This window comes from Nostoc parmelioides FACHB-3921 (assembly GCF_014696625.1).
Classification (GTDB): domain Bacteria; phylum Cyanobacteriota; class Cyanobacteriia; order Cyanobacteriales; family Nostocaceae; genus Trichormus; species Trichormus parmelioides.
The window spans coordinates 1-57671 of record NZ_JACJQL010000020.1; the positions used below are offsets into that span (position 1 = coordinate 1).

Sequence of the window (57671 nt, forward strand, 5' to 3'; positions counted from 1 at the left end):
GCCCCCTGCCTCCTACCCCCTGTCTCCAAACCCTATTTTTCGAGCAGGTAGTAAAACAACCCAACCAAACGGCAATCGTCACCACAGAACAAACTTTAACCTATCAACAGGTGAGCGATCGCGTCTCTCATCTTGCTGAACATTTACAACAATTAAGTGTAATTCCCAACCAATTAGTAGCAATTATCATGAATAAAGGTTGGGAACAAGTAGTAGCAGCCTTAGCAATTCTAACTGCTGGTGCTGCCTACGTTCCCATTGACCCACAATTACCAGCCCAGCGTCGTCTACATCTACTACAAGAAACCCAAGCACAAATTATACTTACCCAATCTTGGTTAGATAAAAATTTAGAATGGGCTGATGGTTTGACTCGGATATGTGTTGATACCCCACCCCAGCCCACCCCTTGCAAAGGAGAGGGAGTAAGACAGCAACCCACAGATTTAGCCTATGTAATTTACACATCCGGCTCAACGGGAACGCCCAAAGGTGTGATGATTGATCATCAGGGAGCAGTCAACACAATATTAGATATTAATCAACGCTTTGGTGTAACAGAGAATGACCGAGTTTTAGCGGTGTCATCCCTGAGCTTTGATTTATCCGTGTATGACATCTTTGGCATTTTAGCGGCTGGGGGAACAATTGTCATTCCTGATAGCGGTAACAATCCCACCCACTGGATGCAGTTAATTAACCAACATCAGGTGACAATATGGAACTCAGTTCCCGCCCTGATGCAGCTTTTACTTGACACATCCCCCACCCAAAACCAGACACTCCGGCTAATTTTACTCAGTGGTGACTGGATTCCTCTCACATTACCCCCACGCATCCGCAGCCAGTTTAATCATCCCCAAATTATTAGCTTAGGCGGTGCTACAGAAGCCTCCATCTGGTCAATTTTCTACCCCATAGACGAAATCGACCCCAATTGGAAAAGTATTCCCTACGGTTACTCCCTGAGTAATCAACAAGTTTACGTCCTCAACCACTCCCTAGAACCCTGTCCCACCTGGGCTATTGGCGAAATCTACATCGGTGGTTTAGGAGTCGCTAAAGCATATTGGCAAAATCCAGAACTGACAGCAGAGAGATTTATTAGGGACTGGGGACTAGGGACTGGGGACTGGGGACTGGGAGAGAATTTCCCCCCTACACCCCTACACCCCTACACCCCTGCACCCCTATATAAAACTGGCGACTTAGGACGCTACTTACCTGATGGGACAATAGAATTTTTAGGACGGGAAGATTTTCAAGTTAAAGTTAACGGCTATCGAATTGAGTTAGGGGAAATTGAAGCCGCTTTACAACAACATCCAGCCATAACTCAAGCTGTGGTGACAACTGCGGGAACTGCACCATCTCAACAGCAATTAGTTGCTTATCTGGTATTAAAACCAGAGGTAATTGCTAATCAAAACACTCTTAACTCTTCCTCACAACTAGATTTCAAACTGCAACAAAAGGGAGTGAGAAAGTTTGATGCTGGCGTGCGTACTGTAGCTTTGCCTGGGTTAGAATCTCCTCAAATTAACCTGAGACGACAAAGTTATCGTCAGTTTTTAGAGGAAACTGTAACATTAACCGCTTTCGGTGAGTTTTTCGAGTGTTTGCAAATGCAACATTTAGAAAATTCGCCATTACCAAAATATCGCTATGCTTCGGCTGGTAGTTTATATCCAGTCCAAACATATATCTATATAAAACCCCATCGAGTTGAAAATTTAGCGGCTGGTTTTTACTACTATCATCCCCAAAAACATCAACTTATCCACTTAAGCGATGAGGTGAACATTGATAGTAATATCTATGGCATCAACCAAGATATTTTTACACAAGCAGCATTTGCCATATTTTTAATTGGTGACTTACAAGCGATTTCACCAGTTTATGGTGATAAATCTAGGGATTTCTGTTTACTAGAAGCGGGTTATATGGGTCAATTATTAATGGAAACCGCACCCAATCAAAATTTAGGCTTGTGTCCCATTGGTGATTTAGAATTTGATGCCATCCGCGAACATTTCATTTTACATGAGCAGCAAATATTTTTACATGGGTTTGTAGGCGGTATTATAGACCCCCATTGGACAACCCGTTGGTTATCCCCAGAAAGTTCTCAAACCAAAGTAACAAAAGCCGAATTAATTACCCAAAAATTACGGCAATTCCTCCAACAAACATTGCCAGAATATATGATTCCCAGCCTCTATATTCCCCTAGAAACCCTACCATTAACGCCAAATGGCAAAATTGACCGTCGTGCGTTACCTCAGCCAGAATATCAATTTAGCCAATCTGAACTGCCTGTTATACCTCCCTCTACAGAATTAGAAATAGCACTAGCTCAACTATGGCAATCTATTTTAGATATAGAAGTTTCCAGCATTCACAATAACTTCTTTGAATTGGGAGGTAATTCATTATCAGCCACTCAGATAATTACTCAGATGCAGCAAAATCTCCAACTTGATTTACCCATCCGGGAATTTTTCCTCAATCCTACCTTAACTGCACAAGTTGAATTACTCAAACATCAGTGGGAAGCAAGACAAGAAATTTCAATTGAACCTATAGAACGTATTAATCCACAAGAACTACTTGCAAATTTAGATGAACTTTCCGATGAAGAAGTAGAGATTTTACTTCAAAAAATGCAGTTAGAAGAGGATGATTTATCTCACACAAAGACGCAAAGACGCGAAGAATAGGAGGAGAGGAGATAATTTTCTAATCAAACTATCTCTCTTTTCTCCTCTTTGCGCCTCTGCGCCTCTGCGTGAGGAAAAAATATTATTTTACTTGATTAAATTATGAATATTTCCACATCCCAAAAACGCGAACTATTAGCGAAACTACTACAACAAAAAGCCACCAAACAACATTTTCCGCTTTCTTTTGCTCAAAAAAGATTGTGGTTTCTAGATAAATTACAGCCAGGATTATCAGTTTATAACTTACCTGCGGCTTTGCGGTTGACGGGTAATCTCGATGTCACGCGCCTAGAGCAAAGTTTACAATCAATAGTGTTACGTCATGAGATTTTACGCACCAGTTTTACTGTAATTAATGATGAACCTGTGCAGAATATTGCTGCAAACGTCAAACTAAATCTACCTGTAATTAATTTGCGGGAATTATCACCAGAAAATCAAGCATCACAAGTCATACAGCAAGCTAAATTACTCACAGAACAACCGTTTCAACTTACAGAACCGCCTTTATTACGTGTTGCGTTACTACAACTGAGTGATACTGAATTTGTGTTGATTTTGGTCATGCACCACATCATTACAGATTACTGGTCATTTCGTGTTTTGGTGCGGGAATTAATCTCACTTTATCAAGGTCAAACCTTAGCAAAATTACCAATTCAATTTGCAGATTTTGCAACTTGGCAACAAAAATGGCTGCAAAGTGAAGCTAGGAACAATCAATTATTCTACTGGGAAGAACAACTAAAAAATTATCCTCGTGAATTATCTTTACCAACAGATTATCCGCGCAAGGCTATACAAACTTTTAAAGGTGCAAGGCTATTTTTTACTTTATCATCAGAATTATCTGAGCAATTGCGACAATTGAGCCAACAGCATAATGCTACGCTGTTCATGACTCTGTTGACAGCATTTAATATCTTATTATATCGCTACAGTGGACAGGATGATATATTAGTTGGTTCTACAGTTACTAGCCGCGATCGCCCAGAAATTGCTAACCTCATCGGGCTATTTGTTAATAATCTCATATTTCGCACCAATTTATCTAAAAAAACTAGTTTTATCGCACTCCTCAACCAAGTAAAAGAAACAGTTCTAGGCGCGTTATCTCATCAAGATTTACCATTTGAAGATTTGGTAGAACAACTGCAACCAGAACGAAATTTAAGTCAGAATCCTCTATTTCAGGTAATGTTTGTTCTCCATAATACGCCCAATCAAACTACAAATCTGCCTGGATTAAAAATTGAACCTCTAGAAACGGAACATTCTACATCTCGCTTTGATATCAGCTTGGATATGTACGAAACTCCAAGCAGTTTAAGGGGAACTTGGGAATACAGTACAGAATTATTTGAACAAGCTACTATTGAAAAGTTAAATGAACATTTTCAAACTTTATTATTTGGCATTATCGCTAATCCAGCGCAATCTATTAATGAATTGCGATTATTAACAGTTAAAGAACAAAATTTAATAACAGAATGGAACGATACATTTACAGAAATTCCTGAATTAACAGTTTATGAATTATTTAGTCAACAAGTAACAAAAACACCAGATAAAATTGCCGTTCTTTTTGGTAATAAATCCCTAACGTATCAGCAACTAGAACAAGAAGCTAATCACCTAGCTGCCTATTTAGAAAACATAGGAGTACAAGCAGAAACAAGAGTAGGAATTTGCTGCGATCGCTCTCTAGAAATGGTAATCTCCCTATTAGCAGTCCACAAAGCCGGCGGTGCTTACGTTCCCCTCGATCCCGGCTATCCCCAAGAGCGTTTACAGTTTATAATTAACGACTCACAAATATCAATCTTATTAACTCAAACTTCCTTATTAAACAACCTCCCAAAACTCTCAGCAGCAATTATCTGTTTAGACGCAATACGACAGTCAACAGTCAACAGTCAACAGTCAACTGTCAACTGTCAACAACTTCTTCCTTCCCCCCCCTACACCCCTCCTCACCCCAACCAACTCGCCTACCTAATTTACACCTCCGGTTCAACCGGAACACCCAAAGGCGTGCAAATTTTGCACAGAAGCTTAAGCAACTTCTTAACCGCAATGTCCAAAGCACCAGGACTAACAGCAGCAGATAACCTTTTAGCCGTCACCACCCTAGCCTTTGATATTGCAGCCTTAGAGATTTTCTTACCCTTAATTGTAGGTGCTTGTTTAGTCTTAGTAGAAAGGGACGTTACCCTGGATGGAGAGAGATTAGCACAAGCGATCGCACAACATCAAATCACCGTCATGCAAGCCACCCCAGCAACTTGGCGGTTACTTTTAGCCAGTGGTTGGCGGGGAAAGCCTGACTTAAAAATTCTCTGTGGCGGCGAAGCATTAGATAACACCCTAGCCCAACAATTATTATCCTGTACTCAAGAAGTCTGGAACTTATACGGCCCAACAGAAACAACCATTTGGTCAGCAGCCCAAAAACTCACTCCATATGAACCCGTAACCATCGGTCATCCCATCGCCAACACCCAATTTTACGTCCTCGACGAGCATTTACAACCAGTCCCCATCGGCGTACCAGGAGAATTATATATTGGTGGTGCAGGAGTCGCCAGAGGATATTGGCAACGCCCAGAATTAACAACAGAAAGATTTCTCAGTCAACAGTCAACAGTCAACAGTCAACAGTCAACGATCAACACCTTATATAAAACAGGCGATCGCGTCCGATATCTCCCAGATGGTAAACTAGAATACTTGGGTAGATTAGATTATCAAGTCAAAATTCGCGGATTTCGGATTGAATTGGGAGAAATTGAGGCAGTATTAGCACAACATCCCCAAATATCACAAGCTGTAGTCACCGTGCGAGAAGATGAACCAGGAGAACAGCGTTTAGTCGCTTACATCGTCCCCAACTCTCAGGATGTGGGAAGCAATGATTTACAGCAATTCCTCGCCAGCAAACTTCCAAAATATATGATTCCTGGGGTATTTGTCACATTAACAGCCTTACCCCTCACACCAAATGGTAAAGTTGACCGTAAAGCCTTACCTATTCCCAATACTCAACCACAGGTAAATGAAACCCGCCGCACACCAACAGAGGAAGTTTTGGCGAGTATTTGGGCGACGGTGTTGGGTGTCGAGTCGGTGGGTATAGAGGATAATTTCTTTGATTTGGGGGGACATTCGCTGTTAGCTACGCGGTTAATTTCTCAAGTACGGCAGGTATTTGGTGTAGAGTTACCTTTGCGTCATCTGTTTGAAAGTCCGATAATTGCGGATTTAGCCAGGACTATAACAGAAAGTCACCACGAAATTAACCCCATATTACCGATTCCTCGCACTGGTAATTTACCTCTATCTTTTGCCCAACAACGCTTTTGGATTTTGTCGCAGTTAGAACCGGATAGTCCTTTTTATAATATTCCTTTGGCGGTGCAAATTCGGGGCAATATCGACTTGGATAGTTTGCAGTGCAGTTTTGCGGAAGTGGTGCAGCGACAGGAAATTTTGCGATCGCATTTCTTGAATGTTGATGGACAGCCTGTTTTGAGGATAGCTGATGTTTGTGATGTCCAGATACCTGTGATTGATTTACAGGGATTACCGGAATTTGAGCAACAGCAGCAGGTGCAGGAGTTGGCGCGAACTCAGGCGCAGCAGCCTTTTGATTTGGCTGGTTTGTTGTGGCGGGTGCGGTTGGTACGGTTGGGGGAGGGGAATCAGGTTTTGTTGTTGACTTTGCATCATATTATTGCTGATGCTTGGTCTTTGGGGTTGTTGGTTCGGGAAATTTCTCACGCAGAGGCGCAGAGGCGCAGAGAGGAGGAAGAGAAGAGGATTCAGTATGTGGATTTTGCTTTTTGGCAGAGGGAGTGGTTGCAGGGTAGGGTTTTAGAGGAGCATTTGGAGTATTGGCGGGGACAGTTGGAGTCTGCGCCGGTGATGTTGGAATTACCAACTGATTACCCGCGTCCGGCTGTACAATCTTTTCGGGGGGCTGTATATGGGTTTGGTTTGTCGGCGGAATTGACTCAGGGTTTGCAAGGGTTGAGTCGGCGTTATCACAGCACTTTGTTTATGACTTTGTTGGCTGTTTGGAATGTGCTGTTATATCGTTACAGTGGTGATGATGATATTGTGGTTGGTAGTCCTGTAGCTAATCGCAATCGTGTAGAGACAGAAGGATTAATTGGTTGTTTCGCTAACACTCTGGCATTACGTACTGATTTGAGTGGTAATCCGAGTTTTGCTGGTTTATTAGAACGGGTTCGGGCAACTGCTTTGGGTGCTTATGCTCATCAGGATTTGCCTTTTGAACAATTGGTAGATGTGCTGCAACCAGTGCGATCGCTTAGTCATTCGCCTCTTTTCCAAGTTATGTTAGTGTTGCAAAATTTACCTCTGTCAGAATTGGATATGGGGGAAGTGCAATGGCAAGTAATTGAGGCGGATAGCGGTACAGCTAAGTTTGACTTGACTTGGTTCGTGAGCGAAACTGCTCAAGGCTTAAGCTGTAAGTTGGAATATAATACTGATTTATTTGCAGAAACAACAATTAAGCGTTTAGCTGGACATCTAGAAACGTTATTAGCAGCAGTAGTTCTCAATCCCGAACAGCATATTAACGAATTACCGTTATTGACTACTGTTGAACAGCAACAACTCGCACAATGGAACGCCACCCAACGCCAGTACCCCCAGCAGTGTTTACATGAATTATTTGAAGCACAGGTAACACACACCCCTGAAAAGATAGCAGTGATTTGGGGTGAAGAACAGCTAACATATCAAGAATTAAACACCAAAGCCAATCAATTAGCCAGTCATCTACAAAGTTTAGGTGTCCAGCCAGAAACGCCTGTGGGAATTTGTGTTGACCGTTCCCTAGATATGATTATCGGCTTATTGGCTATCCTCAAAGCCGGCGGTGCTTACGTTCCCCTAGACCCCACCTATCCCCAAGCCAGATTAGCATTTATTATTGAAGATGCCCAAATGCAGGTGTTACTCACCCAGCAAAAACAATTAACCAAACTCCCCCCATTAGAAATACCCATAGTTTCCCTAGATAGTCAACAGTCAACAGTCAACAGTCAACAGTCAACAGTCAACAGTCAACCATCCAACCTAGCCTACATCATCTACACCTCCGGCACTACAGGCATTCCCAAAGGAGTCGCCATCACTCATCAAAGTCCAGTTACACTCATGTATTGGGCGAGAGAAATTTACTCACCAGCAGAATTAACGGGTGTTTTAGCTTCCACTTCTATTTGTTTTGACCTTTCAGTCTTTGAAATCTTCGTTCCCCTAAGTTGGGGAGGTTGCGTCATCCTCGCTGATAATGCCTTACAACTACCGGAATTACCAGCCACCGTCCAAGTTACTTTAATCAATACAGTCCCCTCAGCCGCCAGAGAACTGCTACGTTTAAATGGCATTCCCGCAACAGTGCAGACAGTCAATTTAGCCGGCGAACCTTTACCGAAATCCCTTGTAGACGAACTCTATCAACAATCAACAATTGAGAAAGTATACAATCTTTACGGGCCTTCAGAAGATACTACCTACTCTACCTTTGCCCTGATTCCCCGCAATAGTCCACAAGCCCCAACAATTGGTAAACCCATCGCCAATACACAAGTTTATATCCTAGACCAAAACCTACAACCCGTTCCCATTGGTGTACCTGGTGAAATTTATCTCAGTGGTGCAGGGTTAGCACGGGGTTACTGGAAGCGTCCAGAATTGACAGCAGAGAAATTTATAAATCAACAGTCAACAGTCAACAGTCAACAGTCAACAGTCAACACTCTTTATAAAACAGGCGATCGCGCTCGTTATCTCCCAGATGGTAATATTGAATATCTGGGGCGTTTCGACCATCAAGTGAAATTGCGCGGTTTTCGCATTGAATTAGGGGAAATTGAGGCGGTATTAAACCAACATCCAGAGGTGACGCAGGCTATCGCCATTGTTCGCAACGATACGCCAGAACATAGCCGCTTAGTAGCTTATGTTGTTCCCAAATCTCACATCGAAGCAGCAGAATTAAGGCAATTTTTAGCGGCGAAACTTCCTGCTTATATGCTACCGACAGCATTTGTCATTCTGGAAACTTTACCTTTAACAGCTAATGGTAAAGTAGACCGTCGTGCTTTGCCTATACCTGATTTATCCCCAGTCACCACCACCACAACCGCACCCCGAACACCTATAGAACAACAATTAATTAATATTTGGACTCAGGTTTTAGGGGTAGAATCTATCGGCATTCACGATAACTTCTTTAGACTGGGTGGTGATTCAATTTTAGCCATTCAAGCAGTAGCCAAAGCGAATCAACAAGGCTTGGCTTTACGTCCCCGGCAGATGTTCCAATATCAAACAGTGGCAGAACTAGCAGCCATTGTGGACACTGATACCACATTATCTAGTGAGCAAACACCAGTCACAGGGGAAGTTCCTCTAACTCCTATTCAGCAATGGTTCTTTGAGCAAAATCTAGTAGATGCACATCATTGGAATCAAGCCATTCTTTTAGAAGTACACCAATCTCTCAACCCTGATTACTTACGGCAAGCATTAGATCAACTATTAGCACACCATGATGGATTGCGATCGTGCTTCCAAGAAACCCCCGACGGTTGGCGACAATTTGTAGCAGACATCAATCAATTACATAATACGCAGAAACCTAACCCCCAACTCCTTTCCTACAAGGGAAGGGGAGAAATCAAAGCCTCTCTCCCTGTGGGGGAGAGGTACTCTAGCGAGAAGCCGCTCCGCGTCTTTGGAGAGGGGTTTTATTATTTTGATATGTCAGAATTAGCAATTCTCACCCCAGAAAAAGTATCAGACACAATAGCTAATATTGCCAATAATTTACAAGCCAGTCTCAACCTAGAAACACCCCCATTGCTACGTGTCGCCTATTTTGACTGTGGTAAACAGCAAAATCATCGCTTACTCCTCATTTTCCACCACTTAATTATTGATGGCATTTCCTGGCGGGTATTTTTAGAAGATTTGCAACTAGCCTACCAACAACTTAGCCAAAGTCAGCAAATCCAACTCCCACCCAAAACCACATCCTATCAACAGTGGGCAAATAAACTACAAGAATATACCTGGAGTGCCGATTTACAAACAGCCTTCAATTATTGGACATCTCCCACTTGGCAACAAATCCCACCTCTCCCCGTAGATTATGCCCCAGGTTCTAACAAAATGGCAGATGTAGACACCTATTCTACATTTCTCAGCGTCACAGATACCCAAAACCTCCTGCAACAAGTTCCTCACGCCTACCGCACTCAAATTAATGATGTTTTATTAACAGCCTTAGCCTTAGCCTTCCAAACATGGACGGGTGAAAGTCGCTTATTAGTAGAACTAGAAGGACATGGTAGAGAAGATTTGTTTCCAAGTATTAATTTATCTAGAACAATGGGTTGGTTTACCAGCCTATTCCCGGTATTATTAGATATATATCCCTCTGCCGATCTAGGGATTTCCCTCAAAGCAGTCAAAGAGCAACTACGGCAAATTCCCAACCGAGGAATTAGCTACGGGTTGTTGCGTTATTTAGCATCCCCAACAATTCGAGACACTCTTAAAGCAATACCCTTACCACAAGTCAGATTTAACTATTTAGGACAATCTGACCAAATTTTCTCGGAAAATTCACTCTTTACCCCAGCCAGTGAATCTATCGGACATAGCCGTAGTTCTAGAGGGAAACGTAACACTCTGATTGAAATTAACAGTATCGTCACAGGAGGAAAACTGCGATGTGATTGGACGTACAGCAAACAACTGCATCATCACCAAACCATCGTCACCTTAGCAGACAACTATCAACAAATATTACATTCATTAATTCAGCATTGCCTCACCCCTGAAGTTAGCGGCTTTACTCCCTCCGACTTCCCGCAAATGGATTTCAGTCAAGATGAATTAGATAAGTTGTTGGGAGAGTTATAATACCAATTCAAAATTCAAAATTCAAAATTCAAAATTAAGAAAGTCAGATTTGCTTTGGATTTTAAGGTTTTGGATGTGTTACTTGGTTTTTGAGAATTGGTATAAGAGGAGTTTTTTTGAAACGCAAAGGTACGCAGAGTTCTCTTACTCTCTGTGTCTCTGCGCCTCTGCGTGAGCCTAATTAAATATTTGCATCACAACATCAAAACCAAAAATCATGCAACCTGTGGATAAACGCAAAAATATAGAAAATATCTATCCTTTATCTCCTATGCAGCAGGGAATGCTGTTTCATACCTTGCTAACCCCCCAAGCAGGGGTATATGTCCCACAGATTTGCTTGCATCTGGAAGGAACACTAGATATAAATGCCTTAAAAACTGCATGGAATCAAGTTGTAATTAACCATCCAGCTTTACGCACAGCCTTTTATTGGGAACAGAGAGATAAACCTTTTCAAGTTGTATTTAAACAAGTAGAAATTCCTTGGAAAGTTTTAGATTGGCAGACAATATCTGAGGCAGAACAGCAAGTAGAATTAGAGAAGTTTTTTGAGAGCGATCGCATTTCATCTTTCGACCTCAAAACCCCCCCATTAATACGTTTAACCCTAATTCAATTATCAGCAACTAAATATATTCTTATCTGGACACAACATCATTTAATTCTCGATGGTTGGTCATCAGCATTAGTAATTAAAGAAGTATTTCAAAATTATTATAATTCCCCTTCTTATTATCCTAATTCCCGCCCTTACGGTGACTACATCGCCTGGTTACAACAACAAGATAAAATCGCCGCCAAAACATTCTGGCAAAAACAACTTGCAGGATTTACTACACCCACTGTCATACAACGATTTCCCCACAGAGAAAACAAAAACCTCACACCCCAAGAACAAACCCGCAGCCTCACCCCCAATCAAACAACTGCTTTGCAAAAATGGGCAAAACAGCAACTATTAACCCTGAATACTCTCTTACAGGGTGCTTTTGTTTTATTATTAAGCCGCTATTGCAACACCACCGATGTAGTCTTTGGTGCAACCTCATCAGGACGACCCGCAACCCTAGCCGGTGTAGAGTCAATGGTGGGATTATTTATCAATACTTTGCCGGTGCGGGTGCAGGTATCACCCACAGATAATTTAATTGAGTGGTTGCAAAAATTACAAGCGCAACAAGCAGAAGCTCTAGAATATGAATATACATCACTCTTAGAAATTCAAGAATGGAGCGAACTTGCACCAGGAACTTCATTATTTGACAGTATTTTAGTATTTGAAAATTATCCCGTTGATACATCGGGAATTTCAGGAAACCAAGATTTACGTATTATTGATATTCAATCTTTAGAATGGACAAGTTTTCCTTTAACGATGTTGGTTTCTGTAGGAAATCAATTGTCATTAAAAGTAAAATATGACCGCAACAGATTTACAGATAATGTCATTACTCAATTATTAGAACATTTCTGTAATTTGTTATTAGGAATGAGTGAACCAGGGCAAACAATAGGAAACCTACCTTTATTAACTCAGCGAGAGTATGAAACTATCCACAAATGGAATCAAACAGAAGCATATTATCCCCTAGAATGTATTCATCACCAATTTGTAGCCCAGGTAGAAAGAACACCCGATGATGTTGCTGTGGTGTTTGAGGGAGAACAACTTACTTATAAAGAATTAAATCAACGTGCTAATCAATTAGCTCATTATTTGCAAACCTGGGGAGTACAACCAGAAACACCTGTTGGGATTTATATTGAACGTTCCTTAGAAATGGTCATTGGGATTTTAGGTATCCTCAAAGCTGGGGGTTGTTATGTTCCTCTTGACCCCGCTTACCCTGCATCTAGGTTGACATATATTATTAATGAAACTCAAGTACCTGTAGTATTAACTCAGGAGAGTTTATTAGAAAAATTGCTAGGGTTTACCTCTCCCCAAGCCTCCAGCAAAGTATTGAATAAAACCTTGTGCTTATGCTTAGATACAGATTGGCAGGAAATCACCCAGAAACCTGACAATAATCCCATCACAAATGTTAATCATGAAGATGCAATTTATATTATCTATACCTCTGGTTCTACAGGCACACCCAAGGGTGTAATTAACACCCATCACGGTGTGAGTAATAGATTGTATTGGATGCAGCAACAGTATGGTTTACAAATAGGAGAAGCTGTTTTACAAAAAACGCCTTTTAGTTTTGATGTCTCAGTGTGGGAATTTTTCTGGACATTACTAAATGGTGGTCGTTTAGTGATGGCTAAACCAGGAGGACATCAAGATCCAAATTATTTATTAGAAATTATTGCACAGCACAAAATTACGACATTACACTTTGTGCCGACGATGTTAGGAGTATTTTTAGAAACACCAAATTTAAATGAACGTTGTCGCAGTTTGAAGCGAGTAATTTGTAGCGGTGAAGCTTTATCAATAGAAATTAAAAATCGTTTCCTCCAGCATTTGGATGCAGAATTACATAATTTATATGGGCCGACAGAAGCCGCAATTGATGTCACCTACTGGCAATGTCAGCCTAATAATAATTTACATACAGTACCCATCGGTCGTCCAATTACTAATACCCAAATTTACCTTTTAAATGATTATTTACAACCAGTACCTTTAGGTATTCCAGGTGAAATTTACATCGGTGGCGTAGGAGTCGCCAGAGGTTATTGGCAGCGTCCAGATTTAACGGCGAAAAGATTTATTAATCAACAGTCAACAGTCAACATTCTCTACAAAACAGGCGACCTTGCCCGCTATTTGCCTGATGGTAATTTAGAATATTTGGGGCGATTAGATAATCAGGTGAAAATTCGGGGTTTAAGGATTGAATTAGGGGAGATTGAAGCGGTACTTCATCAACATTCTGATGTGCAGCAAGCGGTGGTGATTTTAGACTTGAAACAAGCTGATAATCAGCGTTTGGTGGCTTATATTGTTAGGAAAAGCAAGAGCGCAGAATCAGAAACTTTCACCAGCGAATTACAGAAACTTCTCACATCTCAATTACCAGAGTATATGCTACCGTCTGTATTTGTGGTGTTGTCAGAATTACCTCTGTTACCTAACGGTAAAATCAATCGTCAAGCTTTACCTGCACCGGAAACTGTACGTCATACAAATCAATCTTATGTTGCACCGCGTAATTCTACAGAAACAATTATCGCTAACATTTTGGCGGATGTGTTGCGGTTAGAACGTGTGGGAGTAGATGAAAACTTCTTTGAATTGGGGGGAAATTCCCTCTCAGCAATTCGGGTGACATCACGACTCAGAGAAGCTTTTCAATTGGATTTACCTTTACATAGTGTATTTGAAAAACCCACAATTGCCGGACTTGCAGAACGAATTATGATTCTGCAACAGAGTATTCAACAAATGCAAACTACCCCATCTGAACAATCAGGCCGTCAGGAGATTTCGCTATGAAAACTATTGAAAAATTTCTGGCACACCTTTACAGCCTCGATGTTAAATTGTGGGTAGAAGATGCTAATTTACGGTGTAGTATTCCTGAAGATGTGCTGACGGATGAACTGACTGGAGAATTGCGATCGCGCAAATCTGAAATCATCACTTTTTTACGTCAAGCTAAGTCATATACAAATTATACACAAGCAATTACCCCAGCACCACGTAACGGCAACCTACCTCTGTCTTTTGCTCAACAAAGGTTGTGGTTTTTAGAACAATTACAACCTGATAGTTATACTTATAATTTACCGACAGCAGTCAGATTGACGGGGATTTTGGATGTGGGATTGTTAGAGCGATCGCTCAATACTATTATCCAACGTCATGAGGTACTACGCACAAACTTCAAAACTGTAGATGGTAATCCTGTTTTAGATATTCAGCCGAGTGTTACCCTTCCCCTAAATGTTATTGATTTACAAAATTTTAACCCCATAGAACAAGATGAAAAAGTTAGCCACCTCGCCTTAAAAGAAGCACAAACACCCTTTGATTTAGCCACAGATGTATTATTACGGGTGAAAATTCTCCAACTAGCTAAAGATGAAAACGTAGTTTTATTTACCATGCACCACATCATATCTGATGGTTGGTCAATGGAGATTTTAGTTAAAGAGTTCGCAACCCTTTATACTGCTTTTAGTGCCAATCAACCATCACCCTTACCAAAGTTAGCAATTCAGTACGTTGATTTTGCAATTTGGCAAAGACAATGGTTACAAGGAGAAGTTTTAGAAACCCAACTAGACTACTGGCGACAACAGTTAGGCGGTATCCTCCCAGTATTACAATTACCCACCGACTACCCCCGTGGAAGAGTGCAAACATTTCGGGGTGCAATTGAGTCTTTTTCTCTTTCTCCTCAATTGAGTCAAGGTATTATCAACCTCGCAAAAAATGCAGGTGTCACCCCCTTTGTTACCCTCCTCACAGCTTATAAAATCCTCCTACACCGCTACACCGGACAAACAGATATACTTGTCGGGACTCCCGTAGCGAATCGCCATCGTCGGGAAATTGAAGGTTTAATTGGCTTTTTTGTCAACACATTGGTATTGCGGACAAATTTAGCAGGTAATCCCAGCTTTCAGGAATTATTACAGCAGCTAAGAACGACTACTTGGCAAGCTTATGATTATCAAGATATACCTTTTGAGAAATTAGTAGAAGTTCTACAACCAGAAAGAGATTTAAGTTTTAATCCACTATTTCAGGTAAAATTCCGGTTAGAAAATGCCCCTACAGAAAAATTAGAATTACCGGGATTAACTATCACACCTATAAATCGTACAGAAGCCAGTGCCAAACTAGATTTAAGTTTGGATATGTACGAAACATCAGAGGGTTTTGTCGGTGCATTTGAATATAACCGAGATTTGTTTGCACCAGAAACAATTAACCGCATGATAGGACATTTTCAGACTTTATTAACAGCGATTGTTGAAAAATCAGAAAAAAAGATTTCCGAATTACCATTACTGACAGAAAGTGAAAAGCAAACTATTCTTATTGATTGGAATCAAACCCAAGTAGAGTTTCCCAGTTATTTAAATTTTCAAGACTTATTTGCAACGCAGGTAGAAAAGACACCAGATGCGGTAGCGATTATCTTTGACAATCAGTCTCTTACTTACAAAGAACTGAATCAAAAAAGTAATCAACTTGCTCATTACCTCAAACAAAAAGGGGTGAAACCAGAAGTAATTGTGGGATTATGTGTAGAGCGTTCCCCATTAATGATCATCGCTTTACTTGGTATTCTCAAAGCTGGTGGCGCATATCTCCCCCTCGACCCCAATTATCCCCCAGAACGCCTAGCGTATATGCTGGGTGATTCCAAAGTACAGATTTTGTTAACAGAAACAAGTCTGAAAGTTACCACTTCTTCAAGCTACGAAATAATTTATCTAGACACCGACTGGGAAACAATTTCTCAATGCAGTATAGAAAACCCAAAAAGTGAAGTTACACCAGAAAATTTAGCTTATTTAATTTACACCTCCGGTTCTACTGGTACACCAAAAGGAGTTTTAATCCCCCACATCGGTTTAACGAACCTCACACAACATAAGATACAAGTTTGTGATGTTTATCCCGGTGATTGTGTACTGCAATTTTTCTCCCTCAGCTTTGATGCTTCCATCCCCGAAATCATCATGGCTTTGGGAAGCGGTGCAAAACTGTGTCTAGCCAAATTAGAATCTTTACTACCAGGCGAAACCTTATTACAACTGCTACGAGAGAACGCAGTTACTCACATAACTATCACCCCCTCAGCTTTATCCCTACTCCCCTCAGCAGATTTACCACATCTGCGAATGGTACTCGTAGGAGGTGAAGCACCATCCCCCGAATTAATCGCCAAATGGTCAACCGGAAGACGTTTTATCAACGCCTACGGCCCTACAGAAGTTACAGTTAACGCCAGCATGGTACTTTGTGGTAACGGTCATCCCCTATTACCTACCATTCGTCCCAGTGCCAACAAACAACTATATATATTAGATAATTATCTACAACCCGTCCCCATCGGCGTAATTGGCGAACTCTACATTGGTGGGATAGGTTTAGCGCGAGGCTATTTAAATCGCCCAGATTTAACAACCCAAAGATTTATTCCCAACCCATTTAATCAGTTAACAGTCAACAGTCAACAGTCAACAGTCAACAGTAATTCCAGACTCTATAAAACAGGTGACTTAGCTTGTTACTTACCTGATGGTCGAATCAAACTGTTAGGAAGGGTTGATAACCAAGTCAAAATTCGTGGTTTTCGCATTGAACCGCAAGAAGTGGAAACCGTATTATGTCAACATCCTGGGGTACGTGCGGGAGTAGTAATTGTCCGCGAAGACAAACCAGGAGAAAAGCGTTTAGTCGCCTACATCGTTCCCAATGAGGAAGCAGGGGAGCAGGGGAGTAAAAATTTACCAAATCCCCAATCTCTACGCGCTTTCATGCGAGAGAAGTTACCCGAATACCTTGTCCCGTCAGCGTTTGTGCTACTGACAGATTTACCGTTAACACCTAACGGTAAAGTGGACACCCATGCACTCCCCGCACCGAAACAAGTGTTATCAAAGGCTGAATTTATCGCCCCGCGTACAGATATCGAAGCACAATTAGCCGATATTTACGCCCAGGTACTCAAGTTAGAAAAGGTGAGTGTTGACGATGACTTTTTTGAATTGGGGGGACATTCTCTCATCGCTACTCAACTAATCTCCCAAGCTTTACAACTGTTTCAAGTTGAACTAACCGTCATCGATTTATTTGATGCACCAACAGTAGCAGGTTTAGCGGAACGAATTTTGCAACGACAACTCACCGCACAAATTCCAGCAATATCTGATACCACGGATGATGAACGGGAGGAGTTTGAAATTTAACTATGAACCAACCACTATATCTCAAACCCAATGTCATCATTGAACCATTATTTAATCAGTGGTATGCCTGGTCATACTTAATTTCTCCCGCCACGGCTGCAATGTATATTGCTAATTCTCATGTACCAATTATGCAATCATTCATTGCTGCGCCCCAGGTACATCGAGATACTTTGAAAAACCCCGCGATGATTGGCGGCCCTTTCATCAACTATGCTCCCAGTCGCGTTGAGGATATTCGGGTATTACTAGAGACAACCCAAAAGCAGCAAGCGCAAATGCTAGAACTGGCGCAAGCAATTCAAGATTTAGAAAAACTCTTAGCTGCACACCCCCAGGGTTATTCCTTAGAACCTTTGTATGACAAAATTCCCACACCCTTAAAAGGTTACGTAGAACTAGTACAGGATAGTAATAATCACCCCTCGATTCGCTTTATTGAAGGATTACTATATCGCAGTCCATATTACAATCCTGGCAATCAATCGGTGAATATGTACTTAGGGGATGGGGATAAACGCGCTTTTGTTTTGAGTACACCCCGTTTGCCAGATGAAGAGAGTATACATTTAAACATGGCATTTAGCGATCGCCGTCTTGACCAACTCTCACAAATGCGTCACACTCCCCACCCCTACAACGACATTCGGGACACCCTGCAAATTCAACCCCATCAAGAATCACTATTTGCCGAATTTTTCACCACCACACCCCCCAACCTAGAACCCGACTACACAGAGGAAGCTGTACGAGTTCGCTACTTTGGTCATGCTTGTGTTTTAATTCAAACCGAATCAGTCAGTATTCTCTGTGACCCCATCATTAGCTATCCCCATGCTTCGGGGATGAATCGCTACACCTACGAAAATCTACCCCCGGTGATTGACTACGTTATTCTTACGCACAATCACCAAGATCATGTAATGTTAGAAACACTGTTGCAGTTACGCCACAAAATTAAAACAGTGGTAGTTCCTAAAAGCAATAAGGGAATATTAATAGACCCTTCCCTAAAATTGATGCTGCAACAAATTGGTTTTGGAGATATCCGAGAAATTGACGAGTTAGAAGTAATTAATATAACAGATGGATATATTACCGCCTTGCCATTTTTAGGAGAACATGGAGATTTAAATATAGGTGCGAAAGCTGCGTACTTAGTAAATCTTAAAGGACGTTCAATCTTATGTGCAGCCGATTCTAATAATATTGATCCCCAATTGTACAACCACCTACAGCAAATTTTTGGGGATATAGATGTCTTATTTATTGGGATGGAATGCGAAGGTGCGCCTTATACATGGGCTTATCGAGCATTATTAACCAATCAAGTACCGCGAAAAATTGCCCAAACGCGACGGTTAGACGGTTCTGATAGTAGCAGAGCGATCGCACTTGTTCAACAACTCCATCCCCAGCAAGTTTACGTCTACGCAATGGGACAAGAACCGTGGCTGACCTTCATCACCTCAATTATATATACACCAGAATCCCTAGCCATAATTGAATCTAACAAACTCATTGAATATTGTCATAGCCAAGGAATTATCAGTAAACGCTTATTTGGTTGTGAAGAAATCTTCCTTACAACCAACACGAAAACCTCATCAACTGTAGGCAAAATTTCCCATCAATCTGAATCAGATTTACAACCGATAAATCAAACACCAGCAGAAAATACTATTCAATTATTACTCACAGAATTACAAAGTTTAGATATTCGCATCTGGCTAGAAGATACTGAGAGCATCCCCAAACTAAGATGTAATGCGCCCAAAGGAGTTTTAAACCCGCACTTAAAAGCACAATTACAAGAACGCAAAGCAGAAATCATCGAATTTTTACAGAATTGTCAACAACCAAAAGTAGAAATAGATTGGGAACAAGAAACAACCCTAGACCCCACAATTATTCCTCCTTCCCCAACTTCCTTACCTGTCTCATATTCTTCATTATTATTAACAGGTGCAACCGGATTTATCGGCGCATTTCTACTAAAAGAACTACTCAACAAAACCACAGCATCAATTTATTGTTTAATCAAAGCTGAAAATCTTGAAATAGCCACCCAAAGAATCATCAAAACCTTACAAGATTACCAAATTTGGGATAGCTCATATTTAGAAAGAATTATTCCCATAGTAGGCGACCTAGCCCAACCAAAACTAGGAATATCTGAACTAGAATTTGAAAACCTAGCCAACCAGATAGACGTAATTTATCATAACGGAGCGCGAGTAAATCATACAGAACCTTACAACCGCTTAAAACCTGCGAATGTTTTAGGGACTCAAGAAATTTTCCGCCTAGCCAGCCAGAGCAAACTAAAACCAGTACATTTAATTTCCTCTACCAGTATTTTTGCAGCTAATAAAAATAGTAATTCTCAAGTAACAGAAGATGCTAACTTAGAGGATTATGGCATACCTATTGGTGGCTATTCTCAGAGTAAATGGGCAGCAGAAAAACTAGCGATAACAGCAACAAAACGCGGAATAACCGTAAAAATTTATCGCTTAGGAGCAGTATCAGGAGACAGTAAAACAGGAGTATTTAACCAAAACGATTTCCTCTACAAACTGCTTTTAGGTTACATCCAATTAGGCAGTATACCAGATACACCAATGCCCTTAGAAATCTTACCAGTAGATTATGTTGCTCGCGCCATTGTTGAACTATCAAAAATCCCATCCAACCAGCAAATATTTCATATCATCCAACCAAAACCAACAACCTCAGACATAGTATTTGAACAACTAAAAAAAATCGGACTTCAAATTGAGAAAATTTCCTATCAACAATGGCGCAACCAAATCTTACAAATAGCCCAAAACTCCCCAGAACACATCTTATATCCCCTAATTCCCCTATTACCCAGACAAAGAACCACCAACCAAACACCAACCAACAACAAACTACAATTCGACAACAGTAAAACCCAAACCATACTAAACCAACTCATCCGCCCACCAACCATCAACGAAACCCTCATTCAAACCTACCTCTCCCACCTAATCCAACAAAACTGGATTAAAACAAAACTCCCCTCATAAACCCTCTCTGCGCCTCTGCGCCTCTGCGTGAATAAAAACATGATCTCCAACAACCCAAACCATACAGAATACGACACCTGGGCATGGCTATACAACCAAACGATGGGGCCAGAATATTGCCAAAACCAACTAAAACCCTTAGAAAAAATCCTCCTCCCCCAAATAAAACCAAACGCCAAAATCTTAGACTTATGCTGTGGAACAGGACAATTAGTCCAAACTTTAATCAATCGAGGATATCAAATAACAGGCGTAGATAACTCCTCAGAAATGTTAAATTACGCCCGTAAAAACGCCCCAAACGGAAAATTTCTCCTAGCAGATGCGCGTTATTTTGAACTTCCCCCATTCTTCGACGCAGCATTTTCTACAAGCGCAGCCCTCAACCACATCATGACAATTCCCGAACTCCAGCAAGTATTTCAAAAAGTATATTCAGCCCTCAAAGAAAACGGCTGGTTTCTCTTTGACATCAACCATCATCAACAAATGCAACGCTGGTGGAGAGGAAAAATTGCCGAAGGAAAAATAGAAAATAAATACGCTTGGATGGTGACACCAAATTACAACCCAGAAGAACGTCAAGGCTACTTTCAAGTCACCATGTTTCAGAAAAAAACCAAACCATCATCCGCCCGCATAATAAAAATAATTTGGCATTTATTATCCCCCATATTAAACCACAGACTTTTATATAAACTCCGTATGAAACTCCTATCCGCATTTCAAGCCAAAGAAAAAAACTGGCAAAGAATGGACGAAAAATACTTTGTCAGAGGACACATCCCCCAAGAAATCGAAATAGCCCTACAACAAACAGGCTTCACCGATATTCAAATCCTCACCCTAGAAGGAAACACCACAATAGACGATAGACACTCAGCCTACTTCCTCTGTCGTAAACCATTAACAATTCAAAATTCAAAATTCAAAATTCAAAATTGAAGAAACTCAAATTCCGAGATTTAAAGCACAATTTAAGGGTCTTAAAACCTTGAATTTACGATAAATATCTAAATTTTTTCCTTTGCGTCTTTGCGCCTTTGCGTGAGCTAAAAATGAGTTATGACAACAACACAAAAACCCCAAACAAACCCCCAACAAAACTACCTAAAAAACTTCATCCAGAACTACAACCAACGCACCCAAACCTCCAAAAACCTAGCCCAACAAAATCGCCAAATACTAGCCGATAAAACCTCAATAGGCTTCAACTTCACGCCAGAAACCAAAGAACTCTGCTACCCAATTGCTATAGAAAAATCCAACGGTTCTCGCCTATGGGATGTCGATGGAAACGAATACATAGACATCCTCATGGGACTAGGAATCAACCTATTTGGACATAACCCCCCATTCATCCAAACAGCCATCACCGAACAACTACAACAGGGAATGCACATCGGTGTCCAAAATACAATAGCTGGCGAAGTAGCCCAACTCATCAGCGAACTAACAGGTGCAGAAAGAGTCACCTTTAGCAACACAGGTACAGAAGCCGTCATGACAGCCGTGCGTATCGCCCGTACCGCCACAAAACGCCCAAAAATAGCGATTTTCACCAACTCCTACCACGGACACTTTGACTCTGTACTTGTCAGGGCAACAATGACAGAATATGCCAAAAAAGCCGCCCGTCGCATCATCGCCGCCAAATCTGGTAGTTTTATCGGTAGACTAGCCCAACCAATTCAAGCCCTTTTCACAGCCAACCTCAACCCCAAAGCCGTACCCGCAGCCCCAGGTATTCCCAACAGTGCAGCTGCTGACGTACTGATTTTAGAATACGGTAACGAACATTCTTTAAACCTAATTCGCAAACACCGCCGAGAACTCGCCGCCGTCTTAGTAGAACCAGTACAAAGCCGTTGTCCCGAACTCCAACCCCGCGAATTTCTGCAAAAACTACGACAAATCACCCAAGAACTAGGAATAGTCCTGATTTTTGATGAAATGGTGACAGGTTTTCGCATCCACCCAGGAGGAGCGCAAGCACACTTTGGTGTAAAAGCCGACATTGCAACCTATAGCAAAATTGTTGGTGGAGGCCTACCGCTTTCGGTAATTGCTGGGAAAGCTAGTTACATGAACTACATAGATGGTGGACAATGGCAATTTGGAGATGATTCCGCGCCTCAAGTTCCCACCACCTTCTTTGCAGGGACATTTTGTAAACATCCCCTCGCCCTCGCCGCCGCCCGCGCCACTTTACAACACCTCAAAAATTCAGGTATTGAATTACACAACGAATTAAATCAACGGACTACGCAACTCGTCAACGATTTAAATACTCACATGACACAGCAAGGTATAGCTATCAAGTTTACTAACTTTGGGTCATTTTTTGCTGTAGCAGCCTCCCAAAGCGCAGTTCCCCCAATGGCGATAAACTTACTCTCCTATCACCTCATCACAAAAGGAATACATCTGCGCCAAGGAGACAAAGGCGGATTTCTTTCCACAGCACACACCGACGAAGATATTAATCTCATCAAAAAAGCCTTTATCGAGAGTATTAACGAACTACGCAACGAAGGATTTATTAACAACTAATCTTCTCTCCGCGCCCCTTTGCGTTTCCCTTTGCGCCCCTTTGCGTTAAAAATATGCTCCTAGAACTCTTAAACCCCGCAGAACTCCCCATCCAACAACAGCTAACCCCACCCACCCAAATTAAACTCAAAAAAATCCTCACAGAACTATTAACAGCATTAAATGAACCCGATATTCAGCAAGCCATAAACAACATTGAAACCGCAATAGCTGAACTAGAAATATATGATGTATTCCCCCTAGAAACAATATCTACACAAACAATATTAAAATACTGGGAAATAGAAGACTTTGACACCTACTTTCATGTGCAACACGTCCAAAGCAACGAACCAGAACTTTGCTTAGTCAAAAGTTTATTATCAGCTTGTCAAACATTCTTGTATCTCCAACAAGACCATTTAAATCTAGATATTACTCAAATTGAATTACAAAGAGAAGGCTTTAAAAATTATGTCCATCTTTTAGACAGAGTATTTCAACTTAATTTAGAGTCATGTTAAAACTCACACCCCAGGAAATTTGGCAAGGTTTTCATTGGTCATTTTTTATCAATATTCAAGGATTAATTATTTGTTTGCGTCGCTTTGATTTAGAATTAATAAACGGAAATTTACAACAAGCGCAAACAGAGTTAAAAACTGCTACAAAATTAATGTTAGCTTCTGGTGCATCAATGGAATTAGCAGGTAGCTTAAGTCCCGAATTATATGAAGCAGAAATTCGTCCTTCGATGATGCCTCCTCATGTTAAATCACATGATTTTAGTGGGTTGATGTCTTGGGAACATTCAGTATTGATTAAAGTTTGGAAACAATTACGACCTCATTTTGCTAATTTACCAGTAGAGTTAAAGGCTGATCATCAAGCGTTTGTTGATGCTTATCTTTATCTGGCTAAATCTCATCGCGCAGTTTGTCAAAAGTTCGGTGGGGAGGAGGCTGGTAGTTTAAGGTTTGAGCGTAGTTGTGCTGTTGATGTTTTAGATGCTTTTGTTCGTAGTCGTTGTCAGTTTATTAATCCTGAATTGTCTTCTCACTAACAAGTAAATATAGGATTATCTCACGCAGAGACGCAGAGGCGCAGAGTGAGATTTATAAGTTTGCTTAGTTTCATATTAGAGAGTTTTAAGGGTAGAGAGATTATGAATTATTCTATTGATGATATTAAAAATCACCCTGCATCTGAGCGTATTTTAGCGGCACTTAAGGAGGCTCGGAATAAGTTAGAAGCGGTGGAGTTAGAAAGGTCTGAGGAAGTGGCAATTATTGGGATAGCGGGGCGGTTTCCTGGTGCTAAAAATGTTGATGAGTTTTGGGATAATTTGAAAAATGGTGTTAACTCGATTGAGTTTTTAAGTGATGAGGAGTTATTAGCAAATGGGGTAAATGCAGAGGATTTAGAAAAACCAAATTATGTCCGGGCTTATGCTAGTTTGGCGGGAATTGATGAGTTTGATGCCGGTTTTTTTGGTTATTCTCCTAGAGAAGCGGAAATTCTTGACCCTCAGCATCGGTTGTTTTTAGAATGTGCTTGGGAAGCTTTAGAAAATGCTGGCTATGATTCGGAGCAGTATTCGGGTAATATTGGTGTGTATGGTGGGGCTGCACTGAATAGTTATTTGGTGAATTTAGCGAGTAATTCTCATTATCGAGAAAATAGCGATCGCACTCAAGTTGTCATCAGCAATGTTATGGGTTTAATGCCTACTCGTGTCTCCTATAAATTGAATTTGACAGGGGCAAGTTGTGGTATACAAACTGGTTGTTCTACTTCTTTGGTCAGTGTACATATTGCCTGTCAAAGTTTATTAAATAAAGAATGCGATATGGCACTTGCTGGTGGTGTGTCTATCGGTATAGGGGAAAGAACAGGTTATCTTTATCAAGAAGATGGTGTACTTTCAGCAGATGGTTATTGTCGGGCTTTTGATGTTAATGCTAAAGGCACAGTATTCGGTAATGGTGTGGGAATTGTTGTTTTGAAACGATTGCGGAATGCTATTCAAGATGGCGATCATATTTATGCAATTATCAAAGCAACAGCAATTAATAATGATGGTTCACAAAAGGTAGGTTTAACTGCGCCCAGTGTTACCGGACAAGCAAAAGCCATCACTGCTGCTTTAGCAAAAGCTAAGATAAATCCAGAGACAATTCAATATATTGAAACCCACGGAACAGGAACAGCTTTAGGTGATCCTATTGAAATTGCGGCTTTAACTAAAGCATTTTCACCACATACTCATCAAAAGCAATTTTGTGCTGTTGGTTCAGTCAAAACTAATATTGGTCATCTTGATGCGGCTGCGGGTATCAGTGGTTTAATTAAAACTGCTTTGGCTCTCAAACATAAACAAATTCCCCCAAGTTTAAATTTTACGGCGGCGAATCCGCAAATTGATTTTGCTAATAGTCCATTTTTTGTTAATACTCAGTTGACACCGTGGATAAATCATCAGTACCCAAGAAGAGCTGGTGTTAGTTCCTTTGGAATGGGTGGAACTAATGCTCATGCAATTTTAGAAGAAGCACCAAAACAATTCAAAATTCAAAATTCAAAATTCAAAATTAATTATCATCTATTATGTTTATCAGCTAAAAGTGAGAAAGCACTTGAGCAAGCAACAATCAACCTTGCTACACATTTACAAAAGCATCCAGAACTAAACCTTGCAGATGTAGCTTACACTCTGCAAATTGGTAGACGAGCATTTAACCATCGTCGTTGCTTAGTTTGTCAAACTTCCGCCCAAGCAATTGAAATACTTACAGGAGGAGTTGATGCTTCCCAACTGTTGAGTTATTCCCCAGAAAACACCGAACCCAGCATAGTCTTTATGTTTCCTGGACAGGGTAGCCAATACCTCAACATGGGACAAGAACTCTACAACACCGAACCAGTTTTCCGCAAAGAAATCGACCATTGCAGCGAATTATTACAACCACATCTAGGCTGTGATTTACCTTCCATCCTATTTAAACAGGACAACGAAAATTTACCCAGTCCCCAGTCCCCAGTCCCCATCACCCAAACCACCTACGCCCAACCCGCCCTATTCGCCGTAGAATACGCCCTAGCGAAACTCTGGTTATCTTATGGTATTCAGCCACAGGCTATGATTGGTCACAGCATTGGGGAATATGTGGCTGCAACTTTGGCGGGTGTCTTCACCTTAGCTGATGCTTTGGCAATAGTGGCACAGCGCGGAAAATTGATGCAACAATGTCCATCGGGAGTGATGCTTTCAGTTTCCCTTGCGCCTGAGAAATTGCAATCATTTTTGACAGATGATTTAGTTATTGCTGTCCATAACGCACCTCAGTTATGCGTTGTGTCAGGAACGGAAGCAGCAATTACTCTATTAGAAAAACTGCTCACACATCAAAATATTACTCATCGACGTTTACATACTTCCCATGCTTTCCATTCACCCTTGATGGAAACTGCTGTTACTCCCTTAATGCAAATATTACACAATATTCCCCTCCATCCGCCGCAAATTCCTTTTATTTCCAACGTAACGGGAACTTGGATAACTCCAGAACAAGCTACAAACCCCAATTATTGGGCTACTCATTTACGTCAACCAGTGTTGTTTGCTGAGGGAATTAAGCAACTACAACAAACACCCAATCAGATTTTCTTAGAAGTTGGTTTTAGTCAAACTTTAAGTAGCATTATCAGACAGTTTCCTGATGCACCCTTAACTTTATCATCTGGACGACATCCCCAAGATACTCAGTCTGATGTGGCTTTGATTTGCAAAACCTTGGGACAACTTTGGCTTAGGGGTGTGAGTGTCAACTGGTCAGAATTTTACACCGAACAGCAACCGCAACGCTTACCCCTCCCGACTTACCCCTTTGAACGTCAACGCTATTGGGTGGAACGGTATCCATTAGCAGAAACTACTTCTAGTAGCTCTAAAACGCTCCAGAAGCAGGAAGAAATCTCAAATTGGTTTTATTTGCCCTCTTGGAGACAACAGCCTTTGTTGCGTTCTGCTGCACCCCTACATAAACAAAGATATTTAGTATTTTGTCATGCCGGAGAGATGGGGGAAAAATTAGTACAGCATCTTCAGGAGAGTGGACAGGAAGTAATTACAGTAGAACCGGGAACAGCATTTACAAGAGTTGGCGATAATTATAAAATCGCACCTCATAACCCTGAAGACTACAAAACACTGTGGTTACAATTACAAACAGATGATAAGTTACCTGATGTAATTATACATTCCTGGACTCTCCAAGAGCGCACAAATTTTCAACAACAGCAAAATCTGGGTTTTTACAGTTTACTTTGGCTCACTCAGGCTTTATCTTCCTCATCCCTGTCAATTTATGTATTGACTGAGCAAGTACAAAATGTTTTAGGAAATGAAACTCTCAACCCTAATGATGCAACAATTTTGGGTTTGATAAAGGTAATTCCCCAAGAATACCCCAATTTGAATTGTCAGCATATTGATGTGGCAATTTCTGACATTAACTTCCAGCAAATAGTTAGGGAAATCACCACCAATTCCCCGGATAAATTTGTAGCTTATCGGGGTAGAACTCGCTGGATACAAGAATTTCAACCAATTTCTTTACCTAACCCTGAACCTACTCAATTACCTCTAAAATCAGAGGGTGTATACGTAATTGCTGGGGATTTAGTGGAAGGACTGGGACTCATTTACGCTAAGTTCCTCACGTCCACAGTCAATGCTAAATTAGTGTTTCTCGGACGCTCAGATTTACCGCAACCAAAAGAATGGGATAATTGGCTGGCTACCCACGGTCGTCAAGACGCTGTAAGCCATTGTATTCAACAGCTGCAAGGTTTACAGGCTCAGGGATGTGAATTTTTGTTTACTAGCGTTGACTTAGGAGACATCAGCCAAGTTGAGGAAGCGATCGCTCATTCCCTCACGCGATTTGGTAAAATCAACGGTGTGATTCATGCTGGCGCAATGGGCGATCGCGCTAGTTGCCTCATTCGCAATCTCACTATCCCAGAGTGTGAAAAACAATTCCATACGAAAATTCACGGTCTATTGGCGTTAGAAACAGCACTTCAAAATCAACACTTAGACTTTTTCCTATTACAATCATCCCTCTCGTCTGTGGTTGGTGGTATAGGCTTTGCGGCTTATGCTGGGGTGAACTGCTTTATGGATGCTACTGCTCATCAACGCAGTCAAACAAATCACACACCTTGGCTGAGTATCAACTGGGATGCCGTCAGTTTAGCAGAAATCACCACCCCCACAGGAGCAGCCTTGGTAGATTTGGCGATGACTCCCCAGGAAGTTTGGCAAGTTACAGAAAGGATTTTAGCCCAACCCATAGCCCCACAAATCACCGTTTCCCCCGTAGACTTAGCATCTCGCCAAAAATCCCAGCCACCAGAACAATCTACAACCAATCATACCCGTCCTCAAATTGCTACTACCTACGTTCCCCCCAGCAATGAAATAGAAGCCAGAGTCACCGAACTAATGGAGAATTTATTGGGAATCTCACCGATTGGAGTTAATGATAACTTCTTTGAATTGGGTGGACATTCGCTGTTAGCAATTCAAGCAGTGTCACAGCTACGGGAAGAATTTCAAGTAGAATTACCCATGCGACAATTTTTATTTGAATCACCCACGATTGCGGGGATAGCCAAAATTATCATCGAAAATCAATCATCTATGACTGATGATACAGAAGCGTTGGCAGCACTAATAGACCAAGTGGAACACATGACCCCCACCCAAGTACAGGAATTACTAGCAGAATAAGAGATTATGGCGTTGCTGATTAGTGGGATGATTTTTGTCGGGCTTACGCCCCGCTTCGCTAACACGCAAAGGCGCAAAGACGCATTCGCCGCAAGGCGTTCCCGCAGGGTAGAATCAATATTCTGCTTTGTACAAAAGTCTCAATTCATCCCGCATTTATGCAACGCCGAGATTATTTATAAAGTAAATCTTTAGGAGACAAGACGACGTAGCATAATTCTAGTCATAACAGCATATATAGCTGCTTCGCTCATTTCGGTAAGACGCTCATAATCTTTACTAAGACGATGGTATTGGTTGAACCACCCAAATGTTCTTTCTACTACCCAACGTTTAGGCAAAACTTGAAATTCTTGTTCAGTACGCCGTATGACTTCAACATGAGCTTGGATCATCAACCAAACACAGAGTGCAAATTTATCACCGTCGTAACCAGAATCAACCCACATAACTTCAACTTTTTCCAGTAATTCCGGGCGCTCTTCTAGCGATTCCATGAGTGCGTAAGCAGCAAGTACTCGTTCTGGGGCGTTTGCTTCACTCTTCACGACTTTTAACAAAAGTCCTATAGATTTACTTTATAAATAGCCTCTAATTGGCGAAAAGCTAAATCTTAGCCGAGAGCGAGTGCGCCAAATCCAGCAGCAAGCAATGACTGCTCTGCGTCGTCAACAGCCATCGATTGGGCAGTATCTAACTTCTTGATGATTACTTTGTGAAGGCTGTGCTTGTGTAATTGAAAATATTGTAGAGTCAAGAAAAGTCCTAAGTATTGCCCTATGCAAATCATCCTATGACTACCGCACCCTTAAGCTGGGAAGAACTAAAAACCCTCACGAACTATCAAATAGATACTGTTAATGGACTTACCAACGCTAAAGCCCGGTTGCGCTTGTTTAATCAGCCCGAATCTCAGGTACGGGTAACGTTGTACCGCGATAACCATGCCTGGTGTCCTTACTGTCAAAAAGTTTGGTTATGGCTAGAGGAAAAACAGATACCCTACCGCATCGAAAAAGTGACAATGTTCTGCTACGGGGAGAAAGAAAGTTGGTACACCCGTAAGGTTCCATCAGGTATGCTCCCGGCGATTGAGCTAGATGGACGGATTATTAAAGAAAGCGATGACATTTTGATCGCTTTGGAAAAAGTTTTTGGGCCATTGAGCCAAGGAATGGAAGACCGCACAGTGCTGCCTCTACGGCAATTAGAACGACTTTTATTTAGAGCTTGGTGCGCTTGGCTGTGCTATCCAGTAATTTCCCCTCAACAAGAAAAACGCAACCGAGAGCAATTTATCACAGTGGTGGCTAAGGTCGAGGAGGCTCTAGGTCGTACCCCAAGCCCTTATTTTCTGGATAACTTCGGCATCGTTGATGTCATTTTTACACCCTATGTAGAACGGATGAATGCGAGCCTTTACTACTACAAGGGCTACTCACTGCGGGAGGAAAACCCTCGTTTAAACTCATGGTTTGCGGCAATGGAAAGCCGAGATACCTATCGCGGTACACAGAGTGACTTTCACACCCATGTGCATGATTTGCCACCTCAGATGGGGGGTTGTTGGGAAAATGGCGAAACCCAGATGCTAATCAATAAAGCGCGGGTGGATCATGGCCCTTGGTTCGGGCTACCAGATGTTACTTATCCAGAACCCGAAAACTCACGCATGGAAGCTCTTCAACGAACTATCGAACACCGGATTAATATTATCCGCGTCAACCCCTTAGATGATAAATTGTTTGATCAAGCCCTACGTTGTGCTTTAACACACATGATGACAGGGATTGACTGTGTACCTCCACCGGGATCTGATGTTGCCCTACGATATCTGCGCGATCGCATTAATGTACCGCGAGATATGTCTATCTACGCAGCCAAGCGATTGAGGGAATCTCTAGAGAAAACAGCAGCCCTTGTGGGTGATGGGCAGCCAGAACCTATTCCCACTAAACATCGACTAGATCAAAACCCGTCTAACTTTGTCAGAAATTGACACTTAAAGACCTGAACTAATATGACTGATTTTGCATCTAATTCTTCCCAAATACAAACAAAACTACTTGCTAAGAAATATTTTGAGTTACACCCTTGCGTACAAAAAATTATCCAATTGTTTGCGGTAATTTATGCACCCATAGACAAAAATTCCTTCATCAGTTGTCTTAGTAAAACAGGCGCGTTAGATGAAAATAATAGACCTTGGGTTACTAAAACCCTCAGTTCGCAAATTGATAAATTGGTAAAATCAGGCTTATTAGTACAGGAAAGTAGGTTAGGCCCTGAATGCCATCCGTTACTCACAGAAATTGCAACTCGTCATGCTGTCCAAACCGGACAGTTTGAGAGCCAAGTTATGGCAGTTGAGGAAAAGCTACCCATACGGAAGCACTGGCAAAACGAATCTCGGATGTTCCAAAGCTTAAACCAGTGTATTAGAGAAATCCGCATAGGTTTTTACCGTAAAGACCCAGATTTTATTAATAAGCAAATTGAAGACTACCAGAAATACAATTATAGCCAAGAAAAACTAGCCATAGAAAAGATATTAGAGCAGATATGCAATAATCCATTTGACGCAGATTGGCTGCATACCCTACCGCAAGGATTATTTGAAAGCTGCATATCTAGTATCCTGCTCAATGCCACATTAAAATTGTCTGCGTCCGAAGATACCTTTATGCTGCTGGAAGCAGAATGCTCTACAGATGGAAAACATCGCTCAGATTATCTGCACTTAATTTTAACAGAGCAATTGCTGTTAAGAGGTTGTAGCCAAGAAGCACAAGAGAGTTTGGAGCAGATATCTGATGAATATCAACATAATGCTGCCGTTTATTGGGGTTGGTTGAGTTTTCTGCGGGGTGAGAACGACCAAGCTATTAAATATTATACAGATGCTCTCAAAGCCCTAAAAAAAGCTACAGGCAAACGCCAAGTATATTTTAATACTATAGGTGGTTTATTTTTCATCCTAGCTCTGTTAAAAGATGGTTCAGCGCAAAGCCTGCGCCAGGCAGAAGATTATGCCAATCTGACTTCCCGCCAATCAGAGCATTGGCTGAGGTTTATTTATGCCAGACTGGAAATGGTACTGCAAGTTCACCTTGGTGATATTACCAAAAAACAATTTGTAGTCAGTTCCCATATTTCTCCTGTAGAAGAAGAACAGAGCTTACAAACATTGTTTTGTTCACTATGCCTTTACTGGATGGATGTTGATAATGCTAAAAAACGCTTACCTAATTTATTAGAGCCATTATATAGGCGATCGCTCGCCTCCGGTCATCACTGGTTGGCAATGGAAACAGCAGAACTCCTATCTCGGCTCAAACCCAGCAGTAATTATGATCAACAAGCAGCCACACTGCGGGAAGATAGCGGCATCCAAACTATCATAGACCTAATTCAACCCCAAGAAGCTTGGGAAATGTGCCTCAATGCCCTGGCAAATCTCCAGAAGGAACCACAAACATCAGGAAAAGTCGAGTCAGAACTACGTTTAGCATGGTTTATTACCTTCTCTCCCTTCAGGTGTGTCTTGCAACCACGGGAACAGAAAGTTAATGCCAAAGGAGAGTGGAGTAAAGGTCGTCCCATCGCCATCAAGCGCCTTAGCAGTGGATTATCGGAGTTTGATTACATCACACCCCAAGATATGCGGGTATGTAGTTGTATTGAGGCATATAGTGACGGCTATTACGGCAAAATTGAGTATATGTTCCATGAAAAAGCCATCTCTGCCTTAATTGGACACCCGTTGGTTTTTTGGGAAGATGCACCTAATAACCGTGTAGAAATCGTCAAAGGAGAACCAGAACTACTAGTCAAAAAAGAAAAACTTGGTCGTCTCACCTTGGAATTTTCTCCCAAGTTACCAGAATCACAGAATATTCTGAATATTAAAGAAACCCCAACTCGTATTAAAGTCATTGAAATTACTAGTGAACATCGACGGATTACAGAGATCCTTGGTAAAGATAATAAATTAAATGTGCCGGCGATCGCCGAGAAGCAAGTTTTGGCAGCCATTAATGCCGTCTCTGGCATTGTTACAGTGCATTCTGACATTGGTGGCGGCTCAGAAGGAGCAGAAGAAGTACCCGCCCAAACTCTCCCCCATATTCACCTGTTACCAGCCAATACGGGCTTGAAAGTCACGATTTTGTCCCGTCCCTTTGCCCAAGGTGGCCCCTACTACCGTCCTGGTGCTGGTGGTGAAACTGTCATTGCCGAAATTGACGGTAAACGTTTGCAAACCAGACGCAATTTGCCCGAAGAGAAGCAACTAGCCAAAAACGCTGTAGCCGCCTGCCCTACCTTGAATCGCACGGAAGAACGAGATGGGGAATGGCTGATAGAAGACCCAGAGGAATGTTTAGAATTACTCCTAGAACTGCAAGCATTGGGAAGCAGCGTAGTCATGGCATGGCCAGAAGGAGAAAAACTGCGTGTTAGCCACCAAGCAGACCTGAAAGACTTTAATTTATCCATTCAACGTCAACAAGACTGGTTTGCGGCTACTGGTGAGTTGAAATTGAATCAAGACCTAGTGCTGGATATGCAGCAACTCCTAGAACTGTTGGAGAAAACCCCCAGCCGTTTTATTCCCCTTGGTGATGGTCAATTTCTCGCTTTAACCCAAGCTTTTCGCAAACGCCTGGACGAATTGCGGATGTTTTCGGAAAAACATAATAAAGGTATCCGGTTTCACCCATTAGCAACATTAGGGTTAGAGGATTTTGTCGATGAGGTGGGTAAGGTAAAAACAGATAAACACTGGAAAACACATATCCAGCGTCTCCAGGAGATGAAAAACCTCCAACCCGAATTACCATCTACATTTGGGGCGGAACTACGTGACTATCAAATGGATGGCTTCTGTTGGCTGGCGCGGCTAGCTCATTGGGGCGTAGGTGCTTGTTTGGCAGACCAAATGGGACTAGGTAAGACTGTGCAAGCCTTGGCAGTTATCCTCAGAAACGCTCATGAAGGGCCGACCCTCATTATTGCCCCCACTTCTGTGTGCATGAATTGGGTGAGTGAAGCCCAGAAGTTTGCTCCCACCCTAAATATTATTCAATTTACTGGAGCTAACCGCCAAAAATTACTGGATGGTTTACAACCGTTGGATATGTTGGTATGCAGTTATGGTTTATTGCAGCAGGAAGAAGTAGCGCAAATGCTCTCTAAGGTACAGTGGCAAACGATTGTCTTAGATGAAGCCCAGGCAATCAAAAATATGACTACTAAACGTTCCCAAGCTGCCATGAACCTAAAAGCTAATTTTAAGCTGTTGACTACTGGAACGCCCATTGAAAATCATCTAGGTGAATTGTGGAATTTGTTCCGCTTTATTAATCCTGGGTTATTGGGTTCTTTTGAAAGTTTTAATCAACGCTTTGCTATACCCATTGAAAAATATCAGGATAAACTTGCACGTAATAAACTCAAAAAACTGATTCAACCATTTCTCCTGCGCCGGACAAAAAATCAGGTACTAGAAGAGTTACCTTCCCGCACCGAAATTTTACTTCATGTGGAGTTGAGTCGGGAGGAAAAAGCATTCTATGAAGCATTACGTCGTCAGGCGATATCTAAACTCAGCGACAGTAATGCAGAAGCAGGAAATAAACATTTGCAAGTCTTAGCTGAGATTATGAAACTGCGTCGTGCTTGCTGTAATCCCAGCCTCATTATGCCTGACACTGAATTATCCAGTTCCAAGTTGCAACTTTTTGGCGAGGTGTTAGGTGAACTGTTGGAAAATCGCCATAAGGCATTGGTGTTTAGTCAATTTGTTGACCATCTGCACATCATCCGAGATTACTTGGAGAAACAAGGTATTAATTATCAATACTTGGATGGCAGCACTACCGTAGCAGAGCGCAAAAAACGGGTGGATGCGTTCCAAGCAGGGAACGGCGATGTCTTTCTCATTAGCCTCAAAGCGGGAGGTACAGGACTCAATTTAACTGCTGCCGATTATGTCATCCATACAGACCCCTGGTGGAATCCCGCCGTCGAAGACCAAGCCTCAGACCGCGCCCATCGCATTGGGCAACAACGTCCGGTGACAATTTATCGCTTAGTAGCAAAGGATACGATTGAAGAAAAGATTGTAGAATTGCATCACCACAAGCGAGACTTAGCAGATAGCCTACTGGAAGGTGCGGATATGAGTGGCAAGATATCAACAGAAGCCTTGTTACAGTTGATTAGTGAAGGTTGAACTTCCCACTATGAGATTTAACCTGCTACCACCATAAATTAGTGGGTTTTTCTTATTGAGATGATGCGTAATAAGAGTTATGAAACCATGATATGTTCTCTAACTTTTGCCAGATTATGTGCGGCAATTCGAGGATTTTGATGATGGACATCATGATTAATTGTTGCTTGAATCACAGTCCGCCCAAAAATTCGCTCTCCCCATGTTGTAATAATACTGGGAAGTTTCATTTCAAATGTTCCGTATTCGCCTTTCTGATGATGAACAAGACGAAAAAACACTAAGTCACCTAGTCCATATACAATTCTGATAAATAACAAAAAAAATAAAAACTTTTTTCCACCTAATAAAGCTAATATTACTAAAAATACTAATTTAATTAGCAAATCAATCCCTAGTTGAGGACTAAATCCATTTATTTTCACCCAACGGAGAAAGCTTTGCTCTGGTGTAGTCAAAGAGTTTAATATGATAAGGAATAAATTTCCTCTAATATGGTAAGCATCTGGGTCAGATTCTGTTGCAGCATGGCGATGATGAGCTAGATGAATTTCATGAATCTGCTGATAGCTTAATGTAAAAATAGAGAGTGGAACAGGACTAATTCCTAAACATCTGATGATTCCATTTATCTGCTCGCTGCTTTTAGCATGAAGCAGTTCATGGACATTAATAATCCAACGAGGTAAAGTAACAGCAACAATTATAAATAAAATTAAACTAGAAATAAGTTCAGTTATAAATAAAGTGTAAGCTCCTACTATTATAAGAGCAGCTATAGCACATTCACGCAGATATTGGCTGGCATCATCATCATTAACCATATACTCATCTAGACATCTACCACTATTTTTGTACATGATATACGTATATAAAAATAAATTGCTCATTTGAATTTTACATTAAGCTTTTATAATTTAAAGCGGAGTATAAAATATTTATTTGTAATCAGATTTATCCTTTAATAAAACAAATTAAAAATTCATTTTCCACTTTTTAAGTTATAAGATATCGCCGCATTATCTGTTGTAAATCTACAGCCTCCCCCAAGCGCATATACACGACCCCATCAGATATCGCCAGTACGATTTGCTGCCGTCGCGCCCACTTAAAGGGAGTGTCTTACTAATTCACAATTCGCAACGATGTTCCCGCCCCGCCCCGCTAACGCAATTAAAAAACCTAGATGCAGCAGCTTTTAGAGTTTACATCTGTATCAGATTTTTCGGGAAATGGTATCAAATCGGTAATTTACGATATTCTTGCTCTTGTCTCACTAAAGAGTATGCTATCAGTATTAAAGATCCTGTGGAATCCTCAGAGACTGATGATTCCAATTTTTAACAACGAAGCTACCTTTCAGATTTTGCAACAATATTAAATCCTTGGCTATTAACCGCAAAGATTGGTAACAATAGGAATAAGCACAACGTTTTCCTAAACAACAGTTTTTCAATATGAGCAATACCAGTAATTTTCGTGAAGCTATCCGTGAGGCTAAATCTCACGCCCTCGTTGGCCCAAACGTAATTGCCAACGCCCTCCCCTACGTCGGTGGTGGATTGGTGCTAACCGCATTAGGAACTTACGGCGGTTTGGGAGTTATCCGTACTAACCCCGGAATATTCTTTCCTACCTTCATTGGTGCGGTGATTGTAGAGTTAATTTTGTTCTTTGTTGCCCAAAATGTTGCCCAAAAAGGTAACAAGGGTCTTGCACTACCCCTGCTGGCAACCTACAGTCTTTTATCTGGGTATACTCTCAGTGGCTTGGTTTATGTCGCTTTGAGATCCCAAGGTGTTGGCATTCAAGGTATTGGTTTAGCTGCCCTTGGTTGTGGCGTTACCTTTATTGCTGCCCGTCAAATTGGTTCAAATCTTTCTGAACAAGATGGCATGGCTTTGACAAAAACCATCAATCTCGGCGTTATCGCCTTGCTGGTTGTATGCCTTGTCCAATTTGGGTTTGCCATGTTTGGTGTTTACACGCCAAATTGGTTAGAAATCGCCATCTCCGGTTTAGGAGTATTCCTGTTTGTTGGGGTTTCTGTTGTTGATTTCTACATCTTGCCCCGTACTTACAGCGATGACCAATATCTGCCTGCTGCTTTGTCGATGTACCTTACTTACATCAACTTGTTCGTCTTTATCTTGCGGTTGCTAATTGCCATCAATGGCCGCGATTAATTGTCTGTAGACGCTAACACAGGTAAAGTTTTATCAAGTAAAAACCGTGGTTAAATTTTTAGCAACCACGGTTTTTTATTTGTTTAACAGTAGAATATGTAGATAAGTTAAGCCTCAAGTGAGCATGATTTCCCAAGCTACTTCCTGGGATAATTCTGCCAGTTTTTATTTGTAGATAGAGGTACGCATATTACATAAAGTTACACCTTGTGGTTGATATTTTCTACAAGGCTGTTTGTTATATGCTTTGAGTCTTGTGCAATTGTGGAGAACGACTTTAGTTGTATGCCTAGCCTGAGTTCTGATTTGGTACGCATCTATTTGCAAGAAATTGGTCAGTTCCCTTTGTTAACCTCTGACCAAGAAATAGTGGCTCAGGAAAAAGACATCGATGCAAAAGATGCGATCTCCGCATTGGATATTTATCGAGAAGACCGGGAACTGTAGCAGCGAATTGAGCAAGCCGGGAAAAAAGATCCCATTAATAGGGACTTCAAAAGGGGTTGAAACTGTAACTTAATTTATGGACAAAACTACCCATACCTTACTGTTTATGATCAGGATTCTTAACCTTCGAGTGTTCTAAATTTAACTTATATATTACATTGGTGTAACCTGTTCTTAGCAAAATCAACCGTTAATCCTTTACAGATTGTTAATACTGACAGAACTTGGTCATATGAATTGACCTGTAATTCTGAATCTGGAATCCGAGGTTAATTAATGGTTTCACATCAAGTGCGGCAAATCTCTAGTGCTATTACTGCTATAGTTTTAGGCTTAGGAGTGGGAATTGCGGTAGCAGCTACTCCAAAAACACTAACAGTTTATTCAGGACGGGACGAAGAAATCATGCGTCCCTTGATAGAGAGAGCAAAGAAAGATTTGGGATTAAACATTGAAGTACGTTACGGCGATTCTACAGAATTAGCGATCGCACTCATTGAAGAAGGTAAAAATAGCCGCGCTGACGTTTTTTATGCTCAGGATGCTGGTTCTTTAGGCGCTATAGGCAGAGAAGGAAAGGCTGTAAAACTTCCTAGCCAACTACTCAACAAAGTTGACTCGCGCTTTCGTTCCCCTGCTGGAGAATGGGTAGGTATTTCCGGTAGAGCGCGGGTGATAGACTACAATACCAAGCTTGTCAAAACCAACGAACTCCCCAAAAGTGTCATGCAATTGAGCGATCGCAAATGGCGCGGTAAAGTTGGCTGGGCCCCTACCAACGGCTCTTTTCTCTCCTTTGTCACAGCGATGCGATTGATGGAGGGTGATCAAAAAACCCTAGCCTGGTTAAAAGCCATGAAAGCCAACGGTGCTAAAGCCTATCCCAAAAATAGCGCGATCGTGGAAGCTCTAGGAAGGGGAGAAATTGCTTTGGGATTAGTAAATAATTATTATCTGTATCGGTTTACTAAAAAAGATCCTAAATTTCCAGTTGCTATCCACCATACCAAAGGCGATGCAGGCTCTTTAATTAACGTTGCAGGTTTAGCAGTCCTGAAAACAACCGACCAACAAAGTGATGCAGAAAAGTTTGTGGCTTATATGCTCAAACCAGAAACCCAAAAGTTCATCACCGAAAATTTTTACGAATATCCCCTAGTAACGGGTATTCCAGTAGCACAAAAGCAACTTCCCCTCAAACAATTGCAACCCCCCAAACTTGATTTAGGTAAACTATCGGATCTCAAAGCAACCATGTCTTTAATTCAAGAAGCAGGGTTGATTTAAAAAGGTTGACTGTTGACTAATGACCAATGACTAAATCCCAGCCACCATTATTTTTAATAGTTACAGCCGGATCGATATCTGTGGCGATTACACTACCGTTGACTTATTTAGTTATGCGGATGTCTGCTTTGGGTGGGGAGCAGTTATTGGCTTTGATTTTCCGACCACGCATAGTGGAAATTTTGTTTAATAGTGTTGGTGTGGCTATAGCTAGTACCATATTGGCAACGGCGATCGCAGTTCCGTTAGCATTTCTCACACTGCGAACAGATTTACCTGGGCGCAGATTCTGGCTAATTGCGACTACACTACCCTTAGCCATACCTGATTATGTCGGTAGTTTTGCTCTGATTGCGGCTTTTGGCCCCAAAGGTAGCTGGTTGCAACTGTGGCTAGAACCTCTGGGAGTGGAAGCTTTACCAGAAATCTATGGCTGGACTGGGGCAATTTTAGGATTGACCTTGTTTACCTATCCTTATTTACTGTTGAATGTCCATGCTGGCTTGCAAGGTATCGATCCAGCCCTAGAAGAAGCAGCTAGGAGCTTGGGGTGGAATCAAAGGCAAACTTTTTGGCGGATGACTTTACCTGCATTACGTCCAGCTATTGTGGCTGGTGGATTGTTAGTAGCTCTCAATGCCTTACAGGATTTTGGTACAACTTCCATTATGCGGTTTGATACCTTTACACGGGCAATTTTTTTGCAATACAGATATACATTTGACCGCTATCAAGCGGCGACATTGGCGCTAATGCTGGTGGGTTTAGTGTTGCTGTTGTTGTGGCTGGAATATCAAACGCGATCGCGCGCTACATATTATAGTCGTGGTCATAAATCCTACTCTCCAGCACCTTTGATCGCTCTGGGGATATGGAAAATTCCCGCAATTTTGTTTTGTTTGGGGATCACTAGCTTGGGTTTATTGCTACCTGTTGCTGTCACCCTGTTCTGGCTTGTGGAAGGTTTAACCAGTCCAGAAGCAGAGCAAATTTTTGTTTGGTCACAACTTATACCACTAGCTAGCAACTCAATTATAGCTGCTGGACTGGCGGCGATCGCCTCTACTTGCTGTGCTATTCCCGTTGCCATCTTATCTGTACGCTTTCCTAACCGCATCACTACAGCTATTGAACGCTGTAGTTACATCGGTTTTGGCTTACCTGGAATTGTAGTTGCCTTTTCCCTGGTATTTTGGGGAGCAAATTACCTTCCCTGGTTATATCAAACTTTGCCTATGCTGGTGTTTGCTTACTTGGTATTATTCCTGTCTCAATCTGTGGGAACTGTGCGGAGTTCACTATTACAAGTAAATCCCCAATTAGAAGAATCAGCACGCTCTTTAGGCAGAAAACCAGGGCAAACTTTCCGAGAAATTACTTTACCACTAGTTACACCAGGAATTTTAGTAGGAACAGCATTAGTATTTCTTAAAGCCATCAAAGAATTACCTGTGACTTTGATATTAGCGCCCATTGGCTTTAATACTCTAGCCATTGAAATCTGGAAAGCAACAGAAAACGTCTCCTACAGCCAAGCATCTGTGGCTGCATTCATCATGTTAGCCATCTCTATTAGTTCTACGTTTTTGATTTTATCCCAAAACCGCTATCAACAACTCATTCCAGAGGTGAGGCGTAGTTTACAAAGGGAGGTGGATTAGGAATTGGGTATTGAGAATTAGGATTTTTTAGCGTCAGAAGTGCAACGTTCTCACTCATAACCTGAAGTTTCTCGTTTTGAGCAGGAATTTTCGCATTCCCATCATCATTTGCCCATTTCGTTATGCTTCCAATCCATTCTCCCTATTACTTAGATAACATTTCACAAGAAAAACCCACAATCAAATATGAAAATCCCTGTTCCTAGTCCCCAAACCTCAGTTCCCTATACTCAACTCCCAATAATATTAAAGTTGCAGAATGTTACCCTTGCCTACAAGAATGCTTTGGCTGTGGATGGGGTGAGTTTGGGATTAGTCGCAGGGGATGTATTAGGGTTATTGGGGCCTTCGGGATGTGGAAAAACTACACTTTTACGGATTATTGCTGGATTTGAATTACCACAGACGGGGACTGTAGAAATTGCGGGAGAGTTAGTAACGGGAAATGGTTGCTTGATACCGCCAGAACAACGCCATGTAGGGATGCTGTTTCAAGATTATGCTTTGTTTCCCCATTTAACCGTGGCTGAAAATATCGGTTTTGGTTTGCGGCGGATGCAAAAAAGCGAACGCCGTCAAAGAGTTGCCGAGTTATTATCATTAGTCAGACTCCCAACACTAGAAAACCGCTATCCTCATGAATTATCTGGTGGACAACAACAACGGGTAGCCTTGGCTAGAGCTTTAGCTCCCCAACCGCAGATTCTATTATTAGATGAACCCCTCAGCAATCTAGATTTACAAGTACGATTGAAATTGCGAGAGGAAGTATTAGCCATTCTCAAACAACAAGGGATATCGGCTATTTTTGTCACCCACGACCAACAAGAAGCCCTAGCGATCGCTGACCAAGTAGCAGTGATGCACAATGGTAAATTAGAACAAATAGGCACGCCAGAAACGATTTATACTCAGCCAGCCTCCCGCTTCGTCGCTGAATTTGTCACCCAAGCCAACTTTTTACCAGCACAGTTGCAAAGAAATTACTGGGTAACAGAAATTGGCTGTTTTGCCCTGAAAACAGAAATTTCTCAACACAAAGGAGATTTAATGATCCGCGAAGAAGACATCATTTTGCAACCAGCAAGTGATGGTGCAATGAAAATTGCCACACGTTTCTTTTTAGGACATGAATACCGATATAGCTTATATACCCCCTCCGGCAAAAAGCTATATGCTATAACACCCGCGAGCATTGCTTTACCCATCGGTACACAAGTCAATGTATCTCTAAAAGAAACAGCAAACTTAAAGGTGTTTGAAAGTCAATAGTCAATAGTCAACGGTCAATAGTCAATAGTCAACAAAAATATTATGAATTGGGAAATTGTTCTCGCAAGTTTTGCAAGCTCTTTAATAGAATTAGTTGAAATTCTCGGTATAGTCATCGTTGTTGGTAGGTTAGCAGGTTGGCGTAATGCTTTGGTTGGTTCAGGCGGTGGTATTGCTTTGACTTTACTGCTATCCCTGGTTTTAGGAAAAAGTTTAACTCTAATTCCTGTAGATATTCTCCGAATTGTGGCGGGAGTTTTACTGTTGCTTTTTGGTCAAAAGTGGACGCGCTCTATAGTGAGATATTATGCTGGTCTTCCTAAGAAGCGTAAAGGCGGTGGGGAAGATAGCCTAGAAGAACAACTAGCTAGAGATGAGAATGAATCCGGCTGGAACTGGTTTGCTGTGATCACGACCTTTAAAGGCGCGTTGTTGGATAGTGTAGAAGTGGCGATCGCAGTTGTAACTTTGGGTGCTGCTCAAAGTCAATGGTTAGAAGCGATAAGCGGGGCGGGTTTTGCCACATTTAGTTTATTGGTATTGGCTTTTTTATTTAGAACACCACTCCAACAAGTACCTGTCAAACCCATGAAGTTTACGGCTGCAATGCTGTTAATGGGATTTGGTCTTTACTGGCTGGGTGCAGGATTAAATGTAGAGTGGCCTGGTGATGAGTTGGCGATTATTTGGCTACCTTTAGCTTGGGGTGTAGGAATGGCGATCGCTTCCACAATTTGGCGCTGGCGAGTTAGTTTACAAAAACCAGAAGAAGCGATCGGTTAATTAGATACAAAATCGTTAATAATTTGTCAATAAGCAGTACTCTTTAAGTAACCTGCTCTTACCCTGCTCTTAACTAAAAAATAGGAATATTGGCTGCGTCAGCAACAAATTTAATATTTGAGAACAGCAAATGTTCAATTTCAAGCGTAAGCGATATTTCCTACTCAGCCTGCTGGTTGCAGTGGCGATAGTAGTCAGCAGTGTGCAGATAGTCACAGCCCAGCTTGCTACTAGCCGTGTGGGCGACCTCCCTGAAGGTGGCGCATTACTCCCCACCGGACAAGTAATTACACCCGCAGCCGCCCCTGGCTCTACATTTGACCGTCTAGCTACCGGTTTACGTAGCGATAATAACGCGGATGCGGCGGAAGCTGTCACCACAGCCCTTAGTCCTGATGGTAAAACTTTGTTGGTGCTAACTAGTGGCTACAACCAAAACTTTCGCAATCAAAACACTGGTGCAAATCTCACCTATCCAGTATTAGACCCAGTAACCGGACAACCCACAGCTACAACCACTCGCAAAGCTGAATGGGTATTCGTTTTTGATGTCAGCAGTGGCAAATTAGTTAAGCGCCAACAAATTAATATTCCTAATACCTACAATGGTTTGGCGTGGGCAAAAGATGGCTCACGTTTTTACGTATCTGGTGGTATTGATGACCGCGTTTATGTTTACGCCGCCAACGGTAATCAATACATTGCGAATGCGCCATTTATTCTTTTAGGTCACAACTCTAACCAAACCGATCCCTTTCCCAGCTACGATGGTGGTCTGTTAAAGAATACACCTGCCAATCGGGTAACCACAGGTGCAGTTGTTGCGGGTCTTGCTGTTAGCCCAGATGGTAGTACTCTGGTCGCTGCTAATTTTGAGAATGACTCCATTTCCCTAGTAAATACTGCTAATCGTCAGGTAACTGAAGAAATTAAATTCTTTAAACCAGGTGATCAAGTACCAACTGGTGAATTTCCCTTTGATGTTGCGCTTAAGAGTACAACTAACGGTGCAGCAGCTAAAGTATTTGTCAGCAGTCAGCGCGATGATGAAGTAGTAGCTGTTGACGTTGCTTCTAGAGTTATTACCCGCATACCTGTAGGTAGCCAACCCAACAAAATCTTACTTTCTGCTGACCAAAATAAACTATATGTAGCTAATGGGAATAGTGACACAATTTCCGTCATTGATACCAATAGCAACAGAGTGATTGGGACTATATCTTTGTCTCGACCCAATGATAAATATGTAGGCTCAAGTCCCAACTCCCTAGCTCTTAGCCCAGACGAACGTACGCTTTACGTTACCTTAGCTGGTGAAAATGCTGTCGCTGTCGTAGATTTACGTTCCGGTCGTGTAAGTGGTCGCATTCCTACTGGCTGGTATCCTAATTCTGTTAGTGTCAGCCAAGATGGTCGCAAATTATTTGTTGTTAACGCCAAGAGCAACTCCGGCCCCAACCCTTCTAACAGCCGCACCACACCCGCAGGAATAGCCCGTAACACTACCTTTAGAAATGAGTATAACTGGGCTTTAGAAAAAGCTGGTATTGCAGTGATTCCGGTTCCTAGCGCTGGTAGTTTAGCTGCACTTTCTCGTCAGGTAGACAAAAACAACGGTTTTGATAATCGCCGTCCCGACCGGACAATGAGGTTTTTGCAAGGGAAGATTAAGAACGTTATTTATGTGTTGAAAGAGAACCGTACCTATGACCAAGTTCTCGGTGATTTACCCATTGGTAACGGCGACCCTGCATTAACTTTATTACCAGAACCCATCTCTCCCAATCATCACAAACTGGCTCTAGATTTTGTCACCTTCGATAACTTCTACGATTCTGGTGAGTCTAGCGGTGTGGGTTGGAACTGGTCTACTTACGGACGGACTACTGATTACACAGAAAAAACTCAGTCTGTACTCTATGGCAATGCTGGGTTTAACGGTCTGACTTACGACTATGAAGGTCTGAACCGTAATATCAATATTGCCCTGCCACAAACTAACTCCACTTCCCAATTCAATACACGGGTGACAGGAGTTTTAGATCCTTCCGGTCGTTCATCGATTTTGCCAGGAACTAAGGATGTCAACGCTCCTATTGGCGATGGTGAAATATCACCAAACGCTGTTGGTGGCTATCTTTGGGATGCAGCATTACGTGCTGGAAAGACTGTCCGTAACTATGGTTTCTACGTTGACGGCTTCTATGGTACGAACCAAGCCGACCCGACAAAACCCGACCCCAGTGACCCCCTTTACGTCCCTATCTCTCCCACTCCTGCGGCTGATAACATCCAGCAAGCTGTAGCGGCAAAAACTGTACTGTTAAATAAAACAGACAATTATTTCCGGGGTTATGACATGAAAAATGCCGATATTTATCTCTACAACGAGTTCGCTCGTGATATTGATAAATATCTAGCTAATAATACCTTGCCTAACTTGACAATGGTACGTCTACCTCACGACCACTTTGGTGATTTTAATAATGCTGTCGCCGGGTTAAATACTGTACCCTTGCAAATGGCTGATAACGATTATGCTGTTGGCTTATTGGTAGAGAAGATATCCAAGTCACCTGCATGGAAAGAGACTGCGATCGTTATTTTAGAAGATGATTGCCAAAATGGCCCCGACCACGTAGATAGTCATCGCTCAATAGCTTACATTATTTCTCCATACACAAAGCGCAAGGTTTTAATCAGCACTAACTACAACACTGTTAGCATAATACGGACAATGGAAGATTTATTGGGAATCGGCTACTTAGGTATGAACGATGCCAATGCCAAGCCTATGTCCGATGCTTTTACCAGAGAGCCTGACTTTACACCTTATACCGCAGTTGTCCCTGGTAACTTATGTACTGCACCTGTAAATCCCGACCTCGTTCCAGCTTGCAAAGATCCCAATGTGCAAAAAACAATTGCTATGCCATCCTTGCATGACAAGCAATGGTGGATGCAAGCCACCAAAGACTTCTACTTTGAAGTAGAAGACAAAGTTGATGCAGACGCATTTAACCGGGTGATTTGGTCTGGAATCAAAGGCGATAATGTGCCGTATCCCACAGAACGCAGTCACGCAGACCTCCGCCAAAATCGCGCACAACTACTAGCAAATCAAGCAAAGTCATAGTTATACAATTGCAAGATTTGCTTATTAAGCAACTCAGAAAATATCCAAGTTATATGATTTACATCTGTTGCTTAATCTGATTGAGTAGGTATCACTAGTAAGGTGGGCAATGCCCACCTTACTAGTAGGTTATAAAGGCTAAACCTGTGCATTAACAAAAATCTAAAATCTTTCCCATTTGCGTTAATCGACAGTTAATTTTAGATTTCAGGCAGCTTTTTTTGCTAATCTAACTTTTCGTGATGTGAGCCAGCCAATACTACAAACAGTTACAGTACCAATTAAGCTTACAGGTTCAGGAATGGGACTGTAAGAAACTGATCCACTGAAAGTCTCATTACCTATAGTAAAATCATATCCAGAAATTTCATAAGTGATTGCCGGGTTAATTTTATCCTGAAAAAGATATGACAATCCAAAAGTAGATTTCCCTGCTACAGTTGGAAATACAACTGGCCCTAATAGTGGGTAATCTAAATCATCTAGTTCAGTGTAAACAGTATCAGGAGTATTATTAAAATTGAATTTTAGAAACTGAACTGGTGCTATGGAAATAGGGTCATTATTCAAAGTTGAGTCATCAAAGCTAAAAACGCCTTGTCCACCAAATACATCATTTTCAATCTTGAAAGTATATTGGATGATGGCAGCATTTGCTGATTGCTGATTTACAGCAGTACCGATCAGAGCTAGACTAGTTGCAACCAGCATTAATCCAGAAAGTAATTTCATATTTACCTCTAATTAAAGTTCTACGAATGTTCTTGGAAATACTCGCTGAATATAAAAGGATAAGTTTAAGTTTTATTTAATAAAATGTAAAATCTAAATAGGAGAGTACAAAATCAGACCAAAACCACAACAAATATCCCCCACTAATGAAGCTATTAGGACATCTCAGTTTGCCCGAAACAAGGTACTTCGTTACTGGATGGATAATCGTGGTGTTGGTAAGACAGAAATGTTTATATACAACACTCTACTAAGAAAAGAGTTTAAGTTTGTAGAAGAACTAAACTCTCATGCCTGCCAAACTGCTGTTGAGCGAGTTTTAAAAGCGGTTAACCGTTTTTACGACAATTGTAAAAAGCAGATTTTAGGCAAGAAAGGGTATCCAAAATTCAAGAAAAATACTCGCTCAGTTGAGTATGATGTTTCAGGGTGGAAACTATCAGAGAATAGAAAACCTATATAGCAATCCCACTTGATGAGTCCCCTGTGTGGATTTTGAGTCAGTATCTTTCACAACTTGCTTTGTAGATGAACTCGCGGCGGCCTTTAGAAGATAGTAAGCGGGTGAGGTACTATCGGCTCAATGCTGAGGATGTTGCGTTTGCACAACAGGTGCTGGAGTATCGGCAACGGCAACGTGAGGACAGGGAAAGGCGGCGACAGGAGGAACGGGAACATTAGGCGGCTTACGTGGCTAGAATGCAGACTATGTATAGTATTAATGCCCCGTCCAACCCCCCTGCTAATGTAATTGGCAATAATAATTGCAGGGGTATGGACGGACAGGAAAACCCATGTGATTCCTGGTGGGGGCTGGTCAAATATTATGCAACGTTCGTAATGGAGCGGGTAGAGCTTGGGGTGGAAGCGGTCAAACAGCTCCTTTCTACCCTCAGCAGTGATGAGCGTTGGGGGGTGATGATGGCAATTGATGAGGCACAGCCGGAAATGTTTGAGGAGTTGACTGCGGCTGCTCCCGATTGGGTGGCGTGGATGGGGTGATTAGGTTGGAGGCAATGTATGCGGCAACGTTAGAGGCGATCGCACAGGCGACAAAACTACCTCTTACGAATGATGTCATTAAATGTCAATTTGTCATTTAATGACAAGTATGGAACGGAAAGAAAGCTATGAGGAGTGATGGTGACAGCGACACGACCAACGATCGCAGACCAAGGGGGATGAGTGAGCAGAGGCATCAGCGGATACGTCTGGAGATTTCGCGGGAGGCAGCGCGTTTGTTTTGGGAACAGGGTGTCGCTGCCACGAGTGGTGAGCAAATCGCCAACGCGGTGGGAATCTCGGTGCGTACCCTCTGGCGGTACTTCCGTAACAAGGAGAGCTGTGCTGAACCTGTCTTGGCGCAGGATGTTGAGGAGTGTTTGGCTGTGTTGCGCTGCTGGCCTCGGAAGGTTTCCCTCGAAGATCACCTCGTCGAGTGGGCGACGAATCGCCCCAAGAATCCCGAACAGCAGTCCTACGACGATGCCGTGATCAAGATGACCGTGCTAGCTGAAAAAGAGCCGGATCTGCGCGCGGCTTGGCTAATGACCCACGATCGAATAGAGCGCGAGATGGCTCTTATCATCGCGGATCGCCTGCGCCGCCCGGCTGACGATATCGAGGTGCGCCTGCACGCGGCGACTGCCACCGCAGTCTTGCGTGTCATTAGTGAAGATGTCAGTGCCGCCCTTATGGCGGGAGTTGATCGCGCCTCTATCGGCAACCCGATCAAGCACATGGCTCACGCCGTGCGCGTAGCCACTGGTGGAGCCGTCGGTGATCCCGTTGAACCCTGAAAACAATAGCAAAAGCAACTAGCAACGCGACTTTTTACGAACTCTCGCAACTCGTGCTTATCCGTTTCCCGAAGCCATCAGCAGGGTCGTCGGTGATCTCGTCAGTTTGTAAAACTATCAGCAAATGTATCAAAGGACTTCATCACTATGTCTGAAGTGTCTTCTAACCACCCACACAAGGCAGGGAAGTCCCCCACCGCATCCTCGGTTATTTGATTTTGTGGTGAAATTCACCGGAGAAGAAATAATGAAACGATTTACCTTGTTTACTTTCCTGTACCTCGCGCTGGGAGTTTGCCTGACGGCGATCGCGCTTGGATACCCAAATCTGCCTTCGGGTCTTCAAACCAGCCTATTCATCAATGCAGGAGCGTCCTACATCGCTTGTATTCTCAGTACCTTCCCATTTTGGCGGGAGACGGCGATCCACTGGAGGTTAAACCAATGGTAATTCTGAAACAATTCGGGATTTTATTTGGGTTGGGCAGTGTGGGAATTGTCATGTTCACGATCACGTCTATTCCCTTAGTCGAGCAACAGTTAGCGAAACTGTCTCCAGAAACACTGGAAAAAGTGCCTCCATTGTGGATTTTAATGCTTCTGCAAGGACTACAGTATTCAATTATACTGGCAATCAGCATTCTAATCGGAATTGGTTGTGCCTATCGTGTTGGATTAAGCTCTCATTTGATTGATCACTGGGTGTTTCACACCGCTAAGTCTCCATCTTTTGCCGTTGAGATGAAGTGGAGCTTGGGTGTGGGTGCAGCGACGGCGATCGTTCTCTTGTTGCTCGATCGGTTGATGCAACCTGTCTTACCTCAAGCGTTGCAGGCAGCCAATAATACAGCGCCAAGTTGGTTGAATTTGCTCACAGCAATGTTCTATGGCGGCATCACTGAGGAAATTTTGATGCGCTGGGGTCTAATGTCGCTGCTTGTTTGGCTCGCGTGGAAAGGGCTAAAACAAGGCGTTACATTGCCAAGTCAAGGGATTTACCAGGGTGCGATCGTTCTAGCCGCTTTGGTATTTGGACTACTACACCTGCCAGCGACTGCTGCGATCGTTCCCCTCACTCCAGTTGTGATTATTCGGGCGTTGTTACTGAATGGAATTGCAGGAATCGCATTTGGCTGGCTCTTTTGGCAATATTCGCTAGAGGCTGCAATGTTAGCTCATATCAGCGTTCATGCTTTTGCCTTTGTTCTTAGCGGTTTACTGGCAAGGTTGGCTTAAGTTTTGGAATAGATCTCATAGGGCTATCACTGCCCACAAAGCCTTACTGTGAAAGGTTTTAAAAAGAAAGGTTTTGAAAATGGTGGGCGATGCCCACTACTTGAATTGATGCTCAACTCTACAGTTTTAAGGTGGTAAATCAAATGATTCAGTGCAAAGATTTTGCGCCTCGGATTACGGAACGGGGGCCCTTCGGCGGACCTTCCGATTACGAATCCTTCTCTGAGGTTGTGAGTGCTGTAAATCAGTGGATCGCAAGTACAAGAATACAGGTGATCAATGTTGAAACTGTTGTTTTACCTGATCGGATTGAAGGCACAAGTGATGATGTCTACGGAGTGACGACCAGTAATGCTTTCCACCCAGTGATGATCAGTCAGGGTCTTGCAATCAATTGCTTTCAATGTGTGCGTGTGTGGTACAGAGAATAAGCTTTATTGGAAAGAGAAAAAATGAAACGATTTACTTTGTTTACTTTCCTGTACCTCGCGCTCGGAGTTTGTTTGACGGCGATCGCGCTTGGATACCCAAACCTGCCTTCACGTCTTCAAACAAGCTTGTTCGCCAGTGCAGGAGCGTCCTACCTTGTTTGTCTCTTCAGTACCTTCCCTTTTTGGCGGGAGGCGACGCTCCGCGTCTATCGCAGACGGAATTCAGCAGTAATTCTACCCTGGTTGGTGATTGGAGTGAACATTATTGTGACGATCTGGGAGCTTCAGAGTCAGAACTGGACAATGGAAGCCATTTTAGGAGCGTTTTCGCGGCTATTAGTCGTCTTAATATTTGCAGAAATCATTGTGATTACATGGCAAGTGAATTCTGAACATTAGTGTCTAAATCGAATGGCACGCTCATTAAGACACAGCCCTTGCCCAGGCTGGGAAACCATTCTGGGAGGATCTGCCTCTTCCCTGATGGTGGCACAACCAATGATCGCCCTGGATTTACAACGATCTTAATTACTTAAAACAGCAATTTTCTCTCTCGGATGAGTTGGTGAAAAATATCGCTATCATTGCACCTTTAATCAATGAAGCACTTAGTTCCGTCGATCACAAATAAGTTGCAGAATTAGCACGCGATGGCGCAAAGAACCCGCTCAAAAGGCGATCGCACCTTGGCGTTTTTGAAACAGCATTGTAGTAGCAATCGAGTAATGTCAGACTCATTAATTTTACAACACTCATGAAAATATTTGCGTTCTTCCTGGCTCTGCCAATCAGTATGTTAGCTAATTTTTCCTTAAGAGCTTCTGCTGATTCTACTGCTGGCATCATCCTGAGTACAAAATGCCAGAGTGGTTACAACATCAATATTTGGCAGAATTATACGAACGGTGAACTGCTTTATCGCGCAACCAGTGCCAACGGTAATTTAAGTTTGGGTAAAGGAACTAGCCAAGCAACAGAAGGTGTTCGAGTGTATAAGTTTCGGAATGGAATTTATGAATATTGGGTATGGGATGGCACGTTGGATAACCCGCAGTCTGGAACTTTAGAGGTGTATAAAAACAACCGTATCTTGATGAAGCAAGCTTGTAGAAAAAGTTGAATCAATAGCACGGGTTCGTAGACTTACTGAGCGCATAGGCTCAACGTCAAGTGACAGACCTCGTTGCAGGTTTCAAAGCGAGTGGAGTAATCACTCCGACGCAAATTGATGCGAAATAAAACCGATCTCCATCAGGAGGACAATCATGAAACCTCAACTCATTTTCGGAGGACTAACGATCGCCACAGGATTGCTCGGAGGTTCATTCACTCATCCCGCGATAGCGTTCGCGGAGCGTGTGCTTTGCACTCAGCGCTGCTGCGAGGCGCAGATCGCACACAGCATTCCTCCACAACAAACCTCCCCCATTTTGATCGCCACTGCCTACACTGATTTAACGTTACCTACCTTGCGCCAAGGCGATCGCCCAAGGCAACTATGAAGGATTCTTGTCGTTCTGCGCCGACGACACGGAATGGATGTTTGTCGGCGACAAAACCCTGAAAGAAAGGAAAAGCAGCCGTGCGCCAATGGATGGTAACGGAGTATGTGGAACCGCCTTTGAATGTCGTCGCCAACTTAATCGCTGAGGGTGATTTCGTCACGGCAGTTGGCGACCTGACAATCAAGGACGAAGACGGGAAGGCGGCTCATTACTCGTACTGCGATGTCTGGTGCTTTCGCGGCGGTCAGATGGTCGAATTAAAGGCTTTCGTCATCAAAACCTTGAGCTGGTGATGAAAGAATTTGGTGAAAACAATGTAATGAATTTTGTTTACCTGCTTGCGATCGTTTAACTCAGATAGTTCCGGTCAACTATTTTGTTACGTAGATCAATGACATGTTCAAAACTGCAAAATCACGACAAGAATTACTGAAATTCAACCTCTTTGGATTTCGACTCTCATTTCAAAAGATGAAGATATCGATGCGCCGCGCCGCCCTTTTCGCGATCGCGCTACTCTTTACCACCCATTTTGCCTCCGCTTGCTCGGAGTCTACAACCATAGTGCATACAACCAATTATCCCCAAACCAGGCGAGTCAATGTTGTTGAAGAACACTTCGGACAGGCGATCGCCGACCCCTATCGCTGGCTGGAAAACGATGTTCGCAACGATAAGGAAGTCGCTGCCTGGGTCGAATCGCAGAATAAAGTCACCAACAGTTATCTCGATAAGCTGCCAGGTAGAGATATCTTCAAGGATCGACTCAAGCAGTTGTACAACTATGAGCAATTTTCTATTCCGGTCAAACAGGGTGGACGGTATTTCTACCTCTATAATTCTGGACTTCAGAACCAACCAGTTCTCTATGTCCGGGACAGCGTGGATGGCGTAGGGCGCGTGCTAATCGATCCCAACCGTTGGGCAAAGGACGGGGCAACTGCGCTAGCTGAATGGTCAGCATCCGACGACGGTAAGCGCGTGGTTTATGCGGTGCAGGATAGCGGCAGCGACTGGCGCACGATTCGGGTACTGGACGTGAACACGGGTAAGGTACTCGACGATGAAGTCAAATGGGTGAGGTTCAGCCCCACCATCGCATGGGCTAAGGACGGCTCCGGCTTTTTCTACGCTCGTTTCCCTGAACCGAAGCAGGGAACCGAATCGCAAGCAAGCGTAGCCAACCATGCCATCTATTTTCATGCGATCGGCACGCCCCAAGCACAGGATCGGCTGGTTTATGCAACTCCAGATCAGCCAACCCTGGGGCATTACTTGAGCATCACCGAAGACGGGCGTTACATCGTGATCGTTTCCACGCCCGCTTCGATCGGCAACAAACTGACTGTGGTGGATCTCCAGAGCGCCGACTGGAAACCCCGCAAGCTGGTCGATAATCTTGACGATCAATGGAGCGTCATTGGCAATGTGGGGACGAAATTCTTCCTCAGAACCACCCAGGACGCTCCGCGCTTGAAGGTGGTAACGATGGACATTGCCTCTGCCGATCCGGTGATCACGGATGTGGTGCCGGAGCAGGATTCGGTTCTGGGCAATGCGTCGCTGGTCAGTGGACGGCTGCTAATCTCCACGCGGGTTGATGTGAAGACGGAGGTTCGACGCTACACGCTGGATGGCAAGCCTGATGGTATGGTGAAGCTGCCGGGTATCGGCACCGCTGGCGGTTTTAAGAGCGACCCGGATGACTCAGAAACCTTCTTCATCTTCACTAGCTTCAACACTCCAGGCGTAATCTATCGATACGATGTCGCCAGCAACAAGGCGCAGGTGTGGGCAAAACCCAAGGTGGCGATCGATCTCAATCGGATCGCAGTCGAACAGAGGTTCTACAAGTCGAAGGATGGCACCCGCATCCCCATGTTTATCGTCCGGCGCAAGGATGTGACCGTAGCCGCACCGACCCTACTCTATGCCTATGGAGGCTTTGGCATCCCCATCCTTCCTGAGTTCTTGCCAGCGCCACTGGGGTGGGTCGAACAGGGCGGAGTATATGCGATCGCTAACATTCGCGGCGGCTCCGAATATGGCAAGGCATGGCACGAAGCGGGTCGTCGTCAGAAGAAGCAGAACGTCTTCGATGATTTCATCGCAGCTGCCGAGTACCTGAAGGCGCAGGGAATCACGCCCCAAAATGGCTTGGCGATTCAGGGCGGATCGAATGGCGGACTCCTTATCGGTGCAGTGGTCAATCAACGACCGGATCTGTTCGCCGCTACGTTACCCCAGGTTGGTGTCATGGATATGCTCCGCTTCGACCAGTTCACAGGCGGGAAATTATGGCTAGACGAATATGGGTCTCCGGCACAGGAAGCGGATTTCCGTAACCTCTTGAAATATTCGCCTTATCACAACATCCAGTCCGGCAAGGCTTATCCTGCGATCCTCGCCACCACTGCCGACACGGACGATCGCGTGGTGCCGGGACACACCTTCAAATATGTCGCCGCACTCCAGGCGGCGGATATCGGTGACAAGCCGCACCTTGTCCGCATCGAGACACGGGCGGGACATGGAGCGGGCAAGCCCACGGACAAGATCATTGAGGAAACGGCGGATATGTGGGCTTTTGCCGCTCATTGGACGAGGCTGGATGTGAAGCCAGCAAAGTGATCGCGTCAAACAAATCAACATCCGTCGAACTAATCGAGGAAGCATAACGCCTCACACCACTCTATTTCCGTCAATGTGTAAGTCCTAACAAACTAATTTATAGTCTGCGCTTTGGTGGGGTCATCGATGACCCCGTTGATACCTGAAGCCATCAACAACTAGCTCGAAGAAGTTTATCCCCATGTCTCACATTTCTTCTAACCACAAGCGAGATCGTGGCCTATCCACCTACATTTTAGTCTAGTGGTCTGCCAAGAGAACTTTGCAAGGTTAATAGCAGCAAAAAAATCTCTTTCTCCCCTGCTCCCTCTGCTTCCCCTGCTTGCCCTAGCCCAGCAATTTTGGGTTGGTGAACTACTAGACACGCCACTACTGATTGCTTGTCAACCAAAAAAAATTACACCAAGTTTAAGAAATCAGACTTAAGGCAGTTGAAGTGATAGCGTATATGATTAGTTGCCCAGAAGGGCGCAAATTATGAAAAGCTTTTCATCTCTGTTTGGTAAGACTAAAAAAAATAAATTAGCTCTCTTTACAACTCCATTAATAGCTGCACTGGCCTTAGCTGGGGGAATTAATTCTGCTCACGCCACTAACATAAAAACAGCCACGGCTACAGAAATTACTTCAGCGTCAGTCCGATTAGAACCGACAAAGCCAGCTATTGTTCAGTATCAGGCGGCGGCGGTTGATCCTTTTGTACTAATTCCCATCGTGCTAATCGGCGGTCTAGTAATATTTGTTCCCTTGTTTTTTGGTGGTTTAGTTGTTATTGGTGAACGTGAGGTTGGTATCGTTGTCAGAAAATTTACGTTTTCTGGAAAGGGTTTACCTGCTGGACAGTTGATAGCCCTCAATGGTGAAGCAGGTTTACAAGCAGATACCCTCGCCCCTGGTTGGCATTGGGGTTACTGGCCTTGGCAGTATTCTGTACGCAAAGAATCTGTAGTTGTTGTGCCTCAAGGTGAAATCGCCGTTATTGTCGCGGCTGATGGTGCATCAAACCCGCCAGAGCGGATTTTAGGTAAAATCGTCGATTGTGATAACTTCCAAGATGCCCGAAAATTCCTGACGAATGGTGGTGAAAAAGGACGGCAAATGGGATTTCTCACGGCAGGTACTTACCGCATTAATACTGCCCTGTTTAAAATTATCATGGCAGCAAACGCTAGTAGCCACGGTATGAGTCCCGAACAGTTACGGGTGTATACAGTTGCCTCTGACAAGGTAGGTGTTGTCACAACTCTAGATGGGATGCCTATCACTGTGGGTGAAATTGCTGGGCCAGTAATTACTGGACATGATAATTTCCAAAACGGTCAAAAATTTCTAGATGGCGGCGGACGTAGGGGTTTACAAGAGCAAATTTTGCTTTCTGGTTCTTGGAACTTAAACCCTTGGTTTGTAAATGTTGAGCAAGTGCCAATGACGGAAATTCCCATTGGTTATGTGGGTGTGGTGATTTCCTTCGTCGGTAAAGCCCAAGAAGATGTAAGTGGTGCAGCTTTCACCCACGGTAACTTGGTAAATCCTGGTCATAAGGGGGTATGGGTTGAGCCGTTGTATCCGGGTAAGCACCCACTTAACACCCGCATTATGAAAGTGGAGTTAGTGCCGACTACTAATATAGTGTTGAACTGGTCAGGACGGACTGAACGCCATAAATATGATGCCAATTTAGAGGCTTTGACCGTGCGTTCTAAAGATGGGTTTGCCTTCGATTTGGAAGTTTCGCAAATCATCCATGTCGGGGCTTTGGATGCGCCTAAGGTAATTTCTCGCGTTGGTTCTATGCAAAACTTGGTTGATAACGTCCTAGAACCCAGTATTGGCAACTATTTCCGCAACTCGGCACAAGATTACACAGTGCTAGACTTCTTAAATGCCCGGAGTGAACGGCAAGTAGAGGCATCTGAATATATCAAGGCAGCATTGCGGGCTTATGATGTGCAAGCAATTGATACCTTGATTGGAGATATTCAGCCACCGGCCTCGTTGATGCAGACACAAACAGACCGGAAAATCGCTGAGGAAGAGCGCAAAACCTATGAGGTTCAGCAGATGGCGCAAACACAACGCCAAAAACTGGTGCGAGAAACAGCCTTGGCTGATATTCAACAAGAAATGGTCAAATCTGAACAGAGTGTGGACATTGCGGAACTGAAAGCCCAAGCCCAAGTTAAGCAGGCGAACGGTGAAGCCGAAGCGACAAAACTCAGGGCAATGGCTGAGGCTGAAGGTATTCGGGCAACAGGTAACGCGAAAGCGGAGACTTACCACACTGGTGTTAACGCTTTGGGTACGCAAGGTTATACGGCAATGCAGATGATGCAGATTATCGGCGATCGCAATGTCCGTTTAATTCCTGATATCTTGGTTGGTGGTAGTAATGGCAGTACTAATGGCTTAGTTGATGGCTTGCTGTCCATGATTTTGTGGAATCAGGCTAATAAAACAGGTGAAGTTACGCCACCACTACCAACTACAACCCCGCCATTGTCACAAAATGGTAATTCTCAGTTGGTTGTAGAGTTGCCTCAAGATAAGTAAGTCGGCGTAAATAAGCTAATGCGCGCCTAAATTGCATAACTACTAATAAGGACTGTTAACTGTTGACTGTTGACTGTTAACGGTCTACAGCCTTCATGATGGATTATACAACTTAAAAGCAGAATAGCTTATTTAGCTGTTCTTGATTGAGGCGATTTTTACGTTCTTACCCTGCTGCGAAAGTGACGAAGCAGGGTTATTCAACTACGCTTAAGAGCTTGGGCTGTTAGTAAAGCTAATACTGTACCGGCGGCGATCGCACTCCATTGTAATGGTGGATTCTGTTCTAGAAAATCGGAAATGCTAGGGATTACGAAGTTGCTGTAGTCGCCATCCACTCTGTCGTGTTCTGGGACTGGTTGGTAAAAGTTATTTGCTTCATTTTCAGATTTGGGTTCGCCAGAAATACGTTGAGATTGGAAGCCAACTAAGAGTAACAATGAATCTGTTAACGCTGGTGAGATGCGATGTAATAAATCCAATATCTTAGCTACATCTCCGACTAATAAATCACGGGTTGGGTGTTCGGCTGCATGAAGAATGGCGTTAGCTACTAACCTGGGATCATAATATGGTGGTGTTCCGGAAGGTTTGACACCTAACTTTGTTAAACCGTTATTCCAGAAAGGGGTGTTGATGACGGCTGGTTTAATACTGGTAACGCTAATTGGCCATTTATCATGTATCAATTCCAGGCGCATAGCATCGATAAAACCGTCTACTCCATGTTTTGATGAGGAATATGCACTCTGGTATGGTAGCGATCGCCTAGCTTCCATTGAAGATATGTGAATCAATGCACCCCGTCCCTCACGCTTCAAA

At 42.9% G+C, this 57671-nt stretch carries 37 protein-coding genes and 2 pseudogenes (1 of these 39 running past the window's edge); 31 read left to right on the forward strand and 8 right to left on the reverse strand.

Annotated elements, in window-relative coordinates:
- The 10 genes from H6G14_RS15005 to H6G14_RS15050 form a co-directional block, all read left to right on the forward strand.
- A partial coding sequence (locus tag H6G14_RS15005; protein ID WP_190568169.1) for an amino acid adenylation domain-containing protein occupies window positions 1–2720 on the forward strand: 2720 nt, incomplete at its 5' end.
- A gap of 102 nt (window positions 2721–2822) precedes the next feature.
- Window positions 2823–10691 carry a non-ribosomal peptide synthetase gene (locus H6G14_RS15010; RefSeq protein WP_190568170.1) on the forward strand — a complete coding sequence of 2623 codons (7869 nt, stop codon included), beginning with the start codon at window positions 2823–2825 and terminating at the stop codon, window positions 10689–10691.
- 217 nt (window positions 10692–10908) lie between these two features.
- Window positions 10909–14142, forward strand: a complete 3234-nt coding sequence (locus H6G14_RS15015) for a non-ribosomal peptide synthetase (RefSeq protein WP_190568171.1) — start codon at window positions 10909–10911, stop codon at window positions 14140–14142.
- Complete coding sequence (locus H6G14_RS15020) at window positions 14139–17576, forward strand: non-ribosomal peptide synthetase (protein WP_190568172.1); 3438 nt, start codon at window positions 14139–14141, stop codon at window positions 17574–17576. Before H6G14_RS15015 ends, H6G14_RS15020 begins: the two co-directional genes overlap by 4 nt.
- 2 nt (window positions 17577–17578) lie before the next feature.
- On the forward strand, window positions 17579–20629 hold the full coding sequence (locus tag H6G14_RS15025; RefSeq protein ID WP_190568173.1) for a thioester reductase domain-containing protein: 3051 nt from the start codon (window positions 17579–17581) through the stop codon (window positions 20627–20629).
- A 39-nt stretch (window positions 20630–20668) separates the two neighbouring features.
- Window positions 20669–21574: a class I SAM-dependent methyltransferase gene (locus H6G14_RS15030; RefSeq protein WP_242053438.1), complete on the forward strand. Its 906-nt coding sequence runs from the start codon at window positions 20669–20671 to the stop codon at window positions 21572–21574.
- Window positions 21575–21694: 120 nt separating this feature from the next.
- Window positions 21695–23182 (forward strand): aspartate aminotransferase family protein, encoded by a 1488-nt coding sequence (locus H6G14_RS15035; RefSeq protein ID WP_190568174.1) that lies wholly within the window; start codon window positions 21695–21697, stop codon window positions 23180–23182.
- A 53-nt stretch (window positions 23183–23235) separates the two neighbouring features.
- Window positions 23236–23685 carry a hypothetical protein gene (locus H6G14_RS15040; RefSeq protein WP_190568175.1) on the forward strand — a complete coding sequence of 150 codons (450 nt, stop codon included), beginning with the start codon at window positions 23236–23238 and terminating at the stop codon, window positions 23683–23685.
- Window positions 23679–24224, forward strand: coding sequence for a siderophore biosynthesis protein (locus H6G14_RS15045; RefSeq protein ID WP_190568176.1), 546 nt, complete (start codon window positions 23679–23681; stop codon window positions 24222–24224). Before H6G14_RS15040 ends, H6G14_RS15045 begins: the two co-directional genes overlap by 7 nt.
- Window positions 24225–24326: 102 nt before the next feature.
- Entirely contained in the window at window positions 24327–28958 is a 4632-nt protein-coding gene (locus H6G14_RS15050; RefSeq protein WP_190568177.1) for a type I polyketide synthase, read from the forward strand.
- 191 nt (window positions 28959–29149) lie between these two features.
- Here H6G14_RS15050 and H6G14_RS15055 read toward each other — a convergent pair.
- A pseudogene (locus H6G14_RS15055) lies at window positions 29150–29530 on the reverse strand (transposase); the annotation flags it as partial.
- Between the two features lie 22 nt (window positions 29531–29552).
- Here H6G14_RS15055 and H6G14_RS15060 point away from each other — a divergent pair.
- The 3 genes and pseudogenes from H6G14_RS15060 to H6G14_RS15070 form a co-directional block, all read left to right on the forward strand.
- Window positions 29553–29663, forward strand: a pseudogene (locus H6G14_RS15060) (sigma factor-like helix-turn-helix DNA-binding protein); the annotation flags it as partial.
- 88 nt (window positions 29664–29751) lie between these two features.
- The gene (locus H6G14_RS15065) at window positions 29752–30957 is read left to right on the forward strand and encodes a glutathione S-transferase family protein (protein ID WP_190568178.1); all 1206 of its coding nucleotides are present in this window, start codon (window positions 29752–29754) and stop codon (window positions 30955–30957) included.
- Between the two features lie 21 nt (window positions 30958–30978).
- On the forward strand, window positions 30979–35193 hold the full coding sequence (locus H6G14_RS15070; RefSeq protein WP_190568179.1) for a DEAD/DEAH box helicase: 4215 nt from the start codon (window positions 30979–30981) through the stop codon (window positions 35191–35193).
- A gap of 77 nt (window positions 35194–35270) precedes the next feature.
- Here H6G14_RS15070 and H6G14_RS15075 read toward each other — a convergent pair whose 3' ends face one another.
- A complete protein-coding gene (locus H6G14_RS15075; protein ID WP_242053439.1) occupies window positions 35271–36017 on the reverse strand; it encodes a fatty acid desaturase in 747 nt (248 codons plus the stop codon).
- A 633-nt stretch (window positions 36018–36650) separates the two neighbouring features.
- On the opposite strand from H6G14_RS15075, the gene H6G14_RS15080 reads away from it, so the two are divergent.
- From H6G14_RS15080 to H6G14_RS15110, 7 genes are all read left to right on the forward strand, one after another.
- Window positions 36651–37379: a Bax inhibitor-1/YccA family protein gene (locus H6G14_RS15080; RefSeq protein WP_096637288.1), complete on the forward strand. Its 729-nt coding sequence runs from the start codon at window positions 36651–36653 to the stop codon at window positions 37377–37379.
- Between the two features lie 285 nt (window positions 37380–37664).
- Window positions 37665–37826 (forward strand): sigma-70 factor domain-containing protein, encoded by a 162-nt coding sequence (locus H6G14_RS33610; protein ID WP_242053440.1) that lies wholly within the window; start codon window positions 37665–37667, stop codon window positions 37824–37826.
- 276 nt (window positions 37827–38102) lie between these two features.
- Window positions 38103–39113 carry an iron ABC transporter substrate-binding protein gene (locus H6G14_RS15090; protein ID WP_190568181.1) on the forward strand — a complete coding sequence of 337 codons (1011 nt, stop codon included), beginning with the start codon at window positions 38103–38105 and terminating at the stop codon, window positions 39111–39113.
- 26 nt (window positions 39114–39139) lie between these two features.
- Window positions 39140–40774 (forward strand): ABC transporter permease, encoded by a 1635-nt coding sequence (locus H6G14_RS15095; RefSeq protein WP_190568182.1) that lies wholly within the window; start codon window positions 39140–39142, stop codon window positions 40772–40774.
- A gap of 186 nt (window positions 40775–40960) precedes the next feature.
- Window positions 40961–42046 carry an ABC transporter ATP-binding protein gene (locus H6G14_RS15100; RefSeq protein ID WP_190568183.1) on the forward strand — a complete coding sequence of 362 codons (1086 nt, stop codon included), beginning with the start codon at window positions 40961–40963 and terminating at the stop codon, window positions 42044–42046.
- Between the two features lie 42 nt (window positions 42047–42088).
- On the forward strand, window positions 42089–42829 hold the full coding sequence (locus H6G14_RS15105; RefSeq protein WP_190568184.1) for a COG4280 domain-containing protein: 741 nt from the start codon (window positions 42089–42091) through the stop codon (window positions 42827–42829).
- 130 nt (window positions 42830–42959) lie between these two features.
- Entirely contained in the window at window positions 42960–45965 is a 3006-nt protein-coding gene (locus H6G14_RS15110; RefSeq protein WP_190568185.1) for a bifunctional YncE family protein/alkaline phosphatase family protein, read from the forward strand.
- Between the two features lie 207 nt (window positions 45966–46172).
- Here the strand turns inward: H6G14_RS15110 and H6G14_RS15115 are convergent, their stop codons facing one another.
- Window positions 46173–46697, reverse strand: coding sequence for a PEP-CTERM sorting domain-containing protein (locus H6G14_RS15115; RefSeq protein WP_190568186.1), 525 nt, complete (start codon window positions 46695–46697; stop codon window positions 46173–46175).
- 199 nt (window positions 46698–46896) lie between these two features.
- On the opposite strand from H6G14_RS15115, the gene H6G14_RS15120 reads away from it, so the two are divergent.
- The 3 genes from H6G14_RS15120 (at window position 46897) to H6G14_RS15130 (ending at window position 47699) form a co-directional block, all read left to right on the forward strand.
- Window positions 46897–47160 carry a hypothetical protein gene (locus H6G14_RS15120; RefSeq protein WP_242053441.1) on the forward strand — a complete coding sequence of 88 codons (264 nt, stop codon included), beginning with the start codon at window positions 46897–46899 and terminating at the stop codon, window positions 47158–47160.
- Between the two features lie 65 nt (window positions 47161–47225).
- On the forward strand, window positions 47226–47378 hold the full coding sequence (locus tag H6G14_RS15125) for a hypothetical protein (protein WP_190568187.1): 153 nt from the start codon (window positions 47226–47228) through the stop codon (window positions 47376–47378).
- Between the two features lie 18 nt (window positions 47379–47396).
- Window positions 47397–47699 (forward strand): hypothetical protein, encoded by a 303-nt coding sequence (locus H6G14_RS15130; protein WP_242053442.1) that lies wholly within the window; start codon window positions 47397–47399, stop codon window positions 47697–47699.
- Window positions 47700–47755: 56 nt separating this feature from the next.
- Here the strand turns inward: H6G14_RS15130 and H6G14_RS15135 are convergent, their stop codons facing one another.
- Window positions 47756–47896: a hypothetical protein gene (locus H6G14_RS15135; RefSeq protein WP_190568238.1), complete on the reverse strand. Its 141-nt coding sequence runs from the start codon at window positions 47894–47896 to the stop codon at window positions 47756–47758.
- A gap of 39 nt (window positions 47897–47935) precedes the next feature.
- On the opposite strand from H6G14_RS15135, the gene H6G14_RS15140 reads away from it, so the two are divergent.
- Complete coding sequence (locus H6G14_RS15140) at window positions 47936–48496, forward strand: TetR/AcrR family transcriptional regulator (RefSeq protein ID WP_242053443.1); 561 nt, start codon at window positions 47936–47938, stop codon at window positions 48494–48496.
- A 208-nt stretch (window positions 48497–48704) separates the two neighbouring features.
- Here H6G14_RS15140 and H6G14_RS15145 read toward each other — a convergent pair whose 3' ends face one another.
- Complete coding sequence (locus tag H6G14_RS15145; protein WP_190568189.1) at window positions 48705–48842, reverse strand: hypothetical protein; 138 nt, start codon at window positions 48840–48842, stop codon at window positions 48705–48707.
- A 98-nt stretch (window positions 48843–48940) separates the two neighbouring features.
- On the opposite strand from H6G14_RS15145, the gene H6G14_RS15150 reads away from it, so the two are divergent.
- From H6G14_RS15150 to H6G14_RS15165, 4 genes are all read left to right on the forward strand, one after another.
- A complete protein-coding gene (locus H6G14_RS15150; RefSeq protein WP_190568190.1) occupies window positions 48941–49732 on the forward strand; it encodes a CPBP family intramembrane glutamic endopeptidase in 792 nt (263 codons plus the stop codon).
- A gap of 143 nt (window positions 49733–49875) precedes the next feature.
- Window positions 49876–50163, forward strand: coding sequence for a hypothetical protein (locus H6G14_RS15155; RefSeq protein WP_190568191.1), 288 nt, complete (start codon window positions 49876–49878; stop codon window positions 50161–50163).
- A 754-nt stretch (window positions 50164–50917) separates the two neighbouring features.
- Entirely contained in the window at window positions 50918–51283 is a 366-nt protein-coding gene (locus H6G14_RS15160) for a hypothetical protein (protein WP_190568192.1), read from the forward strand.
- Window positions 51284–51428: 145 nt separating this feature from the next.
- On the forward strand, window positions 51429–51665 hold the full coding sequence (locus H6G14_RS15165; protein WP_199326172.1) for a hypothetical protein: 237 nt from the start codon (window positions 51429–51431) through the stop codon (window positions 51663–51665).
- On the opposite strand, the gene H6G14_RS33615 is transcribed toward H6G14_RS15165, so the two are convergent.
- Complete coding sequence (locus tag H6G14_RS33615; protein WP_242053446.1) at window positions 51628–51828, reverse strand: hypothetical protein; 201 nt, start codon at window positions 51826–51828, stop codon at window positions 51628–51630. The two genes, H6G14_RS15165 and H6G14_RS33615, sit on opposite strands and share 38 nt — an antisense overlap.
- Here H6G14_RS33615 and H6G14_RS15170 point away from each other — a divergent pair.
- Window positions 51758–51961, forward strand: coding sequence for a nuclear transport factor 2-like protein (locus H6G14_RS15170; protein WP_242053445.1), 204 nt, complete (start codon window positions 51758–51760; stop codon window positions 51959–51961). The genes H6G14_RS33615 and H6G14_RS15170 overlap by 71 nt on opposite strands.
- Before the next feature lie 103 nt (window positions 51962–52064).
- The gene (locus H6G14_RS15175) at window positions 52065–54299 is read left to right on the forward strand and encodes a prolyl oligopeptidase family serine peptidase (protein WP_199326173.1); all 2235 of its coding nucleotides are present in this window, start codon (window positions 52065–52067) and stop codon (window positions 54297–54299) included.
- Window positions 54300–54534: 235 nt separating this feature from the next.
- Here the strand turns inward: H6G14_RS15175 and H6G14_RS15180 are convergent, their stop codons facing one another.
- Complete coding sequence (locus H6G14_RS15180; protein ID WP_190568193.1) at window positions 54535–54690, reverse strand: hypothetical protein; 156 nt, start codon at window positions 54688–54690, stop codon at window positions 54535–54537.
- 86 nt (window positions 54691–54776) lie between these two features.
- Here H6G14_RS15180 and H6G14_RS15185 point away from each other — a divergent pair, with 86 nt between their 5' ends.
- A complete protein-coding gene (locus H6G14_RS15185) occupies window positions 54777–56849 on the forward strand; it encodes an SPFH domain-containing protein (protein WP_190568194.1) in 2073 nt (690 codons plus the stop codon).
- Window positions 56850–57049: 200 nt separating this feature from the next.
- On the opposite strand, the gene H6G14_RS15190 is transcribed toward H6G14_RS15185, so the two are convergent.
- A protein-coding gene (locus H6G14_RS15190) for an SDR family oxidoreductase (protein WP_190568195.1) crosses the window boundary here: on the reverse strand, window positions 57050–57671 show its 3' portion. It continues 389 nt past the right edge of the window; only the last 622 of its 1011 coding nucleotides appear in the window; its start codon lies off the right edge, out of view — the gene reads right to left on this strand; it ends in the stop codon at window positions 57050–57052.

What these genes read in the sequence shown, in the direction of transcription:
- H6G14_RS15075 (WP_242053439.1), bottom strand. Translation starts at nt 36,017, where the DNA reads ATGGTTAATGATGATGATGCCAGCCAATATCTGCGTGAATGTGCTATA.
- H6G14_RS15115 (WP_190568186.1), bottom strand. Translation starts at nt 46,697, where the DNA reads ATGAAATTACTTTCTGGATTAATGCTGGTTGCAACTAGTCTAGCTCTG.
- H6G14_RS15160 (WP_190568192.1), top strand. Translation starts at nt 50,918, where the DNA reads ATGAAAATATTTGCGTTCTTCCTGGCTCTGCCAATCAGTATGTTAGCT.
- H6G14_RS33610 (WP_242053440.1), top strand. Translation starts at nt 37,665, where the DNA reads ATGCCTAGCCTGAGTTCTGATTTGGTACGCATCTATTTGCAAGAAATT.
- H6G14_RS15010 (WP_190568170.1), top strand. Translation starts at nt 2,823, where the DNA reads ATGAATATTTCCACATCCCAAAAACGCGAACTATTAGCGAAACTACTA.
- H6G14_RS15185 (WP_190568194.1), top strand. Translation starts at nt 54,777, where the DNA reads ATGAAAAGCTTTTCATCTCTGTTTGGTAAGACTAAAAAAAATAAATTA.
- H6G14_RS15130 (WP_242053442.1), top strand. Translation starts at nt 47,397, where the DNA reads ATGCAGACTATGTATAGTATTAATGCCCCGTCCAACCCCCCTGCTAAT.
- H6G14_RS15020 (WP_190568172.1), top strand. Translation starts at nt 14,139, where the DNA reads ATGAAAACTATTGAAAAATTTCTGGCACACCTTTACAGCCTCGATGTT.
- H6G14_RS15150 (WP_190568190.1), top strand. Translation starts at nt 48,941, where the DNA reads ATGGTAATTCTGAAACAATTCGGGATTTTATTTGGGTTGGGCAGTGTG.
- H6G14_RS15155 (WP_190568191.1), top strand. Translation starts at nt 49,876, where the DNA reads ATGATTCAGTGCAAAGATTTTGCGCCTCGGATTACGGAACGGGGGCCC.
- H6G14_RS15125 (WP_190568187.1), top strand. Translation starts at nt 47,226, where the DNA reads ATGAACTCGCGGCGGCCTTTAGAAGATAGTAAGCGGGTGAGGTACTAT.
- H6G14_RS15095 (WP_190568182.1), top strand. Translation starts at nt 39,140, where the DNA reads ATGACTAAATCCCAGCCACCATTATTTTTAATAGTTACAGCCGGATCG.
- H6G14_RS15030 (WP_242053438.1), top strand. Translation starts at nt 20,669, where the DNA reads ATGATCTCCAACAACCCAAACCATACAGAATACGACACCTGGGCATGG.
- H6G14_RS15035 (WP_190568174.1), top strand. Translation starts at nt 21,695, where the DNA reads ATGACAACAACACAAAAACCCCAAACAAACCCCCAACAAAACTACCTA.
- H6G14_RS15040 (WP_190568175.1), top strand. Translation starts at nt 23,236, where the DNA reads ATGCTCCTAGAACTCTTAAACCCCGCAGAACTCCCCATCCAACAACAG.
- H6G14_RS15120 (WP_242053441.1), top strand. Translation starts at nt 46,897, where the DNA reads ATGGATAATCGTGGTGTTGGTAAGACAGAAATGTTTATATACAACACT.
- H6G14_RS15025 (WP_190568173.1), top strand. Translation starts at nt 17,579, where the DNA reads ATGAACCAACCACTATATCTCAAACCCAATGTCATCATTGAACCATTA.
- H6G14_RS15080 (WP_096637288.1), top strand. Translation starts at nt 36,651, where the DNA reads ATGAGCAATACCAGTAATTTTCGTGAAGCTATCCGTGAGGCTAAATCT.
- H6G14_RS15065 (WP_190568178.1), top strand. Translation starts at nt 29,752, where the DNA reads ATGACTACCGCACCCTTAAGCTGGGAAGAACTAAAAACCCTCACGAAC.
- H6G14_RS15105 (WP_190568184.1), top strand. Translation starts at nt 42,089, where the DNA reads ATGAATTGGGAAATTGTTCTCGCAAGTTTTGCAAGCTCTTTAATAGAA.
- H6G14_RS15090 (WP_190568181.1), top strand. Translation starts at nt 38,103, where the DNA reads ATGGTTTCACATCAAGTGCGGCAAATCTCTAGTGCTATTACTGCTATA.
- H6G14_RS15135 (WP_190568238.1), bottom strand. Translation starts at nt 47,896, where the DNA reads ATGCCTCTGCTCACTCATCCCCCTTGGTCTGCGATCGTTGGTCGTGTC.
- H6G14_RS15045 (WP_190568176.1), top strand. Translation starts at nt 23,679, where the DNA reads ATGTTAAAACTCACACCCCAGGAAATTTGGCAAGGTTTTCATTGGTCA.
- H6G14_RS15175 (WP_199326173.1), top strand. Translation starts at nt 52,065, where the DNA reads ATGTTCAAAACTGCAAAATCACGACAAGAATTACTGAAATTCAACCTC.
- H6G14_RS15170 (WP_242053445.1), top strand. Translation starts at nt 51,758, where the DNA reads ATGGTAACGGAGTATGTGGAACCGCCTTTGAATGTCGTCGCCAACTTA.
- H6G14_RS15070 (WP_190568179.1), top strand. Translation starts at nt 30,979, where the DNA reads ATGACTGATTTTGCATCTAATTCTTCCCAAATACAAACAAAACTACTT.
- H6G14_RS15110 (WP_190568185.1), top strand. Translation starts at nt 42,960, where the DNA reads ATGTTCAATTTCAAGCGTAAGCGATATTTCCTACTCAGCCTGCTGGTT.
- H6G14_RS15100 (WP_190568183.1), top strand. Translation starts at nt 40,961, where the DNA reads ATGAAAATCCCTGTTCCTAGTCCCCAAACCTCAGTTCCCTATACTCAA.
- H6G14_RS15165 (WP_199326172.1), top strand. Translation starts at nt 51,429, where the DNA reads ATGAAACCTCAACTCATTTTCGGAGGACTAACGATCGCCACAGGATTG.
- H6G14_RS15050 (WP_190568177.1), top strand. Translation starts at nt 24,327, where the DNA reads ATGAATTATTCTATTGATGATATTAAAAATCACCCTGCATCTGAGCGT.
- H6G14_RS15015 (WP_190568171.1), top strand. Translation starts at nt 10,909, where the DNA reads ATGCAACCTGTGGATAAACGCAAAAATATAGAAAATATCTATCCTTTA.